This is a genomic window from Rhizobium sp. P2_G9 (genome assembly GCF_056403475.1).
In genome coordinates this window covers 1-55966 of the sequence record NZ_JBFUFK010000009.1, presented here as the reverse complement: position 1 = coordinate 55966, position 55966 = coordinate 1, and the positions used below count along the sequence as shown (strand labels likewise).

Sequence of the window (55966 nt, the reverse complement as noted above, 5' to 3'; positions counted from 1 at the left end):
GTGACCTATGCAAATGGCAAGACCAAGTCTCATGGCGACGGCAGCGGCAAACCGGTTCATTTGCGTTTCAATTCAACCAAGGCCGAGCGTCTCGTGCTCTGGGATCCGGAATTCTATCTCGGCTACTGCTATGCCGAGGGCATGGTCGATATCATCCAGGGTGACGTCTATTCCCTGCTCGAAACGATTTTTGCCGGCAACCCGGGCGGCACCTACGAGAAAAAGTCGTGGATGAAGGCGATCGAAACGATTCGCTACAAGCTTCGGCATTTCACCGAGAACAATATCGCTTCCCGCTCGCGCAAGAACGTGCAGCACCATTATGATCTGACCGGCGCGCTCTATGACCTCTTCCTCGACGCCGACCGTCAGTATTCCTGCGCCTATTTCGAAACGCCGGACACCGATCTCGAACAGGCTCAGCTCGCCAAGAAGCGTCACATTGCGGCGAAGATGGTGATGAGCAGGCCAGGCCTTTCCGTGCTCGACATCGGCTGTGGCTGGGGCGGCATGGCGCTTTATCTCGCCCGTTTCCTCGGCGCCAAGGTCAAGGGCGTGACGCTTTCCGACGAGCAGCTCGGTATCGCCAAGCAGCGCGCCGCCGATAGCGGCATGGCCGACCGGCTGCGCTTCGAACTGCAGGACTATCGGCATATCGAGGAAAAGTTCGACCGTATTGTCTCCGTCGGCATGTTCGAACATGTCGGCCGGCCGTTCTACGACGAATATTTCCGCAAATCGGCGCATCTGCTCAAGAAGGACGGCGTGATGCTGCTGCACACGATCGGCCGTACTGATGTGCCTTCGACGACGAACGCCTTCATTGAGAAGTATATTTTCCCTGGCGGCTATATCCCGGCAATGTCGGAAGTGATGCCGTCCATCCAGCGTTCGGGCCTCAAGATCACCGACGTCGAAGTGCTGCGCCTGCACTATGCCGAGACGCTGCGCGCCTGGCGCGAGCGCTTCATGGCCCGCCGCGAGGAGGCCAAGAAGCTCTACGACGAAAAATTCTGCCGCATCTGGGAATTCTACCTCGCCGGCTCCGAAAGTTCCTTCCGCTGGCAGAACATGGTGGTCTTCCAGTTCCAGCTTGCGCATGATCAGGAAGCCGTTCCGCTGACCCGCGACTATATCGGGACCGCAGAGGCCTGCCTGCGCAATCTCGAGCAGAAGCAGGGCGTGGGTGCGGCAACATTCCCGCAACAAGCAGCCGAATAGGCTATTTTACATCCAGTCTAGCCGCGGCCTGCACCTTTCGGTGCGGGCCTTTTTGTTCTATATCTGTTCTCTATTCGAGTCGGTGCCACAGTCAATGATTTGATGCAGGATTCATTTTCTTGTCCACCGAATCCGAACTCCTGTGGACATCGGACACAAGTTAACGGATTGGCAAGATTCATCTGCATCTAGAGGCGCTCCGGTCTATAGGATCGCGCTTACGACAAAATGATGACGGGCAGGAACATGAAGGACGCAGCGCGCAGATTGGCCGCGATCAGCAATACCGAGGCCGCGCCGCATTATCGCGAGGCGCCGAACAATATCGAGGCGGAACAGGCGCTTCTGGGCGCAATCCTGGTCAACAATGACGCCTTCTACCGGGTGTCGGATTTTTTGAAGCCGATCCACTGGCATGAGCCGCTGCACCGCCGCATCTTCGAGGTGGCGGGCGACATCATCCGCATGGGCAAGACGGCCAATCCGGTGACCATCAAAACCTTCCTGCCGGCCGACGACAAGGTGGGCGACCTGACCGTGGCACAGTACCTGGCGCGGCTTGCGGCCGACGCCGTGTCGATCATCAATGCCGAGGATTATGGCCGGGCGATCTATGATCTGGCGCTACGCCGCTCGCTGATCACCATCGGCGAAGACATGGTCAACATCGCCTATGACGCGCCGCTCGACATGCCGCCGCAAACGCAGATCGAGGATACCGAACGGCGGCTGTTCGAACTCGCAGAGACCGGCCGCTATGACGGCGGCTTCCAATCCTTTGCCGATGCCGTGGCGCAGGCGATCGACATGGCGGGGGCAGCCTTCGAACGTGATGGCAATCTTTCCGGCATTTCCACCGGCATCATGGCGCTCGACGCCAGGATGGGCGGGTTGCAGAAATCCGACCTGATCGTCCTGGCCGGCCGGCCGGGCATGGGAAAGACCTCGCTCGCTACCAATATCGCCTACAACATCGCCGCGGCCTATGAGCCTGAGGTGATGCCTGACGGCTCGTTCAAGGCGAAGAATGGCGGCGTGGTCGGCTTCTATTCGTTGGAAATGTCGTCCGAACAGCTCGCCACCCGTATCATCTCGGAACAAACCGAAGTGTCGTCGTCGAAGATCCGCCGCGGTGACATTACCGAGGCCGATTTCGAAAAGCTCGTCGCCTGCTCGCAAATGATGCAGAAGATCCCGCTGTTCATCGACCAGACCGGCGGCATCTCGATCGCCCAGCTCGCCGCCCGCGCCCGCCGCCTCAAGCGCCAGCGCGGCCTTGACGTCCTGGTCATCGACTACATCCAGCTGATGACCGGCTCGAAAAAGTCGGGCGAAAACCGCGTGCAGGAAATCACCGAGATCACCACCGGCCTGAAAGCGCTCGGCAAGGAGCTCGGCGTACCGATCATCGCCTTGTCGCAGCTCTCCCGCCAGGTGGAAAGCCGTGACGACAAGCGGCCGCAGCTCTCGGACCTGCGCGAATCGGGCTCGATCGAGCAGGACGCCGACGTCGTGCTGTTCGTGTTCCGCGAGGAATATTACGTCAAGAACTCCGAGCCGCGCGATCCAGACGATCCGAAATATGCCGAGTGGGAGCAGCAGATGGACAAGGTCAAGGGCACGGCCGACGTCATCATCGCCAAGCAGCGCCACGGACCGACGGGGACGGTGAAGCTCGCGTTCCAGTCAGAGTTTACGCGGTTTACGGATCTGGCGGACCAGAGCTTTACGCAGTACGAGCATTGATCGAATATGGTTGAATGGCTGCAGGGGCGACTTAAATCGCCCCTGCTCAATTGCTAACGATAGACCTCTCTCCGATTTCCGATTTTGACAACGAGAATGATAAACCTATCGTCTTCGATCCGAGAGATGACGCGGTAATCGCCAACCCGGTATTTCCAGAACTCTCCCAACTTGGAGCCCTTCAAGGCCTCGCCGATACTGCGCGGATCATCGAGTCTGGAAACACGATCGTAAAGAAAGCGCAGGATGCGTTTGGTATTGACGGAGCCGAGTTTATCAAGCTCCTTGGCAGCAGCCGGATCGAATTCAATCGTCCAAGCCATGTCGCTTCAACAGCTCTTCGAGGGGAATCGTCTTCGTCTTACCGCTTTGAATGTCGATCAGACGTTGTTCCGCCAAAAAGAGATCCTCAAGATCGCCGAGATGTTCGCGGATGGCCTCAGTGACATAAAAGGTTTTGCTGCGGCCCGTGCGGTTGGCGAGATCGTCAAGCCGGGCCTCAATATCTGCCGGCAGGCGTATGGAAAGCGGCATTTGCCTCTCCTGCGATACAAGTATCGCACCCATATATCATCGGCGCGAGACTCGCAATACCGGTCTATAGCCCAGCCGCCCTCAGCGCCACCACGCTCGCCACCCCGATCACCACGCAGACCAGCAGCGGCAGGCGCATGGCCGCAAGCGCAGTAACCGCGCAGGCGATTGTTTCCGCCCAACCGGTTGCCAGCGCCGTCGGCGCAATCACCGCCATCAGGACGGCTGGCGGGATGGCATCGAGCACTTCGCGGGTCTGCTCGCCGATCGACAGATAACGCAGCAGGAAGATGCCGGAGACACGGGTCAATATCGTCGCTGCAGCCATGGCGAGAATGGCAAGGAAAGTGTTGAGGTCAAGGCTCATTGCGCTACCGCCAATCTTCTGAACCGGCCGCCAATGAGCGCTGCCATCAGGCCGGCCGCGGCACCTGCGGCGATGTACCAGGCGCCGGGCACGAAATGATGCACCGCGATCGCAGCGACGGCGCTGGCGATCAGAACCAGGCCCGTCGCCGGTCCCTTCCAGAAGCCGATCACCAGGACGATGAACACGGCCGGAAAGGCAAAATCGAGCCCGATGGCTGTGGGATCGCCGAGAAGGGCGCCAAGCACGGCGCCGATCAGACTGCAGACCACCCAATTGAGATAAAAAGGCACCGCCAGGCCGGCATAATAAGCCGGGGTGAGTGTCGTCTTGCGCGCCCGCGCTTCCGACATTGCCCAATTCTCATCGGCCATGACCAGGACGCCGACATATTTCTGCAGGGGCGAGAAAGCCTGCAATTTACGGCCAAGCGACGCGCCCATCAGCACATGGCGGATATTGACCAGCAAGGCTGCGAAACCGAGCGCCGTCCAGGACGCCGGATGTGTCCAGATATTCATTGCCACGAATTGCGAGCCGCCGGCGAACACCATTGCGCTCATCAGCGTCGCCTCCAGCGGCGAGAGCCCTTTGGACGCGGCCACGGCACCAAATACCAATCCGATCGGCATGGCCGCGACGATGATCGGGGCAATCGTGCGCATGCCGGCCAGAAACTCGCTTTTCCAGGTCATGATATCTCCTTCGACGGTGTGCCTGGATAGCGACCTCGGCCGGACATGTCTTGAATGAAAGTGCGCGAGCGCAGCGTGTTTCAGCCGTTGCGGAACACCGCCGGCGTCACGCCGGTGCGCGCCTTGAAATGGCGGGTAAAATGCGCCTGGTCGGCAAAACCGCATTCCACGGCGACATCCGAAAGAGCGCCGCCCGATCTCAGCAGCCGGCGCGCATGGCGGATGCGCATATCGGTTTGGAAGGCATGCGGCGTGATGTAATACTGCTTGCGGAAGGCGCGGATGAGATGCGCGCGGCTGAGGCCCGAAATGCGGACCAGGTCTTCTAGCGCAATATCCGTAGCAAAATTCTCGGCAATGAAATCGCGGGCACGGCGCAGCCCCGTACGGTCGTCGCCTTTCGGCGGCGCGATGATAATGCTGCCGTAGCGCGCGAACATTTCCGCCAATACGCCGAATATGCCCTCCTCGGCGGCAAGTTGATCCTTGCCTTCTTCCGTCAGCCGATGGGCGCGTTGGAAGGCAGCGGCAAGTTCCGGATCGGTCAGCAATTGCCGTGCAAAGCTCGGCGTGCCGTGAAAGGCGCGGCCGGTCACATCTTCGAGGATATCGGTCAGCAACCCGATCTCCGGATAGATCATCCGGTAGCGGTAGCCCTCGCGAATGCCCGGGGCGCCATCATGGATCTCGCCGGGATTGAGCAGATAGATGGCGCCGGGGCCGGTGAATTCGCGCTCGCCACGGATCTTGGCGATCTGGCAGCCGGCCTCGATCGCGCCGATCGAAAACGTGTCATGCGCATGCGGGGCGAATTCATGGGTGATGAAGGTCGCAGCCATGCACTCCATGCTCCGGAAGCGCCTGTCCCTCCAGAACCTGGTATTCTCCGATGCGGTGACCGGCATGGCTTCCGTTGCCTGCCGCTGCGAAACATTGTTCATCCCTGCGTGATAGCCGAAATTCCGCCATCGGTCTTGAACAAAAGTGCCCGGTGCCGGCAGCCTTGTTCGGTGACTGGTTTGCCGATAAGAGCGCATCATGAACGAAATGAAATCCTTCCTCCCCGCCGACGCCGCTTTCGACCATGCCAGCGCACGGCTGTCTGTCGATCTCGGTGCCATCGTCGCGAACTGGAAGGACCTTTGCCGGCTCTCGGGCAAGGCGCGCACGGCGGCGGTGTTGAAGGCGGATGCCTATGGGTTGGGCGCGGCCGAAGTCGGGCTGGCGCTGGCTGCGGCGGGATGCCGGGATTTCTTCGTGGCAACGCCTGAAGAAGGCAGCCGGCTGCGGCGCGTGGCGCCCGAGGCGCGGATATTCGTGCTGAACGGCGTCTGGCGCGGCGTCGAGGCACCGGTGCTGGCGGACGGTCTCATCCCGGTCGTGGGCTCGATGGAGCAATATGCTTTCCTGCGGACGGCCGCGCCGGATCACCCTTACGCACTCTATGTCGACACCGGCATGAACCGGCTGGGGCTCACTGTCGCGGCGGCTGCATCGCTGGCCGCGGATCCGGCGTTGAAGCCAGGTCTCGTGCTCAGCCATCTCGCCTGCTCGGATGAGCCACATCACCCGATGAACCAGCGGCAATGCGAGTCTTTCCGCGAGGTTACACGGCTTTTCAAAGGTATCGAATCCAGTCTTTGCAATTCAGGCGGCATCCTCCTCGGGCCAGATTACCATTTCGACCTGACCCGGCCGGGCATTTCGCTCTATGGCGGCGAGGCCGTGACAGGCATGCAAAATCTGATGCGGCCGGTCGTCACGACGGAAGCGCGCATCCTGCAAATCCGCGATGTGCGGGCGGGCGAGGCCGCAAGCTACGGCGCCAGGCATCGGTTCGAGCGAGACAGCCGCATCGCGATCGTCGGCGCCGGCTATGCGGACGGCTGGCACCGGGCACTGTCCGGCGCGGGCACTGTTCTGCGCAAGCACGGTTCACCGGGCGCTTTCGGTTTCATCGCAGGAGTGCGGGTGCCAATGGTTGGCCGAATCACCATGGACCTGGCGACATTCGACATCGGCGACATTGCGGAAGATCGTGTCCAGACAGGCGATTATGTGGAATTGTTCGGACCCAATATCAGCGTCGATGATGCCGCTCGCGCCGCAGGGACCATCGGCTATGAATTGCTGACGAGCCTGGGGCCGAGATACGCGCGACGATTTTTCTGAACGATCGTCACAAACTTAAATTTGCCCGGATTCGCTGTAGAACTGACCACAACAACCCGAGCATCGAATGCATGCAAATGCATGTCTGTCGGCCCAGTCATCGCACTGGGCGGGACTGGGATTTTGCGTGCACTTCTCTCAGATTGTTCTCAACTTTATTTTTCAATCAACAGCATATGAAAAACGGAGAATGCTCATGAGACTCTTATTGATGGCGCTGACCGCCACCTTGCTCGCCAGCTCCGCCCAAGCCGCCTACCTGGTTTCACCTGATGGCACCTATCTCGGCGAGTTGAATGATAACCAGTTCGATCCGAATTCCATTTCAAATCCGTATGGGAAATATGGCAGCCGCTACAGCGAGGATTCCGTCAACAACCCTTACGGCAAATATGGAAGCCCCTACTCGAACGAGTCACTCAAGAACCCCTACGCGACCAAGGCTCCGATTGTCATAAAACAGTAATGCGCTCTGCGACGGATCGACGGATGACATCCCTCAGCATCAGGCCTCGCAGCATAAACGGAGGCATAGCGCGAAGCGTTGATGTCTCAATTGTTGCCGGCATGTCGGGCAGGCCTGACGTTGTGCCCCTCTTACCTGCCTTCGCTGCGGCGCAGGTTGCGGCCATCAATCTCGAACACGGTTGATGGCCGCGCCATTTCGCGCTAGGCCGTTTGGCGAAACAGGGAACCATCCGGACCATGAGCCTGGTTGACAGCATAAAGAACACGTTCGTCCCCATCCATCACGAGGGACATAAATTCATCGTCGCCTTCTTCGCGGTCTCCGTCATCCTTGGCTTCCTATGGCTGCCACTGTTTTGGCTGGGCCTCATCCTGACGGCCTGGTGTGTCTATTTCTTCCGAGACCCCGAGCGGCAGGTGCCACAGGACGAAGATTGGGCGCTCAGCCCTGCTGACGGGCAGGTTTCGCTGATCACCATGGCGCCGCCGCCGCCCGAGCTTGGCCTGTCCGACGCACCGATGCTGAAGGTCTCGATCTTCATGAATGTCTTCAACTGCCATGTGAACCGCGCGCCGATGCGCGGCCGCGTCGAGCATATCGCCTATCGCGAGGGCAAGTTCCTGAGCGCCGATCTCGACAAAGCAAGTGACGACAACGAACGCAATGGCCTGATCCTCGACACCGTGCACGGCCAGATTGGCGTGGTGCAGGTTGCGGGCCTCGTGGCGCGGCGGATCGTTTGCTGGACGACGCCGAACTCGCCACTCGATGCCGGCGAGCGTTTCGGTCTGATCCGTTTCGGTTCGCGGCTCGACGTCTACCTACCGGACGGGTTTACGCCGCGCGTTACCGTCGGGCAGAACGCCATTGCCGGCGAGACGGTGCTGGCGGAATTCGGCTCCGAAAAGGGGCCGGTGCTGGCGCGGAGGCTTTAGATGGACACCCCAATCGGCCATTCCGAAAACCACGAGACGAAAACGGATAATCCGCGCGGACCCCGTCTGCGCGAAATTCCGCTCAGGATGATGGTGCCGAACCTCATCACCGTGCTGGCGATCTGCGCCGGCCTGACCGGCATCCGGCTTGCCTTCGAGGGCCGCTTCGAACTCGCTGTCTCCATGGTGCTACTTGCCGCCTTCCTTGACGGCATCGACGGACGCATCGCCCGGATGATGCATGCAACGTCGAATTTCGGCGTGCAGATGGATTCGCTTGCCGACATCGTCAATTTCGGCGTCGCGCCGGCGCTGGTCCTTTATGTCTATGTGCTCGACCAGGCGAAATCGCTCGGCTGGATCGCGGCGCTCATCTACGCCATCTCGGCCGGCCTCAGGCTGGCGCGATTCAACGTCATGGCGGAGCGGCCGAACAAGCCGCAGTGGCTGTCGGAATATTTTGTCGGCGTACCGGCGCCCGCGGGCGCGTTCCTGGTATTGCTGCCGGTCTATCTGGGTTTCCTGGGCATCGAAGCGACAAAATACACGGCCTGGGCCGCAGCAGCCTATACGGTGGCGATCGGCTACCTCCTCGTCTCCCGCGTGCCCGTCTGGTCGGGCAAGTCGCAGCGCGTCATCCGCCGGGAGAATGCACTGCCCTTCATCCTGATCGTCGTGCTCTATGTCGCGCTGTTGATGACCTATACCTGGGAAGTGCTGGCGGCGACGTCCATCCTTTATCTCTGCACCCTGCCTTTTGGGGCGAAGCAATGGCACAAGCATTATGGGTCGCTGCCGGAACATGAAACGGCGATCGAGGAAGGCGTCGTCCCGGATGACAAGCCGCATCCGGAAACGAATGACACCCCGCACGAATGATGTGACTAGGTCTTGATACGCGAAAGCGCCAACGCCTGGGTGCTCGGATAGTCGGTCTTGCCGCTACCGAGCAAGGGAATCGCCTCTATCGGGATGATGTCGTCAGGAAGCATGAGTTCCGGCGCACCGCTGCGTCTGGCATGGGTAATGAGATCATGCCTGTCGGCCGGATGCTGGGTGGTGACCAGCACGATGCGCTCGCCGCGCCGCGGATCTGGAATTGCCACGGCGGCGTGCTGGGCATCCGGCCAGAGTTGCTGCGCCAGCGCCTCCACCGCGCTGAGAGACACCATTTCGCCGGCAATCTTGGCAAAGCGCTTGGCGCGGCCCCTGATGGTGATGAAGCCGCGCATATCGATCGAAACGATATCGCCGGTGTCGTACCACTTGCCGGGCAGCGGCTGCAGCACGCCCGGCTTGTCGGCAAGCAGATAGCCGAGCATCAGGTTCGGGCCCATGATCTGCAGCCGCCCCCCCTCTTCGATACCCTCGACCGGTTCCAGACGCATCTCCATGCCGGAGAGCAACCTGCCGACCGAGCCTTCCTTTAAGAAGTTCGCAGAATTGACGGCGACGACGGGCGAGGCCTCGGTCAGACCGTAGCCCTCGACGATCAGTGCGCCAAAACGCTCGGCATAAACCTTGCGCGTGTCCGGCTTGACCGCTTCGGCGCCGGCGACGATCATACGCACGCTGTCGAAATCGCCATCCCGTGCCGCACGCGCGTAGCCGTGCAAGAAAGTGTCTGTGCCGAACATGACGGTTGGAGCAGTCTTTCGTGCCGTAGCCGGGATCATCTTGTAATGCAGCGGTGACGGATAGAGATAGAGCCGGATGCCGTAGAGCAGCGGCAGCACCATGCCCCCCAGAAGACCGAAGGAATGGAAGAGCGGCAGCACGTTGAACAGGCTATCGGCCGGTGAAATATCGACCCGGCAATCGGCCTGGGCGGCGTTGGCGACGAGATTGCGCGACGACAACGCCACCCCTTTCGGCACGCCCTCGGACCCTGAAGTGAAGAGAATGACAGCGACGTCCTCCGCGCGGGTCTTGCTCACGGCACGCCGGCAAGAGAGAAAGGCTTTGAATTTTTCCAGCGAGCCGATCTCCTTGCGGAGATCTTCGAGATAGACCACTGCCGTTCCGTTGGCGCGCATATGCGCCACGAGGTCCTGCAGATCGGCCTTTTCGATGAAAGCCCGCGACGACAGGACGGTACGGATCGCCGCGGTGTTGATTGCTGATGTGACTGCGGTCGGACCAGCCGTATAGTTCAGCACAGCGGCCGGGCGGCCGGCGGAAAAAAGCCCAGAAATCGCCAGCACCGCTCCGCTGGCATTGGGCAGCAGCACGCCGACTGGTTCGCGCGGACGTGTCATGGCCGCGAAACGGACGGCCAAGACCCGTGCGCCGATCAGCAATTGCCGATAAGTGAGACGCGCGCCGAGTGAATCTTCAAGGATCTTGCGGCCCAGTCCATTGACCCGGGCGGCCGTCGACAGGGACTGAAACAGCGTCTGCGACAGATTCACCGATCGGAATTTTGCCAGCATCAGGCCGTCCAGCAGATGGTCCGCCAAGATGGTGGTATCCGCCTCATTGGCGATMAATGGTGGAGCAGCGGTGACGACGATCTGCGGCAGAATGCTGCGCGGAGCCTGCTCCTCGGGCCAGAGCGACAGCAGCGAAAGCCGCGTGCCGCGAATGAAGATCGGCAGGATGCGCGCACCCGTTTTCCTTGCAAGGGCGCCGACCTGGTCGAGACGGGCCATCGTCTCCGGACTGGCCTCGACTTCCTTCGGAACATGGAGGCAGATATGGCCCCGGCCGACCACAACCGAGCGCATCAATATCAAGAGCTGCTCGGCATCGCCAGAAAGATCCAAATGAAAGGTGCCTAGCGGAAGGCAGGCTTTCAACAGCGGACGGTCAAGTTTCGATTGCCGTGAAACGAGGTAAATGGTCGATCCCGTCAGGATCGTCCCCTGGTCGAAGCCCTCGAAGCGCATGCCGAAGGCGAATTTGAACAGCGTGCGCCAGAAGGATTGGCCATAAGTCAGACCCGTCCGCGCCTTCTCCCGCCAGGCCGAAATGGCCCAGGCGAGAATAGCGGCTCCGACAACAGCAATGACCGCGTGTAACACCAGATCCCCCAAGACTCCGTCTTACCAGTCTGGCAAAAAATTAGAGGAAATTGAAGGTCGTAGCGACGGGCTTTTAGGATATTCCCGGAAAGCATCTGGATGATAAACAGGCGCCTGCAGCAAATATGCCTGCACTACGGGTGGCGGCAGCCATCCAGATCAGACGCGACAAGACTTCACGATGGCGCAGCGACGTCGTCGAAAAGAATATCACACCTGACCAGGCGCCGGCAGCAGAGCCGATTCGGCGCCGGTCGACGCGGTCGGCGCCGCGACGGTAAACGACCTGCGCTTCACTCAGGGAGCTTGTAGTCGGCGAAGCGTTTCTCGCGGACGATGTAGAGCTTGCCGGTCTCGGTCATGTCGGGGCCGGTCAAGCCGGCAATTTCGCGGGCAACTTCGCGCGGATGCGGCAATGTTTCCGGATCTTCGCCGGGATAGGCTTGCGCCCGCATGGCCGTCCGCGTGCCGCCCGGGTCAACGCTGATCACCCTCAGCGGCAGGCGCTCGCTCTCATAGGCCCAGGTGCGCGTCAGCGCCTCGACCGCAGCCTTCGAGGCCGAATAGGCGCCCCAGAAGGGTTTGCACTTGTGCGCCAGGCTGGAGGTCAGGATGAGCGCCCTGCCCTGGTCGGATTTCTGCATCAGCGGATCGACGGAACGGATCAACCGCCACGTCGCCGTGACATTCACCGTCATTACCTTCTCGAAGGTCTTGGCCTCGAAATGGCCGATCGGCGAAATGCCGCCGAGCACACCGGCATTGGCGACGAGGATATCGAGCTTGCCCCAGCGTTCGAAAATCGCGCCGCCGAGTGCGTCGATGGCCGCCATGTCGGCGAGGTCGAACGGTACCAGGGTGGCGCTGCCACCTTCGGCGCGGATGGCGTCATCGAGCTCTTCAAGACCGCCGACCGTGCGGGCGCAGGCGACGACATGCGCGCCCTTTTTCGCCAGTTCGAGCGCCGTAAAATAGCCGATGCCACGCGAGGCACCGGTGACCACCGCGATGCGGCCGGAAAGATCAGACATTCTTGTTATCCGTTATACGCCAGAAGATCGAGCGTGCGGATATTGTTCACGCCTTCCTGGTCGGTCAACTGGGTCGGATACTGGCTGGTGAAACAGGCGTCACAGAACTGGGGACAGCTGTTGTTGCGCGAAGGCTCCTTGACCGCACGGTAAAGGCCGTCGATCGACAGGAAGGAGAGCGAATCGACCTTGATATAGGCAGCCATTTCCTCGATCGACATGCGCGACGCAAGCAGCTTGGATTTTTCCGGCGTGTCGACGCCATAGAAGCAGGACGACATGGTCGGCGGCGAGGCGATGCGCATATGCACTTCCTTGGCGCCGCAATCGCGGACAAGCTGGACGATCTTCTGCGAGGTTGTTCCGCGGACGATCGAATCATCGACAAGGACGACGCGCTTACCCTCGATGGTGCGGCGGTTGGGATTGTGCTTGAGCTTGACGCCCATGTGGCGGATCGACGCCGTCGGCTGGATGAAGGTGCGACCAACATAATGGTTGCGAATGATGCCGAGCTCGAACGGAATGCCCGATTCCTGCGAGAAGCCGATCGCCGCCGGCACGCCGGAATCCGGTACCGGGATGACGATATCCGCATCTACCCCGGCCTCGCGGGCGAGTTCGATACCGATCTGCTTGCGCGCTTCATAGACATTGCGACCGTCGACGATCGAATCGGGACGGGCGAAATAGACATATTCGAAAATGCAGAAGCGCGGGCTTTGCTTGTCGAACGGAAACAGGCTTTCAATGCCTTTCTCGGTGACAATGACCACTTCGCCCGGCTTGATGTCGCGAACGTAGCGGGCACCGATAATGTCGAGCGCACAGGTCTCGGACGCCAGGATATAGGCGCCGTCGAGGTCACCCAGCACCAGCGGCCGGATGCCGAGCGGATCGCGCGCGCCGATCATCTTTTTCTGCGACAGGCCGACCAGCGAATAAGCACCTTCGAGCTGCGACAACGCATCAATGAAGCGCGCGACGAGATGATCCTGCTTGCTCATCGCGATCAGGTGCAGGATGGTCTCGGTGTCCGAGGTCGACTGGAAGATTGCCCCCTGCCGCTGCAGGTTTTTTTGCAGTGTCAGCGCATTGGTGATGTTGCCGTTATGGGCCACGGCGAAGCCGCCGCCGGCCAGTTCGGCGAAAAAGGGTTGGACGTTGCGCAAGCCCGCGCCGCCCGTCGTCGCATAGCGCACATGGCCGATGGAGCGAGAACCGGGCAAACGCTCCAGCACCGCCGAATTGGTGAAAGTGTCACCGACGAGGCCGACATGGCGCTCGATGCGGAACTGCTTGCCGTCGAAGGAAACAATACCTGCCGCTTCCTGGCCCCGGTGCTGCAGCGCGTGCAGGCCGAGCGTCACGACGGCTGCCGCCTCGGGCTTGCCAAAAATGCCGAATACGCCGCATTCGTCATGAAATGCGTCGGCCTCGTTCTCGTCGATCAGAGAAACGTCTTCGTTCATCGATGTGCAGCCTTCGGCTCGTTGGGAGACAGGAGGGCAAAGCCCGTTCATTCATCCATTCGGCGAGATAGATCTCAACCTTGACAGAAGCCGGGAACATAAGAAAAAGCAAGGCAATTTCAAGTCGTCCCGGCCGATTGCGCGCCAGATTCTCGTGCTTTGCACCGCATGCTTAACGGCATGCCGTCACAATGTCGTTACTGCTGCGTCGTCGCCGGCTTGTTGGCATTGTCGTCGGCCGGCGCAGTGTCCGTGGCATTGTTGTCGTCCGCCGGCGCCGTGTCCGAATCCGCCGGTGCATTTGCATTGGCGGGCGTCTTGTCGCTGTTCATCTTCTCTTCGATCTTCTTGCGCAGCAGGGCCGCGATATCTTCCGGCAGCGCCGCCTTCAGCTTCTCGCCGAGATTATCGAGAAAGGGCTTGGACTTGGCATTGGCCACCCAGGCAGGATGCTTTTCCTTCGGCACCCATTCATTGAAGAACTGCACGGCGACAACAATGATCAGGATACCACGCGCGGCGCCAAAGATGAAGCCCAGCGTGCGGTCGAGCGCACCGATGCGGCTGTCGATGATCATATCGGCAATGCGCATGGTAATGAAGGAGATGACGATCAGCGCAACCAGGAAAATAATGGCGGCCGAGGCGATGATGGCGAACTTGTCCTCATGGATAAAGTTCTTCGCGTAAGGCACGCCGTAGGGATAGAGCTTATAGGCGGCGTAGGCCGAGCCGACCCAGCTCACCACAGAAAGCACTTCGCGCGAAAAGCCGCGCACCATGGCGAGCACGGCAGAAAACAGCGCCACACCGAGGACAATACCGTCAAAAGCTGTAATGGGCATAAAGTCTTCTCCAATACGGCGCGTATGTCCATTCAACGCCACTCGTCCCTCAAGGCACCTATAGCATCGGCGCGCGGAAACGAAAGCCTCAATCCTCTGCCGGGTCCTCCGGACCCACATGTTTCGATCCGGCGATCTTCACCACGAGGTCCATAAGACCTTCGATCGCGCTCCAGCCGCCGGCCGGCGATTTTGACAGCTCAGCCGAACCATCGGCAAGCACCGCCTTTTGAAAGCCGAGCTTTTCGGCTTCCTTAAGGCGCAACCCCGTGTGGCTCACCGGCCTGACCGCCCCCGAGAGGCTGATTTCGCCGAAATAGACGCAATCCTGCGGAAGAGCAAGACCGGCCAGCGACGAAACCAGGGCCGCGGCCACGGCGATGTCGGCGGCCGGTTCGGAAATGCGATAGCCGCCCGCAACATTGAGGTAGACGTCGTAATTGCCAAGCCGCACACGGCAATGCGCCTCGAGCACGGCGAGAATCATCGCCAGCCGGCTCTGGTCCCAGCCAACCACCGCACGACGCGGTGTGCCCAGCGAGGTTGGCGCCACCAGCGCCTGCACTTCGACCAGCACCGGCCGCGTGCCTTCGATGCCCGCGAAGACCGCAGCCCCAGGCGCCTTGGCATTGCGTTCGCCGAGGAAAAGTTCCGACGGGTTGGAGACTTCGCGCAGGCCCTTGTCGGACATTTCGAAAACGCCGATCTCGTCGGTCGGCCCGAAGCGGTTCTTGACCGTACGCATAATGCGGTAGTGGTGACCTCGATCTCCCTCGAAATAAAGCACGGCGTCGACCATATGTTCAACGACACGCGGACCTGCGATCTGGCCGTCTTTCGTGACGTGGCCGACCAGCACGATTGCCGCTCCCGTCTGTTTGGCGAAACGGATCATCGCCTGGACGCCAACGCGTACCTGGGTCACCGTGCCGGGCGCAGCGTCGGCGACATCGCTCCACAGCGTCTGGATCGAATCAATGATGACGAGGTCGGGACGCGGGCCATCGGCGAGCGTGGCGAGAATATCCTCGACATTGGTTTCAGCGGCGAGCAGCACACCGGTGTCGGCGGCATCGAGCCGCTGGGCGCGTAGCCGGACCTGTGCCACCGCCTCTTCGCCCGAGACATAGATGACGCGGTTGCTACGGCGGGCCAGAGCGGCCGCCGCCTGCATGAGCAGTGTCGACTTGCCGATGCCGGGATCGCCGCCGATCAGCACCGCCGAGCCGCGCACGAAACCGCCACCGGTCACTCGGTCAAGTTCGGAAATGCCGCTTTCGATGCGAGGCGCATACTCGACTTCGCCCGAGAGCGTGGTCAACGTCACCGCCCTACCCTTCTTCGGCGTCCTGGCCGGTCCACCGCCGATACCGCCGGTCGGGTCTTCTTCGATGATCGTGTTCCAGGCGCCGCAACCGTCGCACTTACCCACCCAGCGGGAATGCACGGTGCCGCAATTCTGGCAGATGAACTGGGTTTTGGATTTGGCCATCAATCTTCAGCACCCGGAGCGAAAAGCTCTGAGTTCACTTCCTGTCTTCCGTGGAGAATTCTGATTATCTGCATGTCGCCGGCATCGACACGGAAGTAAATGCACCTATCTTTGAACGGGAACGCACGCAATCCCGGAGAAAGCCACTCGCGCGACACGCCGGTATTTCCGGACGAAGCGAGCGAAACAATCTTATTTTCGATGGCAGCTACCATATGCGTCGCGGCCGCTGGGTCCTTCTCTAAAAGATAGCAGTAGATACCAGCGAGATCGCGGAGTGCACGCTTCGAATAATGAAACTGCAGCTTCCGGATCACTTGAGCGCTTTGGCGTTTTCTACGATATAGCGCGTCAGGTCGCCGGGTTTATCGAAGGTCATATAGTCCCCACGTGCTATATCCGCATCCCCTTCGGCAATCAGCCTGCGAAGCTCTCGCAGCTTCGTTTCCCGCTCAAGTGCCTCGAGGCCGGCGCGAACGACCGCGTTCTCATCGGAAAAATTACCGGCGGCAATTTGCTCGGCAATGAACTCCTCTCGCTCGCTTGGAATTGAAACGCTGATTGTCCTATCGTCCATCGGCCACCTGCCATTGCTTCGGTTCCAACAAGCTAGCAAAACAAGAACAAAATAGCAACTTACTTACTGACAATTGTGCTGCAGGACATTCAATCATCCCGATCGTCGGTCGCGGCAGGACCGCCGAGGATCAGATCCTCGGCCTGCTCCCGGGTCATCGACAGGACTCGACGGCCGGTGTCGTAGCTGAACCCCGTGCGAGCGAGGGAGGCCATCTCCTTGACGAAGCGATCATTATCCGCGTCCTGCGGTCGGAACGGGCCTAGTCCGCGCTTGCGTGCATAGATGGCGGCTGAATAGAGATCGTCGGCATTCGCCACAGCCTGACGTGCGATATCTGAGCTTATGCCCTTGACCGATAATTTCTGCGCGATCGCTCGGCGCGACTTGCCGCCGCGCGACCCCGAACGCGTGCTGACCTCGGCAAATGTTTTGTCGTCGAGCGCCTGCAGCTCATAACCAAAGCGAACGGCCGCCTCGACGAGCGCGGCGACCTGCGATGCAGTAATGTCCTCGAACTTCTGTGCCGCCTTGCGGCGAATCGCATCGCGAAGCTGCTTTTCGCTCATCATCGCTTTCGAAAGCCGGTAGGCTGCCGAGTTGCGAGCCCATTTGAGCATCCGCGCCGTAGGCCCAGCCTCTGCCGGGTCTTCGTGATCAGATTCCAGGTTTTGCGACACCACGCGCTGCTATCACTCCGCCGCTGGTACGCGCCGCTCGACCACGCCGAGGTCATCTTCCTCGCGCACCTTCTTCAGGTGCTCCTCGGCTTCGGTGGCTTCAAGCTGGCGGTTCCACATCGAAGCGTAGAGACCGCCATGAGCCAGGAGTTCAGAATGCTTGCCGCGTTCGGCGATGCCGCCGTCCTTGAGCACGATGATCTCGTCGGCCTTGACCACTGTGGAAAGGCGGTGAGCGATCACCAGCGTCGTGCGATTCCTGGACACTTCATCCAATGCCGTCTGGATTTCTTGTTCAGTGCGCGTGTCGAGCGCCGAGGTCGCCTCGTCGAGAATGAGGATCGGTGGCGATTTGAGAACAGTGCGGGCGATCGCTACGCGCTGCTTTTCGCCGCCCGAGAGTTTCAGACCGCGCTCGCCGACCATGGACCTATAGCCTTCCGGCAGCGCCTTGATGAAGGTGCCGACCTGGGCGATGTCGGCGGCGCGCTCGATTTCCTCCTGCGTCGCCGAGGGACGGCCATAGCGGATGTTATAGGCAATGGTGTCGTTGAATAGCACCGTGTCCTGCGGCACCATGCCGATGGCCGCGCGCAGGCTTTTTTGCGTCAGGCCGCGCACGTCCTGGCCGTCGATCGTGATCGAGCCTTGCTGGACGTCGTAGAAGCGGTAGAGCAACCTGGAAATGGTCGACTTGCCGGCACCGGAAGGGCCGACGACAGCCACGGTGTTGCCGGCAGGAACGTCGAACGAGATACCCTTCAGGATCGGCCGGTTCGAATCATAGGCGAAGTGCACATTCTTGAAGGAGATCGCACCAGATTCGATCTCCAACTGCCTGGCGTCCGGCGCATCGACGATTTCGGGGCCGACACCGAGGAGATCGAACATCTGCTCGATGTCGGTCAAGCCCTGACGGATTTCACGATAGACGAAGCCGATGAAATTGAGTGGCACGGAAAGCTGCATCAGCATGACATTGATGAAGACGAAGTCGCCGATCGTCTGTTCGCCACGCTGCACGGCCAGCGCCGACATGACCATCATCGCCATGGTTCCAATGCCGAAGATCACGCCCTGGCCAAAATTCAGCCAGCCGAGCGAGGTCCAGACCTGCGTCGCCGTCTTTTCGTAGCGCGCCATCGAGACGTCGAAGCGCTTGGCTTCCATCTCCTCGTTGCCGAAATATTTCACAGTTTCGAAATTGAGCAGCGAGTCGATCGCCTTGGTATTGGCGTCGGTGTCGCTGTCGTTCATTTCCTTGCGGATGTTGATCCGCCAGTCGCTGGCGCGAATGGTGAACCAGATATAGATCCACACCGTCAGTGCCGTGACGAACAGATAGGAGAAGCCGTAGCCCCACCAGAAGATCACCGCCGTCAGGATGAATTCAATGATCGTCGGCACGGTATTGAGGATGGTGAAGCGGACAATCGTCTCGATGCCCTTGGTGCCGCGCTCGATAATGCGCGAGAGCCCGCCGGTGCGGCGTTCGAGATGGAAACGCAATGACAGCTGGTGCAGATGGACGAACGTCTTGTAAGCGAGCTGACGCACGGCATGTTGGCCAACGCTGGCGAACATCGCGTCACGCAACTGGTTGAGGCCCCATTGCACCAGGCGCGCAACGTTATAGGCGATCACCAGCATGATGGCGCCAAGCATGAAGGTCGGCATCCAGCCAAGGCCGGTGAATTTGCCATTCAGTGCATTGGTTGACCATTTGAAGAAATACGGGACGAGCAGCAGGACGGCCTTGGACACCAGGAGAATGACGGTTGCCCAGACGACGCGGGCCTTCAGGTCCGGCCGTCCCGAGGGCCACATATAAGGCCACAGATTGACGATGGTCTGAAGCGTCTTGCCGGAATCGCCGGAGACCTTCTTGTCGTTGCCCGCCATGCCCACACCATGATCGATTACGATGACAGACAGCGGCGCCCCTTGCGGGACGCCGCGCCTGCAGGTCAAATAGGATCATGTGCGGTATTTGACAACCGCCCGGCGCGGGAATTTGGAAGTCGCCATCCAGATTTCTGGACAGCAGCGTCTCGCCAGACGTTGTTCAGCGTTTCCGCTGCTCCATGCGCTCGCGATGCAGTTCCTCGGAATTCGGCAGATATTTTTCCGGAACGCCGAAAATCTGGCCGGGCATGATCCGGTCAGGGTTGGCGATCTGATCCTGGTTGGCGAGATAGATCGTCGTATAGCGCACGCCGAGGCCATAGGCACGCCGCGAAATCTGCCAGAGCGTGTCGCCGCGGCGGATGATAACCGACGCCGAAGCGCTTGGCTTGAGAGGCGCCTGTTCGATGACCTTGGGCTGGTTCTGGTCGACCGCGGCGACTTCGGCGCTCTGCTTCGCCGGTTGCTGATTGGCGGGCTTGGTTTCGGTCGAAGCGCTTTGCTTGTCGACCGCCTTCGCCTCGGGCGTAGCCTTGTCTACCGCTTCCATGCTCTCGCTCGGCTTGGCAGCTTCGGCCTGTTCGTCCGCTACAGTCTTGGACGGCGCGGTCGCCCGGTCGGAGTTCTCCTTTGCCGCGACAGTCTTCTTGGATGCGGCAACTTCCATCACCGGCGCCACTGCCGAGGTCACAGCCGCGTCAATCGAATTGAGAGCCGTTTTCACGGCATTGGGATCCTGCGGCAGCGATTTCAGCAGCGCCAGCGCCTGGGCAGCCTTGCCGGCCGTCTTGTCGGCCATTTCCTTGGCCATCGGATCTTCGTCGGCGCCGATCTTGATCTGCGACAACGTCTTCAGCGCGATCTCGGTCGCCGAGCGCGCCGCAGCCAGTTCATCAAGCGTCGGCGTACGGCCGGAGACATAGAGCCCCTTGAGCAGCGCGATTGCCTTGCCGGCCTCTTCGCGCGCCTTGTCATATTCGCCGTCGGCGAGCGGCTGCATCTTGGCCTCGGCCGGCGCAGTGTCGCCGTTGACGGCGGCCAGTTGCTCGCCTTCGGGGCGGAAGAACGGCACCGAAGCGCGGAATTCGACGCGTTTGCCGTCCTTGCTCAGCACATCAGCACGGATCGTATGGGCGCCAACCGAAAGCGGCAGGCGATTGTCGGCGACGAAACGGCCATTGGCGTCGGTTGCGACTTCCGCCACCAGCTTGTCGTCGGCATAGACCCGCACGACCGATTTCGGACGTGCCGAACCCGCGACGAAGATCTTGTCGCCTTCGATTTCCACGGCGTTCACCAACACTTCCGGCGCATGCATCGTCTTTGCCGATGTGGATGCTTCGGTGGAAACGACCTTCACATCGTTGGTTGCCGGCTTGGTCTTGTCCGTATTCAGATCCGCAGTCTCGGTTTGGTTCACCGCAGCTTCCGGCGCCTTGGAGGCGTCTTTTGTCTCGGCGGAGTCAGCCGGCTTGGCCGTGTCTGCGGCAGATGCCGTATCAGTTGGTTTGGTTTGTGTCTCCGCCTTGGCAGTTTCGGTGGACTTCGCCTTGTCAGCCGGCTTTGCCTCTTCCGCCTTTGCCGTTTCGACGGGCTTCGCGGTCTCCTGGGCCTTGGCGTTTTCGGCAGACTTGGTCGCGTCGGCTGATTTTGCAGTCTCCGCCTTTGCTGTGTCCACCGGCTTCACCGTCGACGCCTGTTCGGTCTTGCTCTCGGCGCCAGTTGTCGTCTTCGCAGACTGGTCAGTTGTCTTCGTCTCTGCAGCGGGTTTGTTTTCCGTGTTCTGCGCGACAACGGTCTCCTGCTTGGCTGCCGGCTTGGCATCAGGCATTTCCATGATGCGCGACGGCTCACCCGGCTTGGTCACCATGGCGAGAAGTTGGCCCGACTTGTCGGCCGGAATGGAAACAGTGGCGACTTCTGCGGAGGCGACCTGCTTGCCATCCTTGCCGGTGAGCCGGATCACCAATTGGTGATCACCCGCCTTGAGCGGATTGTCGAGCACGGCGACGAAATCACCCGTATTTCCCGCATCGGTGGACGCGATGACCGTGTTGCCGTCCAGGACGTCGACCTTCGAATTTGGTTTAGCCTTGCCGGCAATGAGCGTCGAGCCGTCCTTCTCGACACGCAGCACGTCGAAGGTGGGCAGCGACGTGTCCGCCGTCTGCTGCATTTGATCAGCCTTTGCCTGATCGGCAGGCTTGGCGTTGTTGTCAGCCTTGGCGACGTCTGATGTCGCGGCATCGCGGGCTGGCGCAGGCTTGCCTTCCAACGCCGCCATCATCGCCGTCTTCATATAGACGAAGCCTTTGCTGGCACTGTCGGGGTCGGTAGGCATTGCATCCAGCGTGTCGAGCGCGGTCTTCGCGCCGTTGGAGACATTGGCCACAATGGCTGCCGTCTGGGCATCCATGCCGTTGGCCGCCGTCATTTCGCTGGCATTCTTCAGCGCCGCGGCAAGTTTGGCGCGCGCGGCGGCAAGCTGTTCGGCAGTCGGCCGTTTGCCGTCAGCAAACAGAGCCTCGAATTCGGCGGCAGCCGTTTCGCCGTCGGTCTTGACGCGCGCCATCTTCTGCAACAGCACGGTCTTCGCGTCGTCCGCCTTCTGCGCGACCTCGGTCTTGGCCTTTTCCGTCGTTTGCTGTGCTTGTCCGGCAACCTGGTCGATGGTCTTCTGCACCGTGTCCGAAGCCTTATCCATCGTCTCGCCGGCCTGCTTGGCGAGTTGATCGATAGCCTTCTTGCCACCGGATTGCGGCAGCACCACGAAATACATCACCGCGGCGGCGACTGCCACGACAACCAGAGCGACCCAGACGGCGCCGTTTCTCTTCATCTCTATCTCCGGGCGGCCAAATTCCGCCATCTTCCTGATGAAACTGCTAGCGTTTTCATATTCTATTCTCAAGCATTTCCGGGTCTTACGCACGGAGTATAGCAGGTTTTCCGTCATTTTTCTTGACTGCACCGGCCGCTCATAGTCATTTCGGCGATATGAACGCGAAAAATGTGCCGATTCGATCCGTCTGCGTCTATTGTGGCTCACAGCCCGGCCGCAATCCACTCTATATCGAGGCAGGCCGCGCGCTCGGCAGGTCGATTGCCGAACATGGTCTTCGTCTCGTCTATGGCGGCGGCACCCGCGGCATCATGGGCGCGGTAGCCTCGGGTGTCATGTCGAATGGCGGCCAGGTGCTCGGCATCATCCCCGAATTCCTGATGGACAAGGAAGCATCGAAGCATTCGCTGGGCGCGCTCACCGAGGTCGTCGTGACCGAGAACATGCATCAGCGCAAGCATCGCATGTTCGAGGAGGCGGATGCCTTCGTCACGCTGCCGGGCGGCATCGGCACGCTCGAGGAAATCGTCGAGATCATGACCTGGGGCCAGCTTGGCCGCCATCGCAAGCCGATGGTTTTCGCCAATATCAACAAGTTCTGGGAGCCGATGCTGCAGCTCGTGGACCATATGGCCAGCGAAGGTTTCATCCACACCGCTCACCTCGTCAAGCCGATGATCATCGACAATGTTGATGACATCGTGCCGGCGATCCTTGCCGCCGGCGGCTCCGAGGTCGGCAGGTCCGACGTTTTGGGGCGGATGTAAGCGGCGCTAGCTGCGCTGGCGTGCCCTGAACATCGAATAGGTGTAGACGATCAGCGCCGCCCAGATAAAGACGAAGGCGATCAGCTTGCCGGTGTCGAACGGCTCGTGGAACAGGAAGATGGCCATCAGGAAGACGATCGTCGGCGCGATATATTGCATGATCGCGATGGTCGAGAGTTTCAGGAGTTTGGCGCCATTGGCGTAGATCATCAGCGGCACCGCGGTGATCACGCCGGCCAGCATCAGGAGCGCGGTGTGGCGAGAACTGCCGCCGCTGAGGAAGTGACCGCTTCCGATCGCTTCAAGATAGGTGATGTAGGCTAAGGCAGGTCCGACGAGCAGCAGAACTTCGAGGAAGAAGCCCTGATTGGGGCCAAGCGGCAGGCGCCGCTTGAAGAAGGCATAGAAGCCCCAGGTCAGCGCCAATACCAGTGATATCCATGGAAGGCCGCCGGCGTCATAAGCCAGGATGGCAACGGCGATCGCCGCAAGGCCCACTGCGACGAGCTTCAGGCCGGACAGCCTCTCGCCCAGCAAGACTGCGGCAATAATGATCGAGACCAGCGGATTGATGTAATAACCCAGCGCCGCCTCAAGTGTATGGCCCGAACCGATAGCATAGACATAGGTCAGCCAGTTGACGCTGACGAAAGCCGCCGGGATCATTGCCATGCCGATCATCCGCGGCTGTCGCAGCAGGGCTCCGACATCGCCGATACGGCCGCGGAAAGCGAGTATGGCACCGGCGATCGGCAGCGACCAGAGGACGCGATGCGCGACCACTTCGAGTGGCGGGATGGCCTCGACCGCCTTGATATAGATTGGCAGCACGCCCCAGAGGAGATAGGCCGTCAGCGCATAAAGGAAGCCCGGCAGCGTGTCCTCGCCTGCGGCCGCTGAAGTCGAATCCGTGCTTGCCATCGCTTGTCCTCTTTCAGCCGGATTTAGGAGACGACAACGGCAAGCACCAATTCATTCGGTTGATGATCGGATCAATTCTTCGAAAGTGACGGCTAACGAAGACAACCAGGGGCGTTTGTTATCCACCCTTCGCGAACGCTACGCCGATATCGAATTGCTCCCTATTCCGCCGCGATCTGGCCGGCCTGGTCGCGATTCTTCATCAGCTTGTAGATGATCGAGTCCATCAGCGCCTGGAAGGAGGCGTCGATGACGTTGTCGGAAACACCCACAGTCCACCAGCGGGCATCGGTCGCGTCGGTGGATTCGATCAGCACGCGGGTAATGGCTTCCGTGCCGCCGTTGAGGATACGGACCTTGAAGTCGGCGAGCACGAGATCGGCGATCTCGTCCTGGAACTTGCCGAGATCCTTGCGCAGCGCGAGGTCGAGTGCGTTGACGGGGCCGTGAATGCTTTCGGCCACCGACATGCGGCTCTCGCCGTCGACAGTGATTTTCACCACCGCTTCCGACACGGTCTTCAAATTTCCGTTGGCGTCGAAGCGGCGCTCGACCATGACCCGGAAACCCTCGACCTTGAAGAAATCCGGCACCGAGCCGAGGATGCGGCGGGCGAGCATTTCGAAGCTCGCGTCGGCTCCCTCATAGGCATAGCCGGAGGCTTCGCGTTCCTTGACCACACCGATCAGCTGGTCGAGGCGCGGATCATCCTTGCCGACAATGATGCCGCGACGCTTGAGCGCATTAATGAAATTGGACTTTCCGCCCTGGTCGGAGACCATGACCTTGCGCAGGTTACCGACCGTTTCGGGCGGCACATGCTCATAGGTGCGTGGGTCTTTGAGCAAAGCCGAAGCATGGATGCCGGCCTTGGTGGCAAAAGCCGAGGCGCCGACATAGGGCGACTGATGATCCGGCGAGCGGTTCAGCATTTCGTCGAAGGCGTGGCTGAGGCCGGTCAGCCCCTGCAGCTTTTCCGCATCGATGCCGGTCTCAAAGCGTTCGTTGTAGACAGGTTTGAGCACCAAAGTCGGGATCAAGGTCACCAGATTGGTGTTGCCGCAACGTTCGCCGATGCCGTTAAGCGTGCCCTGCACCTGCCGCACGCCGGCTTCGACGGCGGCGAGCGCATTGGCGACGGCCTGGCCGGTGTCGTTGTGCGGGTGGATGCCGAGATGGTCGCCGGGCACGCCCGACGCGATGACATCGGCAACGATATCGCGGATTTCCTGCGGCTGCGTGCCGCCATTGGTGTCGCAGAGCACCACCCAGCGTGCGCCAGCGCCGAAAGCGGTCTTTGCACAGGCCAACGCATAGTCGCGATTGGCCTTGTAGCCGTCGAAGAAATGCTCGCAATCGATCATCGCTTCCTTGCCGGCGGCGACCGCAGCCTTCACCGACTGCTCGATCGATTCCAGGTTTTCTTCGTTCGTACAGCCGAGTGCCACCTTGACGTGATAGTCCCAACTCTTGGCAACGAAACAGATGGCATCCGATTTGGCCTGCAGCAGCACTGCCATGCCCGGATCGTTGGAGACCGAGATGCCGGCGCGCTTGGTCATGCCGAAGGCGACGAAGGAGGCGCCCGTCGTGCGCTTCTTCTCGAAGAATTTCGTGTCGGTCGGATTGGCGCCGGGATAGCCGCCCTCGACATAATCGAGGCCGAAATTGTCGAGCATGGTCGCAATGGCGATCTTGTCCTCGACCGAGAAATCGATGCCCGGCGTCTGCTGGCCGTCCCGCAAAGTGGTGTCGAAGAGATAGATGCGTTCCTTGGACATGTCGCTATTCCTGAGATCAATAAACGTCCGGACCGTCAGAATCCGGAAAACCCGTTACTCCGGCCGATGGCAGACGGCTTCGATATTGTTGCCATCGGGATCGCGCACGAAGGCGCCATAATAATTCGCATGGTAGTGCGGGCGCAGGCCGGGGCCGCCGTTGTCGATGCCGCCGGCCGCCATCGCCGCCATATAGAAGGCGTCCACTTCCGCGCGCGAATTGGCGGAGAAAGCCATATGCACCGACGGCACCTGCTTTTCGCCTTCATGCAGCCAGAAGGTCGGACGCTCGCGGCCATAGCCGGCGACATGCACGCCATTGGTATATTCCATCGGCGCCTTCATCAGCATCGAAGCGCCGAGCGGTGCCAGCGCTGCGTCATAGAATGCCTTGGCGGTGTTGAAATTCGAAACACTCAATCCGGTATGGTCTATCATGTCATCGCTCCCATCATGCACCGAAAGAGATCAGCCCTGTTTTCCGGCATATTTGTCGGTCGCCCGGATCAACTGGTCGAGAATGCCGGGCTCGGAATAGGCGTGTCCCGCCCCCTCGATCAGGTGAAAATCGGCTTGCGGCCAGGCCTTGTGCAGCGCCCAGGCGTATTTTGCCGGGCACGGCATGTCGTAGCGGCCGTGGATGATCGTGCCGGGAATGTCGGCGAGCCGATGCGCATCGCGCAGCAATTGCCCTTCTTCCAGCCAGCAGGCATTGACGAAATAATGGTTCTCCAAACGGGCGAAAGCCAGGGCATAGTCCGCATCCAGGAAGGTATCGGCCGTCGACGGCTCCGGCAGCAAGGTAATCACCTCGCCCTCGAAAATGCTCCAGGCCTTGGCCGCTTCGATCTGCTTGGTGCGGTCACTGCCCATCAGCAGGCGATTGTAAGCGGCCATCATATCGTGGCGTTCGTCTTCCGGGATCGGCGCAACGAAACGCTCCCACTTGTCGGGAAACATTTCCGAGACGCCGAATTGGTAGAACCATTCGAGCTCGGGTCGCGTGCACATATAAATGCCGCGGACGACAAGCTCGGTCACCCGTTCCGGATATTTTTCCGCATAGGCGAGCGCCAAAGTCGAGCCCCAGGAGCCGCCGAAGACCAGCCACTTGTCGACGCCGGTTTTTTGGCGCAGCCGCTCGATGTCGGCCACCAGATGCCAGGTCGTGTTGTTGTCGATCGAGGCATGCGGGGTGGACCTGCCGCAGCCGCGCTGGTCGAACAGCATCACGTCGTAAAGTCTTGGGTCGAACAGCCGGCGGTGATGGGCGGAAATGCCGCCGCCAGGTCCGCCATGCAGGAACACGGCCGGCTTGGCGCCCCTGGTGCCAGAGCGCTCGTAGTAAACCCGGTGGCCGTCGCCAGCATCGAGATAGCCGGTCTCATAGGCCTCGATCTCGGGATAGAGCGTGCGCAATGTCATCGGCTGTTCCTTTGCGGCCATGTCTCGGTGTCATGGTCGGGATGCTGGCGATTGGTGTTGGCTATGGCCGCGTAACGCTCCGTCTCATCCGCTGGCGTCTCATCGCCGGCGCTTTCGGGGAGCCTATCGAGGCCGGCAAACCAGCACGGCTTGGCATAGATGTCGGATTGCCATTCCGGCGGCACGGCAGTGGGATGATCAAGCGTGCCGAGCAGCAAGGCGATATGGCTGCCGCCCACCTCCTGATAGAAGAGCGGCGTGCCACACTGGCTGCAGAAGCCACGGCGGACGAGATCGGACGAATTGAACCAGGATGGTTCGCCGCGCGTCAGCACCAGATCTTCATTGGAAACGCCGCCAAGTGCGGCAAAATAATTGCCTACGGCCTTCTGGCACATGCGGCAGAAGCACAGATGCGGGCTTGCCGGCCGCGCCATCGCCCGATAGCGCACCGCTCCGCATTGGCATCCGCCGCTGAACGTGCCGGTCATACGCCCTCCTCGCGCGGCCGCCAATGATCGACATTGTCGGCTGTGCGTGCTCTCCAATCAGTCGTGTCGCGATCGGGGTGCTGATAGTTGACGATGTCGGCGAGATAGGGCGCGTTGGCGAGATCGGCTTGCGTCTCCTCCTCGGGCAATTCATGCAGATGGTCGACATAGCCAATCTTGGCTTCGACGCCGAATTGCACGACGGGCTTTACCCGGCCCGGCTCGTCGAAGGCGCCGATCGCCAGGCCAACGCCGTCGGGCGCTTCGAAGCAAAGCGGCGTGCCGCAGTTCTCACAGAAACCGCGCTTCACATGGTTCGAGGATTGGAAATATTTTGGCTTTCCGCGGGTCCAGGTCAGTACTGCTCTGCCGGTGCCGACCAGAGGCGCATAATAATTGCCGAACGCCTTCTGGCACATACGACAATGGCAGATCGACGCCTCGCCGAGCTTGCCACCGACATTGAAACGCACTGCGCCGCACTGGCAGCCACCGCTATAATCCTCGTCCGTCATTTGTCCTCCTCGGGCCAGTGGTCCGTATCGTGATCGGGATGCTGCCAACTTTCGATCGCGGCATGCATGGCCTCGACCTCGGGATTGTCGAGAACTGGCTGCTGGAACAGATGGTCGATCCAGGGAAGCCGCTTCTTGTGATTGACCTGAATCTGCGGCTCCAGCAATTCAGGATGGTCGAAGGCGCCGATGGCGATCTCGATGCCTTCCTTCAGATGATAGGTCAGCGGCGTGCCGCATTTGTTGCAGAAGCCGCGCCGGACTTTTGCGGAAGAGCGAAACAGGGTCGGCGCGCCGCGTGTCCACTCGAGATGCGCGTGGTCGGCCGTCACCAGCGGGCCGAAGAAGCTGCCAAACGCCTTCTGGCACATGCGGCAATGACAGATCGAAGGACGGCCGAGCTTGCCGGCGCGGAAACGGACCGCGCCGCATTGGCAGCCGCCGGACATTGGTTGATCGCTCACCGCTTCACCTCCCAGGTCGTCACACGTTCGCCGGTCGCCGCATCCTTGCCGTCCTTGAGCTGGATGCCCTTGGCGAGAAGGTCGTTGCGGATCTTGTCGGCTTCAGCGAAGTTCTTGGCCTTCAACATCTCCAGACGGAGTTGAATGATCGATTCAACGCTCTCCGCCAAGGCCGTTGAAATCTCCGGCTTTTTCAGCGCAATGCCCAGCAGTGCCGCGCTCGCGGCAAATTCCGGAGCGTCCGTGAGTGCATGCAAGGCTTGAACGGCAGCAACCGTGTTCAAGTCGTCGGCAAGGGCGGCCAGGACGCTTTCATGCGGCGCAGCGCTCGCATCGCCATCGACAGGCCATTTGGCCAGGAGGCGTTCGGCCTCCTCCAGCCGCTTGACGCTGAAATCGATCGGCTCGCGATAGTGCGTCATCAGCATGGCCAGCCTGAGCACCTCGCCCGGCCATTTCCGATCGCCGAACTTCTCCATCTCCAGCAATTCGTGGATCGTGACGAAATTGCCTTCCGACTTCGACATCTTGCGGCCTTCCACCTGCACAAAGCCATTGTGCATCCAGACATTGGCCATGACCGCCGTGCCATGGGCGCAGCGCGACTGGGCGATCTCGTTTTCATGATGCGGGAAGATCAGATCGAGGCCGCCACCATGAATGTCGAAAACCTCGCCCAGGAAGGCTTCCGACATGGCCGAGCATTCGATATGCCAGCCGGGGCGGCCGAAAATCGTCGCCTTTTCGCCGGCAGCCGCAAACTCACCGTTCCAGCCGGGCTGATCGGCGGCGGATTCCTTCCAGAGGACGAAATCGGCCGGGTTCTTCTTGTGTGCCTCGACGGCGACGCGGGCGCCGGCCTGCTGGTCCTCGAGCTTGCGCTTCGACAGCTGGCCATATTCCGGCATGGAGCCGGTCGAAAACAGCACCTCCCTGCCCTCGGCGCCGGTGGCGATATAGGCATGGCCGCGGTCGAGAAGCTGCTGAATGATTTTCACCATGCCGGCGATGTGCTCGGTGGCGCGTGGTTCCCGGGTTGGCTGCAGGCAGCCCAGCGCCGTCACATCCTTCTCGTACTGGTTCTTGGTCTTTTCCGTCACCTGGCGGATCGCGGCATTGAGGTCCATGCCGGGAAAGTCGCGTAGCGCCCGGGCATTGATCTTGTCATCGACGTCGGTGATGTTGCGCACATATTTGACGTTGCTCTCGCCATAGACATGCCGGAGCAGCCGGAAGAGCACGTCGAAGACGATGGCCGGGCGGGCATTGCCGATATGGGCGAAATCATAGACCGTCGGGCCGCAGACATACATGCGCACATTGGCCGGATCGATCGGCTGGAAGGGCGCCTTTTCCCGCGTCAGCGTGTTGTAGAGCTTCAATGTCGGCTGCTCGGCCATTCCTGTCTCCCGTTCGAGCATATGCACCATAGCCGGCTGGCCGGGGCGTTTTGAGCTCTTGGGGTGTCAGGAGACGAAAACGGCCGGGCCAGCGTTCAGGCTAGCGAATAATAATCCGGCAAATGCAGAGGCGCGTTTTCATGGCGTCCTTATCGCGCGTTCAACGACTTCGGTCAAGGGCGTTGTTGGCGGGGGAGAAAGGCAAAATGTGTTACTTTAGTAACAGCTTACCATAGTAAGGCCGCTATGATGCGCTATGTCCATTTCTGTTCGCTCAACCGCCATGCTTTTGTCCAAATCGACAGGGCATAGAAGGATCAGCAAACATCAGAAAACACATGAGGCTTATCATGCAAAAGACTGAAAATAGTAAACAATCTCTTAACGAACTTCTGAGCAACTACGGCCCGGTCGGTCCCCGCCATCTGCTTGCCGCCGCGATGCTGATGCGTCCGCGCGCCGAGGAGAAGAAAGGCGACAAGCAACCGGAGAAGAAGTCCGACAAGGCCGCAGCCTGAGGCTTAACGGAAGAGACTGAAAACGAGGCTTATGGCGAGGGTCGCCATCACGATGCCGATAATGACATCGAGTACCCGCCAAGCGGCGGGTCTGGCGAAGATTGGTTGCAGCAGCCGGGCGCCATAGCCCAGCCCGAAGAACCAGATGAAGGATGCGAGCGCCGCACCAATGCCGTATCCAAGTCGCGCATAGCCCGAAAATTGCGCCGACAGGCTGCCCAGCAGCACCACTGTATCCAGATAGACATGCGGGTTGAGAAAGGTGAAGGCCAGGCACGCCGCCACCGCCGCGCCAAGGTTCGCCGCATCGCCCTCGGCTGCCTTCATCACTTCAGTATGCAGCGCCCGCCGGAAGGCAATCACCGAATAGGCCGCCAGGAACAAAGCACCGAAAATCGTCACCGCCTTGATCAGCACCGGCGCCTGCGCCACCAGCGTGCCGAGCCCGCCGACACCGAGCGCGATCAGCACCGCATCTGCCAGCGCGCAGATCAGGCAGAGGATGAACATGTGCTGCCGCAGCAGCCCCTGCCGGAGGATGAAGGCGTTCTGGGCGCCGATGGCGATAATGAGGGAGGCTCCGAGCAGGAAGCCGGAGAGTGCGGCATGGAGGATGGGCATGAAGGCTAGCTATTCTCGTGTTTCAACCAATCTTCCGGCCTTCTCCTTTGATGGGCGACGGCAGCGACGGAGAGGCCGTATTCGGAAGGTTCGTAGATGATCACATACCTGCGTTCCACTAGAATTCTGGCGTTCGGACCAAGATTTGGACGCCAAGCACCGTGTCGCCGGCGACAACGGCCAGGTGGGCACGGACGATAAGCGTCCCGATCATGACAATTTCCCCCGCTGATCCCTTATGCTTTCGTCATAGACCTTCCGTCGATTTCATAACGTTTGCAACGTGCCCCAAACGCTGCTCACCGTGGCATGAAATGATGGGTTCAGCTAAAAGTGAAAATCGTCAGCTTCAATACTTTTCTGTGCAACGTCATCCAGCAGAATAGTATCGTTCTTATTCAAAATCGCATAATGGCTGGTGGAATCGATGACGGCTGTTCCAATTGGATCGGAATAGTCGAGCCCATAGATTACTGCAATCGTGCGCCATCTGCTACAGGCGACAATGGACAATACACTACATCGTTAGCGTCTGTGGCGCATCTCCAGCGCCGTTTTGTGCTGAAACAATTGAAACAACTTGGTCAGCTTGTGAAATCATCCCGAAACAGACGGGGCAGAAAACCTCTCCACCAACAAGGAGAAGTCCAATGATCATCAAAGAAATACCCACACAGACGACCGAGTTCGACATCAACAATTCCGACGAAAAGTGGATCCTGAAATCAGGCTCCACGCTCGAAAGCCAGACCCGCGGCATCGACGAGAACCAAGTCTGGCACGACAACATCATCGCCGTGAACGGCCACATCACCGCCAGCGAGCTCGGATACGCTGGTATCTTCTCCGAAGGCACCAACACATCGGTGACAATCGGGAAATCTGGTGGCGTCGATGGCTACTATGGCGTTGACGGCTATGGCGAGAGCTTCAATCTGGTCAATCGCGGTACGATCCACGGCCAGGCCACCGCCGCTGCTATCACGGGAGACGGCAGCAGAATCGTCAATTTCGGTGGCATCAGTGGCACGAAACTCGAAATGTACGGCGACAACGAATATCTTATCAATCATGGAGCAATCCAGACGCAGATCACTGCAATTGACGCCGACAAGCTCAGCATCGTTCTGGATAAGGGCAGCGACCTGGTCCATTCGGGGGCGACCATGGATATTTCCAGCCTCGCCGGCGAGACGGCCCATATCGTCAACAAGGGCATCATCGACGCGACCACCTGGGCTTTGCATAGCACCGACGGCGATGAAACCGTGATCAACCGGGGCACGATGAAGGGCAAGATTGCGCTGGGCGACGGCAATGACGTGTTTGATAATCGCGGTGGCAAGATCGACCATGCGATTCACGRCGAGGCCGGCAGCGATACATTCATCATCGACAGCAAGACCAGGATCATCGAAGATGTCGGCGGCGGCGGCAGTGACAGCATCAAGTCGACCATCTCCGTCTCGCTGTCGTCGGGACTCTATGGTGGCCAGGAAATCGAAAACGTTTTCCTTCTCGGATCCAAGAACCTGCATGCCACCGGCAACGGCCTGCACAACTATCTTGAGGGCAATGCAGGCGACAATGTTCTGTCCGGCATGGCCGGGCAGGATGTCCTTTGGGGCGGCCACGGTAACGATCGGCTGACCGGCGGCGCCGACGACGACTTCTTCTATTTCAAGCCGCATAGCGACCGGGAGGTCATCACCGACTTTGAGGATGGCCACGACAAGCTCCTGTTTGTGGCGGGCACGGACATCACCAGCGTCAAGGATCTGCTCCAGCATCACACGCATCAAGTCGGTGGGGATCTGGTGATTTCTGGCGATGGCACTGAAATGGTGCTTCAGGGCATCCACAGGGCCGATTTCGATAGTGCCGATTTCCTGTGAGGTGGCATTGATTCTTGAATAGCGGCCGGCATGGCAGACCCATTCCGGCCGCGGGTATGAAGGGGCGAGCCAATATGCCGGCGACCACGATGGCGGTGCGAACGCTCCCGGCAATGACAAGCTGGATGGCAAGGGCGGCAATGACATCCTGATCGGCGGCTTCCAATCCTTCAGCACTGCGCCGCGAACGATTGCCGGGTTCAAAGCGACGCTATGGCTGAGGAGGGGTTCGGATTCACTGGTGATTGGGCCGTCAACGACCAGAACAATCTGCTCGCACACCTCTGCGGCTCCATCTGGTCGGCGGGAAGGGTGATGACGAGTGCGTTGGGGTCGGCGTGTTTCATGGATCCAATCCAACATTCGATTTCCAGCGTTTCAACGCTCGACCGCGTCCGCTCTTCCCAGGGGCTCGCTTTGCGCAGACGTCCACGCGGTTCGAATCTCTGTAGCTGGAGCCGTGCCTTGGGTCTAACCTCTCGATCTACTAAGTTAGTAATATAGGAATATCAGATTCTACCCGCCTAATATTGCGTGCAACCTCGCGTCCTCGCGAACACATATAGGATATACAAAAATATACTATCAAACAACACACAAAAATTCGCATCTTTCTCCGGTCTTGCCTGGCTAAATCTTGGCTTTAACACTGATATGCTTACTACTTTTGGTATGTGCTCCAATATTTTCGGCTCAATAAATTCACCGTTTACATGCAGTTAACGCAATCATGTTAATTTTAACTATGAGTGCAGCAGCCTAGATTTCCCACACCAACCTAAAACCAGCTCGGACTTGCCAGAATGACGCGTTTCCTGATTTCAGCTTCCGTCTGCGCGCTGTTGGCTGCCCAGCCCAGCGCCGCTGCCGATCTTTCCGCCTATAAACGCCCGCTGACCATCCCTTTCCAGGGTGTGACGACCTATTCGCCGCAGTTGGCGACGCTCGGCAAGATGCTGTTTTTCGATCCGCGGCTGTCCGGCAACAAGAACATGACCTGCGCAACCTGTCATAATCCGTCCTTTGGCTTCGAGACGCCGGTGACAACACCGATCGGCGCGGCCAATGTGGCGCTGGCGCGCCAGGCGCCGACCGTTCTCAATGTCGCCTGGGTCAATCCCTTCTTCTGGGATGGCCGCGCACCGAGCCTGGAGGCGCAGGCGGCAGGGCCAATCGGTGCGGCAAAAGAAATGAACGGCAATGTCGACGATGCCGTTGTCGAGTTGCGGAAAATCCCGGACTACAAGAAATGGTTCGACGAGGTTTTCCCTGACAAGGGCATCACCAAGGACACATTGCTGACTGCGATCGCCACCTATGAGCGGACGGTGGTCTCCAACTGGTCGCCCTTCGACCGCTGGGTGGACGGCGATCAATCTGCCGTCTCCGACAGCGCCAAGCATGGTTTCGAACTGTTTACCGGCAAGGCGGGCTGTTCCTCCTGCCATACGGGCTGGAATTTTTCCGACAACAAGTTCCACGATATCGGCCTGCCCGGCGATGACATCGGACGCTACAAGATCGATGCGAGCAGTCCTGCCAACAAATATGCCTTCAAGACGCCGGGCTTGCGCAACACGCTTTATCGCGGCCCCTATATGCATGACGGCAGCCTGAAGAGCATGGGCGAGGTGATCGACCATTACGAGAGCGGCGGCGTTGCCCGTCCGTCGCTCGATCCGGCGATGACGCCGTTTTTCCTGAGCGAGGACGAACGGAAGGACCTGATCGCCTTCCTGGGGTCCCTGACCGCCGAGAAGCAGGACATTCCCCTGCCGACGCTGCCGAACTGAGGAGCGCGAGATGAAACTCTCCATACGCATGCAAATTCTCGTGCCCATGGTCGCCACCGTCGTCGTCGGCTTCGGCAGCGCATTGCTCGTCGGCTATCAAGCGATCGTCGGCCAGGACCGGGTGGAAACGGTCGTTCAGCAAGCCGTTGGCGCCAAAATGCTGTCGGCGCATATCGAGCGGCAGTTCAAGGATGCGACCGGGGTCGTCGATCGCGTGCTTTCGATGACGAACTTCGTCTCCGCCACCGAGGTGAAAGCCGCGTTCGACAAGAGCAACGACGCGCTGATGCAATCGCTCGACAAGCTCAGTCATGTCGATCTCGCCGATTCCTTGACGAAGAGCGTGCAATCGCTGCGACAAGCGCATGATGCCTGGGAAAAGGACGTGAAGGTCAGCCTCGGCCTTGAGCAGTCCACCGAGGTCCCGACGACTGAAAAACTTGCCCGGTCTCAGCAGGCGATTCTGGCCGATATCCACGATGTCAACGAGATCGTCGACAAGGTCGCGACGGAGAGCGTGGCGACCGCCGGCAGCGCGCTCGCCTCGAAGATCGAGACGGAACTGGCGCTGGCGGTGATTGCCGCCGTCGTCGGCCTCGGCATCCTCATCGCCATCGCCCGGCATGTCTCCCGCCCGATCCAGCGCATCACGCAGTCCATGCAGACGCTTGCCGCGGGCGAGACGGACAAGTCGATCCCCTATGCCGGCCGCAGCGACGAGATCGGCCTGATGGCCGGCTCGGTCGAGGTCTTCAGGCAGAATGCCATCGCCCGGGCCAAGTTGGAAGCCGAGGCCGAGGGGAACCGGAGCCAGGCGGAGGCCAATCGGCTGGCGGATCAGGAACAGGCGGAGAGAAGTGCTGCCCAGCGGCTGACGATCGCAACGTCGGGGCTTGCCGCAGGGCTGAAGCGGCTTGCGGGTGGCGATCTGGCCTTCAACCTGACGGACCAGTTCGCGCCGGAATTCGAACCGCTGAGGCATGATTTCAACGCCTCGGTGGAACAGCTTGCCGATACCCTGCTCTCCGTCTCGGAAAGCGTGTCGATCATCAGCTCCGGCACCCGCGAGATCAGCCACGGCTCCAACGAGCTTTCCGGCCGCACCGAACGCCAGGCAGCAACGCTCGAAGAGACTGCTGCGGCATTGAGCGCCGTGACCGCCAAAGTCGTCGAATCCTCGAAGATCGCCGAAGAGGCCCGCGGCGTCGCCGACAGCGCCAACCGCAGTGCCGTGACCTCCGGCAAGGTGGTGGCGCAAACGGTCGACGCCATGGGGCAGATCGAGGAATCCTCCAAGCAGATCAACAATATCATCAGCGTCATCGACCAGATCGCCTTCCAGACCAACCTGCTGGCGCTCAATGCTGGCGTCGAGGCTGCCCGCGCCGGCGAAGCCGGCAAGGGCTTTGCCGTCGTCGCCCAGGAAGTGCGCGAACTGGCGCAGCGCTCGGCGCAGGCCGCCAAGGAGATCAAAGAGCTGATCGGCCGCTCGTCCGCCAAGGTCACCAGCGGTGTCGAACTGGTTAACCAGACTGGCGCTGCGCTCAACGACATCGGCCGCTACATCGTCGACATCAACAGGTTCATGGAAGCGCTGGCCGCCTCGGCGCGCGAGCAGACGACCAATCTTTCGGAGGTCAACTCTGCCATGCACCAGCTCGACCAGGTGACACAGCAGAACGCGGCGATGGTGGAGGAAACCACCGCCGCCAGTGTCACGCTCGCAAGCGAGGCGGAGCGGCTGCGCGAACTGGTGACGCAGTTCGAATTGGAAACGGCAGCCACGGGTGCACGGGCCTATCGCGACGCGGCTTGACCGGCAGGCTTATCGATCCCTTCATGTCGCCGGCAACCTGTAGGTCGAGAAGCGCTCAGAACAGGCTCATCTGGCCACTGTCCGGTGGCGGGGTTTTCTTCGGCGGCAGTTTCGCCTGCCGGACGATATCGACGCGCGCCTGGATTTCCGGGCCGACATTGGCGACCTTGTTGACGAGATTCGAGACGGGTATCGCCTCGAACGTGTCTTCCTCGGGCGTGCGCATCAGGTCGATCACGTCACGCGGCTCCTGCGTTTTGCAGTCGAGCCAGCGTTCAAAGTCCTCGGGCGCGATCACGATCGGCATGCGGTCATGAATTGGGGCAAAGGACGGATTGGCCGCGGCCGTCAGGATTGCGCCGGTGTCGACCTCCGAACCGTCGGCCGACGACCAGGTTTCCATCAACCCGGCAAAGGCGACGATGCCGCCCCGCTTCGGCCGCACCCAATAGGCCTGCGGTCTCTCGCCGCTTTCCTTGGGCGGCCGATGCCATTCGTAGAAACCGGAGGCCGGGATCAGCACGCGCCGATGTCGCATCGCCGCCTTGAAGGAGGCTTTCTCGATCGCCGTCTCGGAACGGGCATTGATCAGCAGGGTGAAATTGGCGGGGTCCTTGACCCAGGAAGGCCATAGGCCCCAGCGCACCAGCACAGCCTGCCGGCTTGGCCGGTTGGAGCCGCGCGGCCCTTTCTCTCCTTCGACCACCACCATGATCGGCTGGGTCGGAGCAATATTATAGCGCGCGGCAAACTCTTCAAGGCTCTCGATGCCGAGCCTATCCGCCACGTCCTTCATCGCCGCTGTTAATGCAAAACGTCCACACATGGAAATGATTTGGCATTCCATGGCCTGTCCGTCAATGTTGAGACATTGATTCAGGGTGCACGCATGAACGTCGAAGCCGCCTCCTCCGCCATCCTTGTCCGCGATGGCCGCTTGTTGCTCATCCGCCGCAAGAACCCTCCGTCTTATGACATGTTCGCCTTTCCCGGCGGTCGCGCGGAGCCGGGCGAGTCACCTGATGCGACGGCGCTCCGGGAATTCGAAGAGGAGACCGGCATTGCCGCCCACAGCCCGCGGCTCTTCGCCACCTATGATCTCATCTCCGATAATCCCGGCCGGCATTTCTTCCTCAGCGTCTTTCTGGTGGAGGCGGGTGCGGAGGAAGTCGCCGAGGCGCGCGACGATGCGGCCGATGCCGGCTGGTACACGCCCACCGAAATCCGTAGGCTCAACGCGCCGCCCAGCGTCATCGAATGCTCCGACCGGATCGAACTGGAATTGCTTGGCGCTTCGGGCCGGGGATGATAGACCGACAGCCATGACAGAACGCTGGTCCATCCTCATTTCGGTCACACTTGTGGCAGCGCTTATCTGCGGAACCGCAGCGCATGCGGCCAAGAAGCCGGAGAAGAAGGACGAGCCGCCCGCGGACACGCCGCAGGTCGAGGAAAAACCTGCGCCTTATGACGATCGGCTGTTGCGCATGGCGGAAATCCTTGGTTCCGTTCACTATTTGCGCAATCTCTGCAATGGCCGTGAGGACGAATGGCGGCAGATGATGGCGGAATTCCTCGCCACCGAGACCAAGAACGAGCCGCAGCGGGCGGCAAAACTGACGGCCGGCTTCAATCGCGGCTACCGCGCCTTTGCCGCGACCTATACGAAATGTACGCCGCAGGCGGTCGCCGCCGAGGAGAAGTACCGTGCCGAAGGTGCAACACTCGCCACAGAAATTACCGCGCGCTTTGGAAATTAGGGGTTTATTTACCTCTTTTCATTGCATCCCGTGTCGTTTTGAGAAAACCTTGCTATGAGTATTAACGGACCGGTAATGAATGCCTGCCCGCGAAGGAAAGATGCGATGGAAGCCAATCTCAAAGAAATCGACGAGATGATCGTCCATGAGAAGATGCAGGCGGCCTGGGAAAGCCAGACCGAAGCCTGGGCCGAAAGTCGCGCTGACGGCATCGAGCCCGAGATCATCGCAGAAGCCGCGATCTGCTTTGCGATGCAGGAGACGATTCGCCTGCACGGCGAGCAAGGCGCGGAAGCGCTGCTTGAATCGCTGCGCGAACGCATCGTTTCCGGCGAGTTTTCGCCGAACAGGACCATTCAGTAAGGATTCTTTGAAATGCCCGGCAAGGGGTTCCTGACGTCATTCCGGTATCCGGCTATGGCCGTGTTTTGTGCGTTTATGCTGGCGATCTCGCTGGCCGGCGTACGGCAGGCCTATGCTTTGACCGATCTCGATCGCCCCGGAGTGCCCCCCGTCAACAAGGACGCGACCGACAGCCAGAAGAAGGCCCCCGACGACGGCGACGACCAGGAAGACCTCGACAGCGGCAATTCGGGCATGCCGATGCCGGACCCGCTGATCAAGAAGCCGGGCAAGGACACCAAGAAAGACGACAACCAGGACAAGGCCGACGAGCCGCAGATCCCGGTCGAAATCATTCGCGACATGGACAAGCTGCCTGCACCGGTGCAGAAGCTGCGTTTTGCCATTGTCGAGGCCGCAGCTTCCGGCGACATCGAGCGCCTCAGGCCGCTGCTCGGTACCGGCCCCGATGCCACGCAGGTCGCGGTCGGCGACACGCCCGAAGACCCGATTGCGGCGCTGAAGAGCCTTTCGGGCGACAAGGAAGGCCGCGAGGTGCTCGGCATCCTGCTCGACGTCATTTCGACCGGTGCAGCGATTGTCGACAAGGGCACGCCGAACGAAACCTATGTCTGGCCCTATTTCGCCGAAAAGCCGCTCAATTCTCTGACGCCGCCGGAAATCGTCGAACTCTACCGCATCGTCACGGCCGCGGATGTCGAGGATATGAAGCAGTTCGGCAGCTATAATTTCTACCGCATCGGCATCTCGCCCGACGGCAAGTGGAAGTTCTTCGTCGCCGGCGACTGATCGAGGCTCTTGCTCTCTTCGCACGCGACGATTACCTGATGGTCAAACATCGGGATTCTATGCCATGCCTGCCGTTACCCTCGACAATCGAAGCCTGATTTCCGTCACCGGCGACGATGCCGGCGATTTCTTGCAGAACATCATCACCACCGACCTGACCGGCCTGCCGAGCGGCGAAGCCTGGCCCGGCGCGCTGCTGACGCCGCAGGGCAAGATTCTGTTCGAATTCCTGGTCGGACGCATCGAAGGCGGCTTCCTGCTGGAGACCGAAGCCGCCGAAGCCGACGCGCTGATCAAGCGGCTGATGCTCTATAGGCTCAGAGCGAAAGTCACATTGGAAAAGCATGCGGATGGTGCAGTGACCGTCGTCTGGGACCAGGATCTGCCAGATGCCGGGTTCAGGGACCTGCGTTTCGCCCGCGCCGGCGTGACGCTCGGCCGCGTCCCGGGTTTTGGCGGCAGCGATGCCGTCTCGCTCTACCGGACGCTGCGCTTCACGCACGGCATTTCCGGCGGCGGCGAGGACGGGGGGCTGACGGACTATTTCCCCCACGATCTGCTGATGGACAAGAACAGCGGCGTCGGCTTCAAAAAGGGCTGCTATATCGGCCAGGAAGTCGTCTCGCGTATGCAGCACCGCTCGACCGCCCGGCGGCGGATCGTCAGTGTCGCCGCCGATTACGGCCTTGGCGATGTCGGCACATCCGTGCTCGCCGGCAGCCGCGAGATCGGCACGCTGATCGCAGCCGAGGGAGACAAGGGTCTCGCCGTGGTGAGGATCGACAAAGCAGGAGCTGCACTGGCCGGCGGCGAGCCGATCAGCATAGGCGAACAGGCCGTGGCCTTGACACTTCCCGACTGGACCGGGCTCACCTTCCCCACCCAAGCCGACGAAGCCGCTTCATGAGCAATACGACGCCTGTTTCCGCCCGCGCCTGGCAGCGCATGCTGTCCGGCCGACGGCTCGACCTCCTGGACCCCTCGCCGCTCGACATCGAATTGTCCGACATCGCCCACGGGCTCGCCCGCGTCGCCCGCTGGAATGGCCAGACATATGGCGACCATGCCTTCTCCGTCGCTCAGCACTGCCTGATCGTCGAGCAGATCTTTCGCCTGCAGAAGCTGGATGCGACAGCGGCGGAATGCCAGATGACTCTGCTGCACGACGCGCCCGAATACGTGATCGGCGACATGATCTCGCCATTCAAGGCCGTGGTCGGCGGCGGCTATAAATCGGTGGAGAAACGGCTTGAGGCGGCAATCCATGTCCGCTTCGGCCTGCCGCCGCATCCGTCGGCGGCGCTGAAGAGTGTGATCAAGAAGGCCGACCAGATCGCAGCCTATTTCGAGGCGACGGAATTGGCGGGCTTTACCGCCGCAGAGGCACGCAAATTCTTCGGCCAACCGCGCGCGGTGACGGTGGAGATGCTGGAGATTGCGCCGATGCCGGCCACCGAGGCGCAGAAGAAATTTGCCGCGCGGTTTCATGAGATCGAGGCGTGGAGGGGCAACAAGTGAGCGCATCATTTGCGGGACCAAATCCCTAATGCCCACCATCCTAGTCTCCCCGCTCAAAACCATCGCCGAAATGGCCGTCCGCCACGGTGCGCGCGAAATGATCAGCCTGATCGCCGAGCGTCATGATTTCCACCGCCCCGGCGTCATCGATCCGGCGCGTCATCTGACGGTAGCCGTCAACGATATCGCCTTTGCCGGCCGGGACGGGCTTGTCGCACCGGAGGAAAGCCATGTCGAGGCCATCATCGCCTTCGCGCGCGGCTGGGACCAGGCTTCGCCTTTACTGGTACATTGCTGGATGGGGGTGTCGCGTTCGCCGGCGGCGGCATTGATCGCGGCCCTGGCCGTGGCGTCGCATCTCGAGGATGTCGAACTCGTTTGGAAATTGCGTGATGCCTCGCCGCAGGCAACACCGAATGCACGACTGGTGGAGATTGGTGACCGGATGCTCGGCCGCGAAGGCCGGCTCGTCGCCGCGGTCAAGGCGATCGGTCGCGGCGCCGATTACAGCGGCGACGCGCCCTTTCTCATCGGCTGGACGCTCTGAGCCTCATCTTCGTAGCGCTGCTGCAGCGTCTTGCCGTAATCCTGCATCATCATCGTCAGTTCCGCCTGGATGATGGCCAGGACGATGGCCCGGTTGAGCGTCTCGTCCTCGTCGTCGTCGACGCCATCGCAGGCCGTCAGTTCGATAACCCAGCGCAGTTCATCCGACATGCCGTCGATCCTGCGGATCATCGCCAGCCGGAGGAAATCGGAAATGATCCGGTTGCGTACGGGGCCGCCATTGCGGAACGTGCTGTGACAAAATGAATCCCAGGCGCTGATCTCGCGGCCGAGCACCAGAAATGTCATCTGCGAAAACTTCTTCTCGGCAGCGCGAAAAACCTTTTCGGCCGCGTTGCGGACCGCAATCCGCGCGAGATCGTCGGCGGCTTCCCCGCCATTGCCGACAACCTTTGCGCCATCCTTCAGGAATATTCCCGACATGCCGCCCTCGCATCTCAGAGCCAAGAATCCCATAGCGAATCCTCCTGATAGTGTTGCAGTGTTAGCCGGATGATTCCATTGTGAGAATCCATCCTTGCATGCACGTACTCCTAGCAACCTTCGCGCAAGCCGGCATTGAGGAATGTCAAATTTTTCGAGAAGGTTGTCTATGCCCTAGGGAACACCCAGAGCATGTACAAAGACGTACGGCCAAGCCGGCCGGCCCAACAGGCGGCCCGCTTCAACCAACCCTCCGGGCTGGGCGTCTTTCCGCCAGTTCCTGCGGCGATGACCTCGACGGTACATCTGTGTACCGCCGCTCGGCCATCGCCTTGGCCCTGACGCAAATCCGTCCCGGTAGAATGGCTCCAAATAGGTGCGACATGCTCTAGGCCGTCAGGACGGCATCAGAGATGTTTTCATCGAAATCGCCGCAGATATCTCACCGGTTGCGGTTTGATGCAGCATCCGCCCGTGCTCCAGCGCGAGCAACTTGATCTCCGCCTGGACCAGCGTGAGAACGGCTTCGCGGTCAAGCACTGTGCGCTCATCGATCTCTTCCATGCGGCACGCCGATATTTCGATCAGCCGACGGTTCTCTTCCGGCAGCGCTTCAACGCGCTTTATCAGCGACACGCGGATGAAATCCGAAACGAACTTATCGCGGAAAGCCGTATTGCCCTTGTAGAGACCGTAGCAATAGTAATCCCAAGCGCTGACCTCGCGCTCCTGGACCTTGATGATGAGTTTCGAGAATTTCTTGCGCGCGCCTTTGAACACTTTCAGCGCCAGGCTCTTCACCGCGTTGCGAGCATAGTCTTCAACCAAACCGCGGTCGACGCAAGCGACAAACTCCGCATTCCTTAGCACCAAGGCTGATACGTTTTCACCCATCTGCACGTCTTCGAATCCCATTGGCACAATGTGTCAGTTTTTTGACGTGGCCGCCAGTATCAGAAATCACCCCTGCACAGCTATGTGGTACGCAATCTTCGCACAGGTTGCATTTGACGWATGGCAGTTCCTGAGGCGGGGCGATATGCGGAACCATTGAGCAGGCTTCGGGTTTTTCCCACAGCAATCGAAAGGGAGATCCATCATGAGCAGCGTCGAACGCGCCAAGACCGATCCGATTTCACAACTCTGGGACGAATTAGACAGCGCGCATGTCGTCATGCTCGGCAGCCCCGACCATGCCCAACACATGCGACCCATGGCACCGCAGAGCGCACGCGAGGAAAGGGCCATCTGGTTCTATACGCGCATCACGTCGGATATCGCCAGGGCGGCCGCCAATGGTGGCATGGTGCATATGTGCATGGTCAAAGACGACTACCAGGCGTGCCTCGACGGCAATCTCACCGCCACTTATTCTCGCGATCATATCGAGCGCTATTGGTCCTCGCTCGTCGAAGCTTGGTATCCGGGCGGGAAGGACGACGCGGAACTGACCATGCTATGCTTCAAACCGCGCAGTGCGCAGATTTGGGCCAGCACTGGCTCGAAGCTGATCCTCGGCTGGGAGATCGCCAAGGCGATCACCGGCGGCCATGAACCGGATGTCGGCCACACGGCGAGAATAACCTTCTGATCCTGCCAATTTCTGGCAGCGTGCTGCGCTATCCTCGGAACATTCCAAATTGCCGGGGATACGCCATGACCAGATTGCTTGCTCTGCTGACACCGAACTATGCCGACTGGGAATTCGGCATGGTTGCCGCGGCCGCACGTGGCTATTGCGAAATCGATGTGCTGACCGCTTCGCCCGATGGCGGCTGGGTCGAATCGATGGGCGGCCTGAAAGCCATCCCCGACATGGCGTTCAACGATATCGATCTCGGCCGCTTCCGCGCCGTGCTGGTCATCGGCGGGGCGATCTGGGAGACCGAGGAGGCGCCCGATATCAGCGAACTCCTGCGCGCCGCCAACTGGGACCAGCGCCTGATCGGCGCGATCTGCGGCGGCACGCGCGCGCTGGCCGCCGCCGGCCTGCTCGATCGCGTCCAGCACACCAGCAATTCCGCCGACTATCTCGCCGGCGTTCCCAGCTATCGCGGCAAGGATTTCTATCGCGACACCCCGACTGCGCTCAGGGCCGGCAATATTATAACGGCGCCGGGCACGGCGCCGGTCAGCTTCATGAAGACGATCATGGAAGCCTTCGGTCGCGGCGGCGCGAATCTCGACTTCTATGCGGGGCTGTTCGGGGCGGAGCATATGGCGCTTGGCAAGCGGGCGGCGTGAGGGCAGCGCCCCAAGGGGTAGAACTCAGGAATTAGATATGAGCATGTCGCACCTGTTTGGAGCTATTCTGTCGGCTCAAACGGGTCGCCCCTTGGGCTGGCTGGGGCGCGAATGCTCCTCACACATCCTTGCTGTGCGCAGAAACTCGCGACAGCGGAATTGGCCGGAAAATGCTCGCGTCCACAAGGCAGTCAGATCCGCTTGAGCGATGTCGGTTGCGCGGCTGTCAGAAGGCCAGTGTCGGCAGGATACGCGACCCAAAATCAATCGACGCGGGCACGTCTTCTCAGTTCGTCACGGAATATCGTGCGCACGTCAGCCAAGCTTGATTTTCCAAGCAACTTCACGAATCTCGCCACAGTTGCTGCAGGAACGTTCGCATGTGCTGCAACTTTCACGGCAGGCTCAAAGGCTAGCAATTCCGGACGGGCAAGGCAGGCCGCCGCAAGTTTTCTTACCTGCGGCGGGAATGTCAGTTCACGCCTGAGAATGCGCTCCCGGAGATCGCGGAAAGCCATTTCTCCCATTGCGCTATCATCCGACATTGACATAGCGCGTCTCGCTTGGCCGGCTTAGAGGATGCTGGCCAGCTTGACCGCCTCGCCGGACTTTGCCGACCGCGTTGCGGCCTCGGCAACGGCGAGCGCGCTGACACCATCGTCGAGCGTGACCGGCAAAGCAGATCCAGCGTTGACCGCGTCGACAAAAGCCGCCCACTCGGCCGAATAGGCGCGCATATAGCGTTCGAGGAAGAAGAATTCCGGCTTGGCGCCAACCACGCCGGCCTTCGTGCTTTTCGAAACAGTGTTTTCCAGAACGTTGCCTGCTGACAGCAGTCCTTCCGAGCCGAGCAGTTCCACGCGCTGGTCGTAGCCATAGACGGCGCGGCGGCTGTTCTTGATCACTGCGATACGTCCATCGGCGAAATGGAGCGTGACGACGGCCGTATCGACATCGCCTGCAGCGCCAATTTCCGGGTCAACGATCGAGCTGCCGACCGCCATCACCTTTTCCGGCAGGCCGCCCATGATCCAGAGGGCCATGTCGAAATCGTGGATCATCATGTCGCGGAAGAGACCACCCGAGACCTTGACATAGGAAACCGGCGGCGGCGCCGGATCGAACGAGGTTACCGACAAGAGTTCGCTCTTGCCTATCTCGCCACGGTCCGCAGCCGCTTTCAGCGCTGCGAAGTTCGGGTCGAAGCGGCGGTTGAAACCGATCATGACGGGACGGCCGGTGGCCGCCGCAGCCTTCTGGCATGCGCGTGCCCGTTCGAGGCTCAGATCCACAGGCTTTTCGCACAGCACGGCCTTGCCGGCTTTCGTTGCTGCCTCGATCAGATCGGAATGGGTGTCGGTCGAGGTGGCGATGAGCACGGCATCAATCGAAGCATCATTGATCACCTGATCGGTCGTTGCCGGCTGCGCACCATATTGACCAGCGAGTTTCTGCGCCGCTTCCATATTGACGTCCGACACAGCCACCAACTGGCTGCCGGAATGGGAAGAGATCGCCTTGGCGTGCACGTTGCCGATGCGGCCGGCGCCGAGAAGACCAACTTTAAGCATATTCGTTCCTTTCTGACGGCCGAAGAATTTCGGCCCCTGCTATGGATGATTGAGCGATTGCCCTTACGCCTTGATGCGTGCTGTGAACGTTTCGAATTCGGCATCGGAAATCGGCACCGCATGCTGTAGTGCCGGATAGGCTCCCGTGTTCACATCGGCGATGAATTCCTTGAACGCGGCGACCCGCTCCTGCTGAAGCCGTTCGAGTTCCTTGGCAAAATTGCGGTAGGTCTTGGCGTGGCGTGGCTTGTGACCTGCCGTGTAGCCGAGCACGTCCTCGGCAAACAGATATTGGGCATCTGCGCCTGGGCCAGCGCCCATGCCGAGCATGATCATAGACGTGTTCTTCGAAATCATTTCGCCGACGCGGTCGGGCACGACTTCGAGCTCCGCACCGAAGCAACCAATGGCTTCGAGTTGCTTGACCTGCTTCCAGAGCCGGATGGCTTCATCCGCGGTTTTGCCGACGGCGCGGAAGCCGGTCCAGGTGATGTAGGAAGGGATGAGGCCGACATGCGCGACAATCGGAATGTGGTTGTCGCAAAGGGTTTTCTGGATGTCGTAGGCGGCAGCACAATAGAAGCAGTCGCCTCCCATGGCGGCAAAGTGGAAGGCGGCACGCAAATAGTCTTCGGCTGTCGCCAGAGGGCGGCCCTGAAAGCTTCCCCAGCCACCATAGGGAAGACCGACCTGAACGAAGCATCGCCCGGCCGCCTCGCGCATCTCCGGGCTGAAGAAGCGGCCTTCGATGGAGAGCATGTGGATGCCGGCGGCATCGGCCGCGGCAGCTTCCTCCAACGTCGTGACATAGAGCATGGAGAGCTTCTCACCTCGCGCTTTCATAACGCGGATGTCGGCGACAGTGGGGCGAGTGTTCTTGCTAACCATGGGCTTACACCGAAAAAGCGTTGCTGAAGGCTTCGAGTGCGGCCTCGGGATTGCCAGAGGCAAAGGCTTCCATGCCGACCGGTCCGGAATAACCCATAGCCTTCAGTGCTTTGGCGATGCCATGCCAGTTCACCTCGCCTGTTCCGGGCTCACAGCGGCCGGGCACATCGGCGACCTGGATTTCGCCGATCCATGGAAGCGATTTGCGGCAGAGTTCGATCAGATTCCCCTCACCGATCTGGGCATGGTAGAGATCGAGGTTGAGGCGCAGGCGCGGATGATCCACGCCGGAGACCAGCGCCAATGTATCTTCGGCGCGGCCGAAAGGCACGCCTGGATGGTCGACGGGAAGGTTGAGGTTTTCGAGCGTGAAGATCACGCCTTCCTCCTCGGCCATTTCCACGATCCGAAACAGCGTGTCACGTGCTTTCAGCCACATCGCACCCGTTATGACTTCGATCGGCTGGATGGGCAGACCGCCCTCCCCGAGCCCGGTGCCATGCAGGTTGAGACGCTGCACACCTAGGCGCTTACCGACTTGCGCCGTTTCGCGAGCCGTCTTGATGAGTTCGTCCGCGCCGTCATTGTCCGTCAGGCGGCCGCGTAGATAACCATTCATGATGGTGAAGCTGGCGCCGGTGGCTTCCAGCTTGGCGAGGTCGTGGTCCGGCCAGTTCCAGAGGCCGACCCCGAAACCCATCTCTTTCAAGCGGCTGGCGCGCCATTCTATGGGACGATCGCGCCAGAGCATTTCGGCGCAGGCGGCAAGTGCAAATGTTGAAGTCATGATGTTCAGATCTCGATGAAGACGCGGCCGTTCTCGACCTTGACGGCATAGGTTTTCAGGTTGACACAGACGGGCATACGCACGGCTTCACCCGTGCGATAATCGAACTGGCCGTTGTGCTTTGGGCATTCGATGACGTAGTCCATCACCAGACCATCGGCGAGGTGCACCTTCTCGTGCGTACAAAGGCCATCGGTGCAGAAATACTCGTCATCGGGACTGTGGTAGACGCAGAAGGTCCGCCCCTGGTGATCGAAACGGATCAGTTCCTCCTGATCCACGTCGCCCGTTCCACAGGCTTCCACCCATTCAGGCATGATAGTCAACTCGCTTCTTTGTTGTTTTTCGGGGTTGAAGGGGTGGCCCGGATTTGGACCCCGGGCCACCAGGTGTCCGCCGCATGCTCGGGAGAAAAGCGGACGGGAGGAATTCAATTCAAGACGATGGTCTACCACTGTCCTTGACCATCATTGCGCAATGGTCGCGGGAGAGCTGCCAGACTGCTCAGCCATATGGCTTTCGATCTCGGCCTCTAGCGAGGCCATGGTTTCTCCGCCGGCCATCAGGTCGGTGATCTCTTCTCGCGAGCGCTCGCCCTTGCGGAAGTCGGCAGCGATGGCGCCGCGGATCAGAACGGCGAAATGGTCACCCACCGCCATGGCATGCATCACCTGGTGGGTGATGAAGATGACGGCGAGTCCGCGCCGCTTCGCCTCGTTGACGATTCGCAGGACATGTGTCGCCTGCTTAACGCCGAGCGCCGCCGTGGGCTCGTCGAGGATCAGGAGTTTCGCGCCGAAATGGACGGCGCGGGCGATTGCTAGTGACTGACGCTCGCCGCCCGACAATCCGCCGACCAGCCGGTCGCCATCGTCGATCCGGGTGATGCCGAGCTCACGCATCGAGCGCACCGCAACCTCGTTGGCATACCGGCGGTCGAAAACGCTGAACGGCCCCCAGCGTCGCGTGGGTTCGGCACCGACGAAGAAGGAGCGGCCGATGCTCATCAGCGGGAAGGTGCCGCCGAACTGATGGACGGTGGCGATGCCCATCGCGCTGGCGTCGCGCGGCCCTTCGAAGATGACGGGCTTGCCGTTCACTTCCATCGTTCCGGAGGTCGGCTTGTGCACGCCGGACAAGGTCTTGATCAATGTCGACTTGCCGGCACCGTTGTCGCCGAGGAGGCAGAGCACCTCCCCTGCATTCACTTCGATCGAGATATCATGCAGAACGTCGATCGGACCAAAGGACTTGTTTACGCCTGTGAGCTTGAGGAGTGGCGATGTCATGAGCGTGTCCCTTTCTTGCCACGGGGCGAATGGGTCAGGGCCATGGTGCGGAAGGTGTTATTCATCAGTACGGCTGCCAGCAGCAGCACGCCGATGATCAGCGACGCCCAGTTGGCATCGAAGCCGGTGTAGAAAATGCCCTGGTTGACGACCGAGAAGGTTAGCGTTCCGAGCACGATGCCGACGACCGAGCCATAGCCGCCGGTGAGCAGCACACCGCCGACGACGACCGCGATGATGGAATTGAAGATGAAGGACTGACCGGCCGCCACCTGCGCACTGTTATAGAGCAGCGCCTGCGAAAGGCCGACAAATGCCGCACAGAGGCCGCTGCCGACGAACAGCCAGATCGTCAGGCGTTCGGTCGGAATGCCGGCATTGCGGGCGCTGAYCTGATCGCCGCCCATGGCGAAGATCCAGTTGCCGAAACGCGAGAAGTTGAGGATGAAGCCGACGACCGCGACGGCTGCGATCCACCAGAAGATCGTCACCTGGAATTTGCCGCCGACGAACTGGCCGAGCAGCATCTTGGCGACGGGACCACCGTTGAGCGCAACGCTGGTGCTTCCGGCCAGGATGACCGACAGGCCAAGCGTCAGGCCGGCGACCGCGAACAGTGTCGCCAGCGTCACGACGAACGACGGGACCCGGGTGCGGATGACCAGCACGCCGTTGATGAAGCCGACCGCCATACCGAGACAGAGGGCGGCGACGATGCCGACGATGATCGGCGCCTGGTAATAACCCGAGACGATGGCGATCATCATCGAGCTTGCCGGGATGACGGAGCCGACGGAAAGGTCGAGATGTCCTGCAATCATCAGGAGACCTACCGGCAGCGCGATAATGCCCAAACCTGCCGCGACGTTCAGCCAACTCGCCACGCCGCCGAGCGACATGAAGTTCGCACCGCCAAACACGGAAAAGAACGTGAAGACCGCGACGAGGCCGATGAAGGAGCCCATTTCGGGGCGGCGAACGAGGCTGCCGAGCGATGGCGTGGACGACGTCGTGCTTTTGGGCGCCGGCGCGCTCGCACGCTCTAGCGGTTGAGCTAGGGTTTGAGATTTCATGGATGAACCTCCCGGGGCTTGTAACTGTTGTAAGGTGGCGTCGTTGCACCCCGCTGATGACGCCGCTGCGGAGGTGTCCGGCCCGTCGGATTGCCCTTCGTGCCGGACACTCAAGTCAGAGCGTCAGCGAGCGCCCGCCTTCACACCGGCCAGCGTCGCGTCGATGTTCGAGGAGTCGACGATGCCGGGGCCGGTCAGGACCGGCTTGGTCGGCAGGTCGAGGCCGAAATTGACGTAACCGTTGAGCAGCGACACGGCGAGGTAACCTTGCAGATACGGCTGCTGGTCGATGGCGAAGAGCTGGCCACCATCCTTGATGCGCTGCAGCGCCGTCTCATCCATGTCGAAGGTGGCGAGTTTCACCTTGTCGCCGACATTGGCCTGCATGATGGCGTTGGCGGCACTGTTGCCGTCGCCGGCGCTGATCGTGATGATGCCGTCAATGGTCGGGTCCTTGAGCAGCGCTGCCTTGATGGCTTCGGCGACCGCGGTCGGGTTGCCGAAGGTGCTCGATGGCAGCGGCAGCTGGGTCGACTTGCCGCCATTCATGCCGACGCCCTCGAACACGCCGGCGCAACGGGCTTCGGTATTGGCCGCACCCGGCAGGGTGTTGACACAGAGCACGTTCTTGGAACCGGCCTGGCCGAAATACTGGCCGCCAGCGACGCCGGCGGTGTGTTCATCGCTGCCGATATAGTTCATCGCGCCGAGATTGTTGGCCGCATCGATACCGCCCGCGTTGTAGACGATCAGCGGAACCTTGGCCGCGACGACGGACTTGAAGGCTTCGTCCATCGCTTCCGGCACCCAATCGGGGCCGACAATGGCGCTGGGGTTCTGGCTCAGAGCCGTACGGATAAGGTTGGCTGCATCCGGGCCGAGATTGTCGTAATTCTGCGGGCCAAGCCAGGTAACTTTGCCGCCGGTCAGTTCAACGACCTTGGCGGCGTCATCGGCGCCCTTCTTCACCTTCGACCAGAACGGATCGTCCGCCTTGCCGCCGATGACGAAGATATTGGCTCCGCCGGCCATGGCCGCTGTGGCAGCCGTTGACAGGACAACGGCGGCAACCGCCGCAGCCAGAAGATGTTTCACTATTCTCATTTTACCCTCCTCCAAATACCGTCACCTGACGGCGTTACAAGACTGATTGGTTGCGCTGCCGGGCTTTTGGCCCGTCCCTGCATTTGGTTTGCGGGGGCAAGATCTCCTCCCATGTCCCCATTTCAACTGCCCAAGACGGTCGGCAGTCCGCTCTCGATGTCTCAGGCCTTGGCGCCTTGCTTGGCGTTCAGCCGTTCTTTCTTCTTCTGGAAGCGCGCCTGCATCTGGGCGTCGCTCTCCTTGGTGCCGTCGTGCCAGGTGCCGAACCACTTATCGAGCGGGATCAGGCCGTCGCCGCCATAGTTCACCTCGAAATATTTGTGATGCAGGTAGTGCGTATAGGCATGGCTATTGACGGCGGTTTCTTCGGTGATCTCCAGCTTTTCAAAGCCGATATGACCGTTGACTGCGCCGAAGCCCGCCATGTGCAATTGGAACAAGCCGACGATGGGGTTGGACGGAATCACCAGGTGCCAGAAGGCCACCGCGTGGTAGAGGAAGCCCTCGACAGGATGCATCGACAGCGACGACCAAGGCGACGGATTGACCGAATTGTGATGGACGGAATGGATCCACCTATAGAGCAGTGGTGTATGGATCAGGCGATGGATGATGAAGAAATGGACCTCGTGAATGGCGGGAGAGACCAATACGAGGAAAGCCAGGTAATACGGGTGCTCTTCCCAATTCACCCAGGAAACGAACCCATTGGCGAAGCACCACAGCATCAGCACTTCGACCACGGTCCACAGCGGGATCGAGACGAAGAACGATCGCAGAAAATTGTCGATATTCTGGCTCTTGAACCAGAAGACGTCGGAAGGCTGCTCGCTGGGAAACTTCGAATTGTACTTGAAGCGCGTGCCCTGCTTGCGCCTGATATAGTAGAAGAGCTCGATCGAACCGTAGAACACGAAGATTGCCGCGGCATTCACCGCATAAAGCCGGAGCGCCCAGCCGATGCTTAACGTCTTCATGGTCGCCACATCCGGCACGACGTAGAACCAGTAGAGCAGCGCCGTCGCCATGTGAAATGCGTTCCATGGCCAGATATATTCCGGAAGCCACTTCAGGAACGACAGCAATTTCGGCGGCCATGCCCAGGAGGAGGCGATCTCAATCCTGCCATTCGGAGCCCAGTCGCCCCTTTTGTTGCGAGTGCCAAACCTCAGATCATCCATCTCATTCCTCCGTCGGCAACACGTTGCCTTGTCTCACCCTCAGGTGTGCAGGCATGCACATCAGGGGAGGCACCAGACAAAGCTTCGCCAGTCGAGCTCCCGGCATCGATGAGCCCGTTGCGGTCGCCTGCCGCTTTCGTTGATATGTTCCAGCTTGGACGGACATCGTCCCGCCCTTTGGTTGCCGCCAATAAACGCCTTGACTGAAATCAAATCAAGTGATGATGATATCCTCAAGATACGATAGTATCATTCATGTCAAAATTGCCCGACAAAGATATGAAATGATATAAGGAGGAACTATGGCGCGCCCGACGATCCGTGACCTGGCCGAAGCGGCCGATGTTTCCATCGCCACGGTGAACCGCGTCCTCAGCGGTTCGGCCGGCGTCAAGCAGAAGACGATGGAGCATGTGAAGGCGGCGGCCCAAGCCATAGGTTTCTACGGCGTTGGTGCAATCGAAAGCCGGGTGGCGGCAGCGAAACCACGGTATCGGTTCGGCTTCCTGTTGCACCAGCCAACACGGACCTTCTACAAGAACCTGGCAAAGGCGCTCAGCGCTGCCGCCGAACGAGCATCAGAGGCGCATGTCGAAGCCCGAATCGAGTTCCTCGACGATCTGTCACCCCAAAACACTGCAGCACGAATGCTGACCCTTGCCAAAGATTGCGATGCGATTGGGGTAGTCTCCGCAGTCCACCCGATCGTCAGTCAAGCAATCCAGACGTTGCAGGATCGCGGTACGCCGGTCTTTGCGCTGATCTCACAACTGGCCTCGACCGGACTGGTGCATTATATCGGAATCGACGGGTGGAAAGTGGGACGGACCGCCGCTTGGGTTTTCGAGCATACCAGCAAGGAGCCCGGCAAGCTGGGCATCCTGGTCGGCAATCTGCGATACAGATGCCAGGAAATGAACGAGAGCGGTTTCCGCTCCTATTTTCGCGAGCATGCCCCGGGCTTCACGCTGCTTGAACCATTATTAACGTTTGAAAACAAGGCTGTCGCGCAGGAGATGACAGAAAAGCTCCTGCGGGAGCACCCAGATCTTCAAGGCATCTACGTCGCCGGAGGAGGAATATCGGGGACATTGGCCGCACTCAGATCATCGGGCATGGCCGGAAAAGTGAAGGTCGTGGGCTATGAACTCATGGACGTAACCCAGGAGGCATTGTTGGACGGTACGATGACCTTCGTCATCTCCCACCCCCTGGACCGCCTCGCGGGCGAAGTCATTGGAGGAATGATCCGCGCGGCCAGCGCTAAATCCGGGATGGGCAACTACACCTGCGTCCTGCCATTCGATCTTTATACCCGAGAGAACATCTGATCGAAAACTGGTATCTTCAGTATCATTTTCAGAGAATAATGATATGATTGATACTTTGTATCATAACCTCATTGGCAAGTCGCATCGCAGTTTTTATCCTTCATACGGGCAGAAGAGGAATCTGCTTGCTGGAGGTCATGGTGGATAGCGCAAAGCACATCGTCATTATCGGAGCGGGCCTATGCGGTGGTCGCGCGGCTCTAACCCTGCGCGAAAAAGGGTTCCTGGGAAGGGTTACCCTAATTGGGGACGAGCGAGAGCTACCTTACGACAGGCCGCCGCTCTCCAAGCAGGTGCTCCTCGGAGCGAAGGAACTGACGCTGATTGCAGCTCGGGAGGCATATCAGGGCGCCGGCATCGAACTCATCGAGGGCATGGCAGCGGCGCGGATTGACCGGGACATGCAGCAGCTTATCCTCGTTGACGGCATGGCGCTTGCCTACGACCGGCTGCTGTTGGCGACCGGCGCACGCCCCCGATCATTGCCAAATACGCAACATTTGACACGACTTATCACGCTTCGGACATATGCCGATGCTTTGGCGATCCGTGAACGGCTAGGCGCCTGCCGGAGGCTGATCGTCATCGGCGGAGGCTTCATCGGTCTTGAAGTGGCTGCTTCGGCGCGGCAGCAGCGCACGTCCGTCCTTGTTGTCGAAGGGCTTCCGCGGCTGATGGCGCGCGTGGTGCCGCAAGAGATCGCATCCGTTGTCGAAGCGCGTCACCGCGCCGAAGGCGTTGAATTCGTTCTAAACGCGACCGTGTCAGAGATTGCGGAGGACGAGGCTGGCATCACCGTTACCCTCGCTGACGGTTCTCGGTGGACGGGCGATCTCGTGCTGGCCGGCGTCGGTGCCGTCCCGAATACAAGGCTCGCAGAAGAATGTGGCTTGGTTGTCAACAACGGCATTGCTGTCGACGCCTATCTAGCGACCTCCGATCCCGATATTTTTGCAGCAGGAGACTGTTGCTCCTTTCCCTCGGCGATCTACGGCAATGTCCGTCTTCGGCTCGAGTCCTGGAGAAGCGCTCAAGACCAGGGCATTCTAGTCGCAAGCAATCTGCTGGGTGGGAGCAAGCCTTTCGTCGACGTGCCGTGGTTCTGGTCCGATCAGTATGATCTTACGCTACAGATCGCCGGACTAGCGGCGTCGGCCACTGCCACCGTGCGCCGCGACCTTGGCGAAGATGCCTTCCTGCTGTTTCATCTCGATGCAGACGGGCATCTGGTGGCAGCGAGCGGCATCGGCCGAGGCAATTCCGTTGGTCGCGACATTCGGCTAGCGGAGATGCTGATAACCGCGCGTGCCCGGCCGGATCGCAGTGCCCTCGCATCATCATCGATCAAGCTGAAGTCCCTGCTCGCTGCCTAATGCGAGCGGATTGAACAGGGCTTGGACCGCTTTTGCATGCGGCTGCAGTCAAGAAATAAGATTGCGACCGCCAATTCCCTCCAAGTACGAGACACCCATGAAGAGCTATGTCCTGACAGTCACCTGCCAATCCACCCGCGGCATTGTCGCCGCGATCACCGGCTTCCTTGCCGAGAAAGGCTGCTACATCATCGACAGTTCGCAGTTCGATGACTTGGAGACCGGGCTGTTCTTCATGCGGCTGACCTTCGTGAGCCAGGAAGGCGTGGCGATCGAAGAGATTGTGACGGGATTCGAGCCGGTGAAGAAGAAGTTCGACATGGTTAGCGAATTCCACGATGGCGACCACAAGATGAAGGTGCTGCTGATGGTCTCGCGGTTCGGCCATTGCCTCAACGACCTGCTCTACCGCTGGAAGATCGGCGCATTGCCGATCGATATCGTCGGTGTGGTGTCGAACCATTTCGATTACCAGAAGGTCGTCGTCAATCACGACATCCCTTTCCACCACATTTCCGTCACCAAAGCCAACAAGCCCGAGGCGGAGGCCAGAATGATGAACGTGGTCACCTCATCCGGCGCCGAACTGATCGTGCTGGCCCGCTATATGCAGGTGCTCTCTGATGAGGTCTGCCAGAAGATGAGCGGCCGGATCATCAACATCCACCATTCCTTCCTGCCGAGCTTCAAGGGTGCCAATCCCTACAAGCAGGCCTATGAACGTGGCGTGAAACTGATTGGCGCCACCGCGCACTACGTCACCGCCGACCTCGATGAAGGCCCGATCATTGAACAGGACGTCGCCCGGATCACACATGCACAGAGCGCCTTGGACTATGTGTCGATCGGCCGCGATGTCGAAAGCCAGGTGCTGGCGCGTGCCATCCATGCCCATATCCATCATCGAGTGTTCATGAACGGCAACAAGACCATCGTCTTCCCCGCCAGCCCCGGCTCTTACGCATCCGAAAGGATGGGCTGAGATGGCCAAGATCATCAACGGCACCGAGATTGCCGCTTCCGTCATCGACCAAGTGAAAGCCACCACGGCTGGCCTGCGCCAGGAGACGGGCGTCGAGACCGGGCTTGCTGTGGTTATCGTCGGCAATGATCCGGCGAGCCAGGCCTATGTCGGCGCCAAGAGCCGCATGGCCAAGGAATGCGGCTTCAAGTCCGTGCAGCATTCTCTGCCTGAGCATACGACGCAGGAAGAGCTGTTGGCGCTCGTCGCCCAGCTCAATGCCGATCCGACCATCCATGGCATTCTGGTGCAGTTGCCGCTGCCCAAGCAC

60 protein-coding genes and 1 pseudogene (1 of these 61 cut by a window edge) are annotated in these 55966 nt (G+C 60.2%); 25 read left to right on the top strand and 36 right to left on the bottom strand.

The genetic code is table 11. The features are described 5' to 3' along the window. Positions 1-1221 carry the 3' portion of a class I SAM-dependent methyltransferase gene (locus tag AC1DYF_RS09440; RefSeq protein ID WP_477876455.1) on the top strand. The gene continues 60 nt to the left of window position 1, outside the view, so the window shows 1221 of its 1281 coding nt (coding positions 61-1281); the start codon falls outside the window, past its left edge; its stop codon occupies positions 1219-1221. A gap of 246 nt (positions 1222-1467) precedes the next feature. Next, complete coding sequence (locus AC1DYF_RS09435; RefSeq protein ID WP_477876454.1) at positions 1468-2967, top strand: replicative DNA helicase; 1500 nt, start codon at positions 1468-1470, stop codon at positions 2965-2967. Positions 2968-3020: 53 nt separating this feature from the next. Here the strand turns inward: AC1DYF_RS09435 and AC1DYF_RS09430 are convergent, their stop codons facing one another. From AC1DYF_RS09430 to AC1DYF_RS09410, 5 genes are all read right to left on the bottom strand, one after another. Next, positions 3021-3290, bottom strand: a complete 270-nt coding sequence (locus AC1DYF_RS09430; RefSeq protein WP_477876453.1) for a type II toxin-antitoxin system RelE family toxin — start codon at positions 3288-3290, stop codon at positions 3021-3023. Further along, positions 3274-3501, bottom strand: coding sequence for a type II toxin-antitoxin system RelB family antitoxin (gene relB, locus AC1DYF_RS09425; protein ID WP_477876452.1), 228 nt, complete (start codon positions 3499-3501; stop codon positions 3274-3276). The genes AC1DYF_RS09430 and relB overlap by 17 nt, the downstream gene beginning before the upstream one ends. Positions 3502-3565: 64 nt before the next feature. Beyond that, positions 3566-3868 (bottom strand): AzlD family protein, encoded by a 303-nt coding sequence (locus AC1DYF_RS09420; RefSeq protein ID WP_477876451.1) that lies wholly within the window; start codon positions 3866-3868, stop codon positions 3566-3568. Next, on the bottom strand, positions 3865-4563 hold the full coding sequence (locus tag AC1DYF_RS09415; RefSeq protein ID WP_477876450.1) for an AzlC family ABC transporter permease: 699 nt from the start codon (positions 4561-4563) through the stop codon (positions 3865-3867). Before AC1DYF_RS09415 ends, AC1DYF_RS09420 begins: the two co-directional genes overlap by 4 nt. Before the next feature lie 80 nt (positions 4564-4643). Beyond that, positions 4644-5504 carry an AraC family ligand binding domain-containing protein gene (locus tag AC1DYF_RS09410; RefSeq protein ID WP_477876449.1) on the bottom strand — a complete coding sequence of 287 codons (861 nt, stop codon included), beginning with the start codon at positions 5502-5504 and terminating at the stop codon, positions 4644-4646. 97 nt (positions 5505-5601) lie between these two features. Between AC1DYF_RS09410 and alr the strand changes: the two genes are divergently transcribed. From alr to pssA, 4 genes are all read left to right on the top strand, one after another. Beyond that, a complete protein-coding gene (gene alr, locus AC1DYF_RS09405; RefSeq protein WP_477876448.1) occupies positions 5602-6735 on the top strand; it encodes an alanine racemase in 1134 nt (377 codons plus the stop codon). A gap of 196 nt (positions 6736-6931) precedes the next feature. Further along, positions 6932-7201: a hypothetical protein gene (locus AC1DYF_RS09400; RefSeq protein ID WP_477876447.1), complete on the top strand. Its 270-nt coding sequence runs from the start codon at positions 6932-6934 to the stop codon at positions 7199-7201. A gap of 239 nt (positions 7202-7440) precedes the next feature. Beyond that, positions 7441-8139: a phosphatidylserine decarboxylase gene (locus AC1DYF_RS09395; protein WP_477876446.1), complete on the top strand. Its 699-nt coding sequence runs from the start codon at positions 7441-7443 to the stop codon at positions 8137-8139. After that, positions 8140-9018, top strand: coding sequence for a CDP-diacylglycerol--serine O-phosphatidyltransferase (gene pssA / locus AC1DYF_RS09390; protein WP_477876445.1), 879 nt, complete (start codon positions 8140-8142; stop codon positions 9016-9018). 5 nt (positions 9019-9023) lie between these two features. Here pssA and AC1DYF_RS09385 read toward each other — a convergent pair whose 3' ends face one another. From AC1DYF_RS09385 to AC1DYF_RS09340, 10 genes are all read right to left on the bottom strand, one after another. Next, a complete protein-coding gene (locus tag AC1DYF_RS09385) occupies positions 9024-11162 on the bottom strand; it encodes an AMP-binding protein (protein ID WP_477876444.1) in 2139 nt (712 codons plus the stop codon). 293 nt (positions 11163-11455) lie between these two features. Beyond that, positions 11456-12193: an SDR family NAD(P)-dependent oxidoreductase gene (locus AC1DYF_RS09380; protein ID WP_477876443.1), complete on the bottom strand. Its 738-nt coding sequence runs from the start codon at positions 12191-12193 to the stop codon at positions 11456-11458. Positions 12194-12198: 5 nt separating this feature from the next. Continuing rightward, the gene (purF, locus tag AC1DYF_RS09375) at positions 12199-13665 is read right to left on the bottom strand and encodes an amidophosphoribosyltransferase (protein WP_477876442.1); all 1467 of its coding nucleotides are present in this window, start codon (positions 13663-13665) and stop codon (positions 12199-12201) included. A 197-nt stretch (positions 13666-13862) separates the two neighbouring features. Further along, the gene (locus AC1DYF_RS09370; RefSeq protein ID WP_477876441.1) at positions 13863-14510 is read right to left on the bottom strand and encodes a CvpA family protein; all 648 of its coding nucleotides are present in this window, start codon (positions 14508-14510) and stop codon (positions 13863-13865) included. An 88-nt stretch (positions 14511-14598) separates the two neighbouring features. After that, complete coding sequence (radA, locus tag AC1DYF_RS09365; protein ID WP_477876440.1) at positions 14599-16002, bottom strand: DNA repair protein RadA; 1404 nt, start codon at positions 16000-16002, stop codon at positions 14599-14601. Continuing rightward, entirely contained in the window at positions 16002-16319 is a 318-nt protein-coding gene (locus tag AC1DYF_RS09360) for a type II toxin-antitoxin system RelE/ParE family toxin (protein WP_477876439.1), read from the bottom strand. The genes radA and AC1DYF_RS09360 overlap by 1 nt, the downstream gene beginning before the upstream one ends. Next, complete coding sequence (locus tag AC1DYF_RS09355; RefSeq protein ID WP_477876438.1) at positions 16316-16579, bottom strand: type II toxin-antitoxin system ParD family antitoxin; 264 nt, start codon at positions 16577-16579, stop codon at positions 16316-16318. The genes AC1DYF_RS09360 and AC1DYF_RS09355 overlap by 4 nt, the downstream gene beginning before the upstream one ends. Positions 16580-16668: 89 nt before the next feature. Continuing rightward, complete coding sequence (locus tag AC1DYF_RS09350; protein ID WP_477876574.1) at positions 16669-17199, bottom strand: regulatory protein RecX; 531 nt, start codon at positions 17197-17199, stop codon at positions 16669-16671. A 72-nt stretch (positions 17200-17271) separates the two neighbouring features. Next, on the bottom strand, positions 17272-19161 hold the full coding sequence (locus AC1DYF_RS09345; protein ID WP_477876437.1) for an ABCB family ABC transporter ATP-binding protein/permease: 1890 nt from the start codon (positions 19159-19161) through the stop codon (positions 17272-17274). Between the two features lie 163 nt (positions 19162-19324). Continuing rightward, on the bottom strand, positions 19325-22003 hold the full coding sequence (locus tag AC1DYF_RS09340; RefSeq protein ID WP_477876436.1) for a LysM peptidoglycan-binding domain-containing protein: 2679 nt from the start codon (positions 22001-22003) through the stop codon (positions 19325-19327). Positions 22004-22161: 158 nt separating this feature from the next. Between AC1DYF_RS09340 and AC1DYF_RS09335 the strand changes: the two genes are divergently transcribed. Continuing rightward, positions 22162-22773, top strand: coding sequence for an LOG family protein (locus AC1DYF_RS09335; protein ID WP_477876435.1), 612 nt, complete (start codon positions 22162-22164; stop codon positions 22771-22773). 6 nt (positions 22774-22779) lie between these two features. On the opposite strand, the gene rarD is transcribed toward AC1DYF_RS09335, so the two are convergent. The 8 genes from rarD to cysS form a co-directional block, all read right to left on the bottom strand. Further along, complete coding sequence (rarD, locus tag AC1DYF_RS09330) at positions 22780-23694, bottom strand: EamA family transporter RarD (RefSeq protein WP_477876434.1); 915 nt, start codon at positions 23692-23694, stop codon at positions 22780-22782. 161 nt (positions 23695-23855) lie between these two features. Next, positions 23856-25475, bottom strand: coding sequence for a citramalate synthase (gene cimA / locus AC1DYF_RS09325; RefSeq protein ID WP_477876433.1), 1620 nt, complete (start codon positions 25473-25475; stop codon positions 23856-23858). 54 nt (positions 25476-25529) lie between these two features. Next, on the bottom strand, positions 25530-25913 hold the full coding sequence (locus AC1DYF_RS09320; RefSeq protein ID WP_477876432.1) for a VOC family protein: 384 nt from the start codon (positions 25911-25913) through the stop codon (positions 25530-25532). A 30-nt stretch (positions 25914-25943) separates the two neighbouring features. Further along, entirely contained in the window at positions 25944-26900 is a 957-nt protein-coding gene (gene pip, locus AC1DYF_RS09315) for a prolyl aminopeptidase (protein WP_477876431.1), read from the bottom strand. Continuing rightward, positions 26897-27391, bottom strand: a complete 495-nt coding sequence (locus AC1DYF_RS09310; protein ID WP_477876430.1) for a GFA family protein — start codon at positions 27389-27391, stop codon at positions 26897-26899. Before AC1DYF_RS09310 ends, pip begins: the two co-directional genes overlap by 4 nt. Further along, positions 27388-27906 (bottom strand): GFA family protein, encoded by a 519-nt coding sequence (locus AC1DYF_RS09305; protein WP_477876429.1) that lies wholly within the window; start codon positions 27904-27906, stop codon positions 27388-27390. Before AC1DYF_RS09305 ends, AC1DYF_RS09310 begins: the two co-directional genes overlap by 4 nt. Continuing rightward, positions 27903-28370: a GFA family protein gene (locus AC1DYF_RS09300; protein WP_477876428.1), complete on the bottom strand. Its 468-nt coding sequence runs from the start codon at positions 28368-28370 to the stop codon at positions 27903-27905. Before AC1DYF_RS09300 ends, AC1DYF_RS09305 begins: the two co-directional genes overlap by 4 nt. Beyond that, positions 28367-29770, bottom strand: a complete 1404-nt coding sequence (cysS, locus tag AC1DYF_RS09295; protein ID WP_477876427.1) for a cysteine--tRNA ligase — start codon at positions 29768-29770, stop codon at positions 28367-28369. Before cysS ends, AC1DYF_RS09300 begins: the two co-directional genes overlap by 4 nt. A gap of 350 nt (positions 29771-30120) precedes the next feature. Between cysS and AC1DYF_RS09290 the strand changes: the two genes are divergently transcribed. After that, on the top strand, positions 30121-30288 hold the full coding sequence (locus AC1DYF_RS09290; protein ID WP_477876426.1) for a hypothetical protein: 168 nt from the start codon (positions 30121-30123) through the stop codon (positions 30286-30288). Positions 30289-30291: 3 nt separating this feature from the next. Here AC1DYF_RS09290 and AC1DYF_RS09285 read toward each other — a convergent pair whose 3' ends face one another. Continuing rightward, the gene (locus AC1DYF_RS09285) at positions 30292-30903 is read right to left on the bottom strand and encodes a LysE/ArgO family amino acid transporter (protein ID WP_477876573.1); all 612 of its coding nucleotides are present in this window, start codon (positions 30901-30903) and stop codon (positions 30292-30294) included. Between the two features lie 656 nt (positions 30904-31559). Between AC1DYF_RS09285 and AC1DYF_RS09280 the strand changes: the two genes are divergently transcribed. From AC1DYF_RS09280 to AC1DYF_RS09265, 4 genes and pseudogenes are all read left to right on the top strand, one after another. After that, positions 31560-32804 (top strand): calcium-binding protein, encoded by a 1245-nt coding sequence (locus AC1DYF_RS09280; protein WP_477876425.1) that lies wholly within the window; start codon positions 31560-31562, stop codon positions 32802-32804. A gap of 151 nt (positions 32805-32955) precedes the next feature. Continuing rightward, a pseudogene (locus AC1DYF_RS09275) lies at positions 32956-33095 on the top strand (IS6 family transposase); the annotation flags it as partial. A 512-nt stretch (positions 33096-33607) separates the two neighbouring features. After that, the gene (locus tag AC1DYF_RS09270; protein WP_477876424.1) at positions 33608-34597 is read left to right on the top strand and encodes a cytochrome-c peroxidase; all 990 of its coding nucleotides are present in this window, start codon (positions 33608-33610) and stop codon (positions 34595-34597) included. A gap of 10 nt (positions 34598-34607) precedes the next feature. After that, the gene (locus AC1DYF_RS09265; RefSeq protein WP_477876423.1) at positions 34608-36413 is read left to right on the top strand and encodes a methyl-accepting chemotaxis protein; all 1806 of its coding nucleotides are present in this window, start codon (positions 34608-34610) and stop codon (positions 36411-36413) included. A gap of 55 nt (positions 36414-36468) precedes the next feature. Here AC1DYF_RS09265 and AC1DYF_RS09260 read toward each other — a convergent pair whose 3' ends face one another. Then, complete coding sequence (locus tag AC1DYF_RS09260; protein WP_477876572.1) at positions 36469-37239, bottom strand: SOS response-associated peptidase; 771 nt, start codon at positions 37237-37239, stop codon at positions 36469-36471. 63 nt (positions 37240-37302) lie between these two features. Between AC1DYF_RS09260 and AC1DYF_RS09255 the strand changes: the two genes are divergently transcribed. The 7 genes from AC1DYF_RS09255 to AC1DYF_RS09225 all read left to right on the top strand — a co-directional run bounded on the left by AC1DYF_RS09255 (position 37303) and on the right by AC1DYF_RS09225 (position 41390). After that, positions 37303-37722, top strand: a complete 420-nt coding sequence (locus AC1DYF_RS09255) for an NUDIX domain-containing protein (protein WP_477876422.1) — start codon at positions 37303-37305, stop codon at positions 37720-37722. 13 nt (positions 37723-37735) lie between these two features. Next, positions 37736-38173: a TIGR02301 family protein gene (locus AC1DYF_RS09250; RefSeq protein WP_477876421.1), complete on the top strand. Its 438-nt coding sequence runs from the start codon at positions 37736-37738 to the stop codon at positions 38171-38173. Between the two features lie 105 nt (positions 38174-38278). Beyond that, positions 38279-38536 (top strand): hypothetical protein, encoded by a 258-nt coding sequence (locus AC1DYF_RS09245; RefSeq protein WP_477876420.1) that lies wholly within the window; start codon positions 38279-38281, stop codon positions 38534-38536. Positions 38537-38548: 12 nt separating this feature from the next. Next, a complete protein-coding gene (locus AC1DYF_RS09240; protein ID WP_477876419.1) occupies positions 38549-39325 on the top strand; it encodes a hypothetical protein in 777 nt (258 codons plus the stop codon). Positions 39326-39389: 64 nt separating this feature from the next. Continuing rightward, on the top strand, positions 39390-40232 hold the full coding sequence (gene ygfZ, locus AC1DYF_RS09235) for a CAF17-like 4Fe-4S cluster assembly/insertion protein YgfZ (protein WP_477876418.1): 843 nt from the start codon (positions 39390-39392) through the stop codon (positions 40230-40232). Next, positions 40229-40843, top strand: a complete 615-nt coding sequence (locus tag AC1DYF_RS09230; protein WP_477876417.1) for a YfbR-like 5'-deoxynucleotidase — start codon at positions 40229-40231, stop codon at positions 40841-40843. The genes ygfZ and AC1DYF_RS09230 overlap by 4 nt, the downstream gene beginning before the upstream one ends. Positions 40844-40871: 28 nt before the next feature. Beyond that, positions 40872-41390: a tyrosine phosphatase family protein gene (locus tag AC1DYF_RS09225; RefSeq protein ID WP_477876416.1), complete on the top strand. Its 519-nt coding sequence runs from the start codon at positions 40872-40874 to the stop codon at positions 41388-41390. Here AC1DYF_RS09225 and AC1DYF_RS09220 read toward each other — a convergent pair. Then, positions 41348-41833 (bottom strand): hypothetical protein, encoded by a 486-nt coding sequence (locus AC1DYF_RS09220; RefSeq protein ID WP_477876415.1) that lies wholly within the window; start codon positions 41831-41833, stop codon positions 41348-41350. The two genes, AC1DYF_RS09225 and AC1DYF_RS09220, sit on opposite strands and share 43 nt — an antisense overlap. Before the next feature lie 396 nt (positions 41834-42229). Then, positions 42230-42727 carry a hypothetical protein gene (locus tag AC1DYF_RS09215; protein ID WP_477876414.1) on the bottom strand — a complete coding sequence of 166 codons (498 nt, stop codon included), beginning with the start codon at positions 42725-42727 and terminating at the stop codon, positions 42230-42232. Between the two features lie 205 nt (positions 42728-42932). Between AC1DYF_RS09215 and AC1DYF_RS09210 the strand changes: the two genes are divergently transcribed. Together AC1DYF_RS09210 and AC1DYF_RS09205 are read left to right on the top strand one after the other, a co-directional pair. Continuing rightward, entirely contained in the window at positions 42933-43424 is a 492-nt protein-coding gene (locus tag AC1DYF_RS09210; RefSeq protein WP_477876413.1) for a pyridoxamine 5'-phosphate oxidase family protein, read from the top strand. A gap of 65 nt (positions 43425-43489) precedes the next feature. Further along, positions 43490-44077: a DJ-1/PfpI family protein gene (locus tag AC1DYF_RS09205; protein ID WP_477876412.1), complete on the top strand. Its 588-nt coding sequence runs from the start codon at positions 43490-43492 to the stop codon at positions 44075-44077. A 263-nt stretch (positions 44078-44340) separates the two neighbouring features. Here AC1DYF_RS09205 and AC1DYF_RS09200 read toward each other — a convergent pair whose 3' ends face one another. The 9 genes from AC1DYF_RS09200 to AC1DYF_RS09160 form a co-directional block, all read right to left on the bottom strand. After that, positions 44341-44628 (bottom strand): transcriptional regulator, encoded by a 288-nt coding sequence (locus AC1DYF_RS09200; protein ID WP_477876411.1) that lies wholly within the window; start codon positions 44626-44628, stop codon positions 44341-44343. A 21-nt stretch (positions 44629-44649) separates the two neighbouring features. Beyond that, a complete protein-coding gene (gene iolG / locus AC1DYF_RS09195; protein WP_477876410.1) occupies positions 44650-45648 on the bottom strand; it encodes an inositol 2-dehydrogenase in 999 nt (332 codons plus the stop codon). Positions 45649-45711: 63 nt separating this feature from the next. Beyond that, on the bottom strand, positions 45712-46536 hold the full coding sequence (locus AC1DYF_RS09190) for a 3-methyl-2-oxobutanoate hydroxymethyltransferase (RefSeq protein ID WP_477876409.1): 825 nt from the start codon (positions 46534-46536) through the stop codon (positions 45712-45714). Between the two features lie 4 nt (positions 46537-46540). Continuing rightward, entirely contained in the window at positions 46541-47323 is a 783-nt protein-coding gene (locus tag AC1DYF_RS09185; RefSeq protein ID WP_477876408.1) for a TIM barrel protein, read from the bottom strand. A gap of 5 nt (positions 47324-47328) precedes the next feature. After that, a complete protein-coding gene (locus AC1DYF_RS09180) occupies positions 47329-47640 on the bottom strand; it encodes a MocE family 2Fe-2S type ferredoxin (RefSeq protein WP_477876407.1) in 312 nt (103 codons plus the stop codon). 150 nt (positions 47641-47790) lie between these two features. Then, on the bottom strand, positions 47791-48612 hold the full coding sequence (locus AC1DYF_RS09175) for an ATP-binding cassette domain-containing protein (RefSeq protein WP_477876406.1): 822 nt from the start codon (positions 48610-48612) through the stop codon (positions 47791-47793). Next, the gene (locus AC1DYF_RS09170; protein ID WP_477876571.1) at positions 48609-49577 is read right to left on the bottom strand and encodes an ABC transporter permease; all 969 of its coding nucleotides are present in this window, start codon (positions 49575-49577) and stop codon (positions 48609-48611) included. Before AC1DYF_RS09170 ends, AC1DYF_RS09175 begins: the two co-directional genes overlap by 4 nt. A 231-nt stretch (positions 49578-49808) precedes the next feature. Continuing rightward, positions 49809-50789 (bottom strand): sugar ABC transporter substrate-binding protein, encoded by a 981-nt coding sequence (locus AC1DYF_RS09165; protein WP_477876405.1) that lies wholly within the window; start codon positions 50787-50789, stop codon positions 49809-49811. Between the two features lie 161 nt (positions 50790-50950). Further along, positions 50951-51970, bottom strand: a complete 1020-nt coding sequence (locus AC1DYF_RS09160) for a sterol desaturase family protein (protein ID WP_477876404.1) — start codon at positions 51968-51970, stop codon at positions 50951-50953. Between the two features lie 302 nt (positions 51971-52272). On the opposite strand from AC1DYF_RS09160, the gene AC1DYF_RS09155 reads away from it, so the two are divergent. The 4 genes from AC1DYF_RS09155 to AC1DYF_RS09140 form a co-directional block, all read left to right on the top strand. Next, the gene (locus tag AC1DYF_RS09155) at positions 52273-53301 is read left to right on the top strand and encodes a LacI family DNA-binding transcriptional regulator (protein WP_477876403.1); all 1029 of its coding nucleotides are present in this window, start codon (positions 52273-52275) and stop codon (positions 53299-53301) included. 137 nt (positions 53302-53438) lie between these two features. After that, positions 53439-54674, top strand: coding sequence for an NAD(P)/FAD-dependent oxidoreductase (locus tag AC1DYF_RS09150; RefSeq protein ID WP_477876570.1), 1236 nt, complete (start codon positions 53439-53441; stop codon positions 54672-54674). A 97-nt stretch (positions 54675-54771) separates the two neighbouring features. Further along, positions 54772-55656: a formyltetrahydrofolate deformylase gene (gene purU, locus AC1DYF_RS09145; protein WP_477876402.1), complete on the top strand. Its 885-nt coding sequence runs from the start codon at positions 54772-54774 to the stop codon at positions 55654-55656. 1 nt (position 55657) lies between these two features. Then, positions 55658-55966: tetrahydrofolate dehydrogenase/cyclohydrolase catalytic domain-containing protein (locus AC1DYF_RS09140; protein ID WP_477876401.1), on the top strand; the 309-nt coding region annotated here is incomplete at its 3' end.

Coding starts and splice junctions, on each gene's coding strand:
- AC1DYF_RS09435 (WP_477876454.1), top strand. CDS start 1,468: ATGAAGGACGCAGCGCGCAGATTGGCCGCGATCAGCAATACCGAGGCC.
- AC1DYF_RS09430 (WP_477876453.1), bottom strand. CDS start 3,290: ATGGCTTGGACGATTGAATTCGATCCGGCTGCTGCCAAGGAGCTTGAT.
- relB (WP_477876452.1), bottom strand. CDS start 3,501: ATGCCGCTTTCCATACGCCTGCCGGCAGATATTGAGGCCCGGCTTGAC.
- AC1DYF_RS09420 (WP_477876451.1), bottom strand. CDS start 3,868: ATGAGCCTTGACCTCAACACTTTCCTTGCCATTCTCGCCATGGCTGCA.
- AC1DYF_RS09415 (WP_477876450.1), bottom strand. CDS start 4,563: ATGACCTGGAAAAGCGAGTTTCTGGCCGGCATGCGCACGATTGCCCCG.
- AC1DYF_RS09410 (WP_477876449.1), bottom strand. CDS start 5,504: ATGAACAATGTTTCGCAGCGGCAGGCAACGGAAGCCATGCCGGTCACC.
- alr (WP_477876448.1), top strand. CDS start 5,602: ATGAACGAAATGAAATCCTTCCTCCCCGCCGACGCCGCTTTCGACCAT.
- AC1DYF_RS09400 (WP_477876447.1), top strand. CDS start 6,932: ATGAGACTCTTATTGATGGCGCTGACCGCCACCTTGCTCGCCAGCTCC.
- AC1DYF_RS09395 (WP_477876446.1), top strand. CDS start 7,441: ATGAGCCTGGTTGACAGCATAAAGAACACGTTCGTCCCCATCCATCAC.
- pssA (WP_477876445.1), top strand. CDS start 8,140: ATGGACACCCCAATCGGCCATTCCGAAAACCACGAGACGAAAACGGAT.
- AC1DYF_RS09380 (WP_477876443.1), bottom strand. CDS start 12,193: ATGTCTGATCTTTCCGGCCGCATCGCGGTGGTCACCGGTGCCTCGCGT.
- purF (WP_477876442.1), bottom strand. CDS start 13,665: ATGAACGAAGACGTTTCTCTGATCGACGAGAACGAGGCCGACGCATTT.
- AC1DYF_RS09370 (WP_477876441.1), bottom strand. CDS start 14,510: ATGCCCATTACAGCTTTTGACGGTATTGTCCTCGGTGTGGCGCTGTTT.
- radA (WP_477876440.1), bottom strand. CDS start 16,002: ATGGCCAAATCCAAAACCCAGTTCATCTGCCAGAATTGCGGCACCGTG.
- AC1DYF_RS09355 (WP_477876438.1), bottom strand. CDS start 16,579: ATGGACGATAGGACAATCAGCGTTTCAATTCCAAGCGAGCGAGAGGAG.
- AC1DYF_RS09350 (WP_477876574.1), bottom strand. CDS start 17,199: ATGCTCAAATGGGCTCGCAACTCGGCAGCCTACCGGCTTTCGAAAGCG.
- AC1DYF_RS09345 (WP_477876437.1), bottom strand. CDS start 19,161: ATGGCGGGCAACGACAAGAAGGTCTCCGGCGATTCCGGCAAGACGCTT.
- AC1DYF_RS09340 (WP_477876436.1), bottom strand. CDS start 22,003: ATGAAGAGAAACGGCGCCGTCTGGGTCGCTCTGGTTGTCGTGGCAGTC.
- AC1DYF_RS09335 (WP_477876435.1), top strand. CDS start 22,162: ATGAACGCGAAAAATGTGCCGATTCGATCCGTCTGCGTCTATTGTGGC.
- rarD (WP_477876434.1), bottom strand. CDS start 23,694: ATGGCAAGCACGGATTCGACTTCAGCGGCCGCAGGCGAGGACACGCTG.
- cimA (WP_477876433.1), bottom strand. CDS start 25,475: ATGTCCAAGGAACGCATCTATCTCTTCGACACCACTTTGCGGGACGGC.
- AC1DYF_RS09320 (WP_477876432.1), bottom strand. CDS start 25,913: ATGATAGACCATACCGGATTGAGTGTTTCGAATTTCAACACCGCCAAG.
- pip (WP_477876431.1), bottom strand. CDS start 26,900: ATGACATTGCGCACGCTCTATCCCGAGATCGAGGCCTATGAGACCGGC.
- AC1DYF_RS09310 (WP_477876430.1), bottom strand. CDS start 27,391: ATGACCGGCACGTTCAGCGGCGGATGCCAATGCGGAGCGGTGCGCTAT.
- AC1DYF_RS09305 (WP_477876429.1), bottom strand. CDS start 27,906: ATGACGGACGAGGATTATAGCGGTGGCTGCCAGTGCGGCGCAGTGCGT.
- cysS (WP_477876427.1), bottom strand. CDS start 29,770: ATGGCCGAGCAGCCGACATTGAAGCTCTACAACACGCTGACGCGGGAA.
- AC1DYF_RS09290 (WP_477876426.1), top strand. CDS start 30,121: ATGCAAAAGACTGAAAATAGTAAACAATCTCTTAACGAACTTCTGAGC.
- AC1DYF_RS09270 (WP_477876424.1), top strand. CDS start 33,608: ATGACGCGTTTCCTGATTTCAGCTTCCGTCTGCGCGCTGTTGGCTGCC.
- AC1DYF_RS09265 (WP_477876423.1), top strand. CDS start 34,608: ATGAAACTCTCCATACGCATGCAAATTCTCGTGCCCATGGTCGCCACC.
- AC1DYF_RS09260 (WP_477876572.1), bottom strand. CDS start 37,239: ATGTGTGGACGTTTTGCATTAACAGCGGCGATGAAGGACGTGGCGGAT.
- AC1DYF_RS09255 (WP_477876422.1), top strand. CDS start 37,303: ATGAACGTCGAAGCCGCCTCCTCCGCCATCCTTGTCCGCGATGGCCGC.
- AC1DYF_RS09250 (WP_477876421.1), top strand. CDS start 37,736: ATGACAGAACGCTGGTCCATCCTCATTTCGGTCACACTTGTGGCAGCG.
- AC1DYF_RS09245 (WP_477876420.1), top strand. CDS start 38,279: ATGGAAGCCAATCTCAAAGAAATCGACGAGATGATCGTCCATGAGAAG.
- AC1DYF_RS09240 (WP_477876419.1), top strand. CDS start 38,549: ATGCCCGGCAAGGGGTTCCTGACGTCATTCCGGTATCCGGCTATGGCC.
- ygfZ (WP_477876418.1), top strand. CDS start 39,390: ATGCCTGCCGTTACCCTCGACAATCGAAGCCTGATTTCCGTCACCGGC.
- AC1DYF_RS09230 (WP_477876417.1), top strand. CDS start 40,229: ATGAGCAATACGACGCCTGTTTCCGCCCGCGCCTGGCAGCGCATGCTG.
- AC1DYF_RS09225 (WP_477876416.1), top strand. CDS start 40,872: ATGCCCACCATCCTAGTCTCCCCGCTCAAAACCATCGCCGAAATGGCC.
- AC1DYF_RS09220 (WP_477876415.1), bottom strand. CDS start 41,833: ATGTCGGGAATATTCCTGAAGGATGGCGCAAAGGTTGTCGGCAATGGC.
- AC1DYF_RS09215 (WP_477876414.1), bottom strand. CDS start 42,727: ATGGGTGAAAACGTATCAGCCTTGGTGCTAAGGAATGCGGAGTTTGTC.
- AC1DYF_RS09210 (WP_477876413.1), top strand. CDS start 42,933: ATGAGCAGCGTCGAACGCGCCAAGACCGATCCGATTTCACAACTCTGG.
- AC1DYF_RS09205 (WP_477876412.1), top strand. CDS start 43,490: ATGACCAGATTGCTTGCTCTGCTGACACCGAACTATGCCGACTGGGAA.
- AC1DYF_RS09200 (WP_477876411.1), bottom strand. CDS start 44,628: ATGTCAATGTCGGATGATAGCGCAATGGGAGAAATGGCTTTCCGCGAT.
- iolG (WP_477876410.1), bottom strand. CDS start 45,648: ATGCTTAAAGTTGGTCTTCTCGGCGCCGGCCGCATCGGCAACGTGCAC.
- AC1DYF_RS09190 (WP_477876409.1), bottom strand. CDS start 46,536: ATGGTTAGCAAGAACACTCGCCCCACTGTCGCCGACATCCGCGTTATG.
- AC1DYF_RS09185 (WP_477876408.1), bottom strand. CDS start 47,323: ATGACTTCAACATTTGCACTTGCCGCCTGCGCCGAAATGCTCTGGCGC.
- AC1DYF_RS09180 (WP_477876407.1), bottom strand. CDS start 47,640: ATGCCTGAATGGGTGGAAGCCTGTGGAACGGGCGACGTGGATCAGGAG.
- AC1DYF_RS09175 (WP_477876406.1), bottom strand. CDS start 48,612: ATGACATCGCCACTCCTCAAGCTCACAGGCGTAAACAAGTCCTTTGGT.
- AC1DYF_RS09165 (WP_477876405.1), bottom strand. CDS start 50,789: ATGAGAATAGTGAAACATCTTCTGGCTGCGGCGGTTGCCGCCGTTGTC.
- AC1DYF_RS09160 (WP_477876404.1), bottom strand. CDS start 51,970: ATGGATGATCTGAGGTTTGGCACTCGCAACAAAAGGGGCGACTGGGCT.
- AC1DYF_RS09155 (WP_477876403.1), top strand. CDS start 52,273: ATGGCGCGCCCGACGATCCGTGACCTGGCCGAAGCGGCCGATGTTTCC.
- AC1DYF_RS09150 (WP_477876570.1), top strand. CDS start 53,439: ATGGTGGATAGCGCAAAGCACATCGTCATTATCGGAGCGGGCCTATGC.
- purU (WP_477876402.1), top strand. CDS start 54,772: ATGAAGAGCTATGTCCTGACAGTCACCTGCCAATCCACCCGCGGCATT.